Raw genomic sequence first — 57671 nt, 5'->3', positions numbered from 1 at the left:
CAAGTGAAGGTATACACCATAGGCGTTGGCTCCGACGGCAACTTTGGCGGCGGCCTGTTCTCCATGGGCGGTGGTGCGGCCTTGGATGAGCGCTTACTTACTCACCTGGCCAAGGAAACCGGCGGTCGTTATTTTCGCGCCACCGACACCCGTAGCCTAGCCAATATCTATCAGGAGCTGGACGCCCTGGAGCCGTTGGCGAAAGAAGAACAAACCGTGCGCCCGGAAGAGGCACTTTTCTACCTTCCGCTCTTTTTGAGTTTCTTAATACTCTTGTTGGCCACCGTCTGGCACCGCTTTGCGGTTGCCATGCAGCGTGTTGCAGGAGAGCAATTATGACCGAATTTATTTTCTTACGACCCGATCTCTTATGGCTGCTGCTACTGCCGGGCTTCTACCTGATTTGGCGCCTGGTTGCCAGTAAAGACGAACAACAGCAACAACCCTTGATAGCCCCCCATTTGGCGGCGCAAGTAATGCAAGAAGGCGCTGAGCAACGACAAAACAATGGGTTGCTCAATGCCCTGCTGCTGGCACTCATGGTGGTCGCCATGGCTGGACCCAGCTTTAGCAAACTAGAGCTGCCGGTGTATGAGGCGAAAATGGCGCGGGTTATGGTAATGGACATGTCCCGCTCCATGTTTAGTACAGACATCAGCCCCAACCGACTGCAGCAGGCCCGCTTTAAGGCCTTGGATATGGTGGAGCTGTTTAAAGAAGGTGAAACGGCGCTCATCGCCTATGCTGGCGATGCCTTTACCATTTCGCCGCTGACCTCGGACAGCCAAACCCTGACCAATCTTATCCCCAGCCTAAGCCCGGATATTATGCCCGAGCAAGGCAGTAATGTACTGGCGGCACTGACGCTGGCGCAGGAGCTGCTGGAGCAAGCCGACTACCCGCAAGGGGACATTATTTTGATCAGCGATGGCATAGATGCTGAGGAAGAAGGCGATATCCGCACCTGGCTCAGCAACAACGACTACCGTTTGCATATCTATGCCATAGGCAGCGAGCAAGGCGCCCCCATCAGCTTGCCCGATGGCGGCTTCTTAAAAGACAATCAGGGACAAATCGTCATTCCTAAGACTAACTTTGAGCGCCTGCAACGCCGGCGCAGCTCGGTGGCGGTAAACTTATTCGTTATCAGCCAAGCAGCGACAACCTTGGTGTTCTCGCGGTTTCCAAAGGCGAACAAACAACACAGCAGGCACAAAGCCAGCAAACCCTTTGGCGAATCGATGCCGGCATCTATCTGGCATTACTGGTTCTGCCCTTGCTGCTATGGCAACTGCAACGCCGCGCCATTATGCTGTGTGCCGCCTTAGTGCTGGTGCCGCAAATATGGAGCCCGGCCCATGCCGCCAGCGGCCAGTCCTGGTTTAATAATGCCGAACAAAATGCCCTCAACGCCTACCATGACAAGGCCTATGAGCAGGCGGCACAGGCGCAAAACCCTTTGCTCAGTGGCGCCGCCAAATACCAGCAGCATGACTATCAGGGAGCCTTGGCTGATTTTAACAAGGATAACTCGGCCACCGGCCTGTATAACCAGGGTAATGCCCTGGCGCAACTGGGCGAGATCGACAAGGCCCTGGAGCGCTATCAGCAAGCCCTGGATAAAGATCCCAATCTTGAGGCCGCAAAGGCCAATAAGGCCACCCTGGAGCAGTTGAAAAAGCAGCAAGAGCAGCAAGAGCAGCAACAAGGTGATTCAGGGCAGGAGCAAGACTCCCAAGGCCAGGACCCGCAACAACAAGAAGATGGTCAACAACAGCAGCAAGGTGGCCAGCAGCAAGGCTCTGAGCAACAAGGTGAGTCGCAACAACAAGACGACTCCGAGCAACAAAACGGTGGCAGCAGCGCGCAAAATGAGCGTAACAGCAATGAACGCAACCGCCCGCAAAACAGCGCCCAGGCCGACGATAAGTCGGACCAAGACGAACAGCAAGAGTCTGGCGAGTCTTCGACCGAATCCTCGAATGAGTCATCGAACGAGCAGTCGTCGCAACAAAATGCAAAGCAACAAAATGACGCAGCGGCTTCGCCCGAGACCTCGCCCGAGACTTCGTCCGAGGACTCACAAGAACAAGCTAAAGCACAACAGCAAGCCCTCGGCGAACAACAAGATGGCGAGCAACAAGCCGCTGCCATGGCCGAGCTCAGTCCCGAAGAGCGTGAAAAAGCGCAACAGCTCAATCAACTGCTACGAAAAATCCCCGACAACCCGGAAATCCTGCTGCGCAACAAAATGCAACTCGAAGCCCAGCAACGTCAACGTTATCGCCGCCGCTTACCACAAGGAGTAGAGAAGTCATGGTAAGAAATTTTTTATATATTTGCTTTATCTGCTTGAGCCTGCCGAACTTCGCCTTGACGCAGCTCGAAGCCAGCGTCGATAAAAACCCGGTGCTCGCCGGTGAATACTTTATGTTGACCCTGAGCGCCGATGACACCATCAAAGGCAGCCAACCGGACACAGACGCCTTGTTACGGCACTTTGTGGTCGGCCCTACTTATCGCAGCACCAATACCCAGATGGTCAACGGCGTAGTCAGCCGCCAAACCAGCTGGCGGGTGGAACTGATGGCCCGCGAGCCTGGCCAATATGAGATCCCGGCCTTCAACATCAAGGGTGTGAGCTCCGAACCCTTTACGCTCAATGTGGTCGCCAATAAGGATGCCCAGGGCGATGGCAATAACGCCTTTATTAAAACCGAGCTCACTCCGGCAAGCTTATATGTGCAACAGGCAGCCATTTATACCGTAAAACTTTACGTCGGCGTCGACCTTATCGATGCGGCCATGACCGCACCGGCAATGAGCGAAGCAAATTTGGCTCAGTTAGGTCGCGACAGCGAAAGTCAGGAAGTGGTCGACGGTCGCCGCTATCGGGTGATCCAGCGCGAGTATCTGATCCAACCGCAGAAAAGCGGCACCTTTGAACTAGAGGCACCGGTATTCAACGGCAAAGCCCGTGTAAACTACCGCCCGGTGGCCGTCAGCGCCCGTGGCACGAGTCAATTGGTGGATGTAAAACCCACCCCGGCGCAGTACAGCGGCGCCTGGCTGCCCAGTGAGTTGGTTGATTTAAGCGAGCAATGGCAAGGCCTGGAACAAGAGGTTAAGGTAGGCACGCCGATCACTCGTACGCTTACGCTCACCGCACTCAATGTTACCAAGGAACAATTGCCGGATGTAACCAGCAGTGAAGTTGAGGCGGTGCGCAGTTATGCGGATCAGTCCGAGCGCACCCATGTGGTTCGTAATGGCCGCATCATTGCGCAGACCAAGACCTCTATCGCCTATGTGCCGCAAAAGCCGGGCACCTACACCCTGCCGGCGATTTCAATCAACTGGTTTAATACCGTTACCGGGCGTGAGCAGGTGGCGAGTGTCCCCGAGCAGCAAATCACCGTGGTCGCCGCCGACGGAACAATAGTGGCCCCCAGTGAGCCGCCCCAAGCAGAGCAAACCGCCACAGCCGATGCAGAGGCTCGTAAAGACGACAAGACGACCGTCACCCAAGGCGAAACAGGCTCTCTACCCTGGTGGCTGGCCCTGCCCGGCTATGCCTTATGGTTACTGACCCTGCTGCTGTGGTGGCTCAGTCACAAGCGTAAAAAAGCACAGGCTGTGGAGCAAAGCCAAGAATCAACGGCAAGTGCCCCCGTCAAGGTAGGCGATATCCAAAACGCCGCCAACAGAGGAGACGCTAAAGCCCTCTATCAAGCCATCGACATCTACGCCAAGTCTCACTATGGCAACATAGATGCCTGGCTTGCGCTGTGGCCACAGGATGCGGTGCAGGAATTCGCTAAGCTGCGCCAATCTCTGTACAGCACAAGTGCACCCGAGGTTGACTACAATCGCATCGCCAAGGCTGCGGCACACACCCCGCGCCCCAGCCATAAGCAAAAAGCTGAGCTAGACTCCTTGTATTAAAACCTTGGTCGCCTGGTTTGCGCTGCGTCGCAAGCCAGGTGCAAAATTTTCACCTTTCACGAAATAATTTTTCGCCATTACAGGTCTTTATGGGCATGGCAGATAAACAAAAGCGCTATGAAGCGCTGGTGCAGGTCTACCACAAAGAGCTCTATCGTTTTGCCTTTTGGCTAAGCAAGGATGCCACTGTGGCTGAGGATCTGGTCCAAGAAACATTTTTAAGAGCGTGGCGATCGTTGGATTCCTTGCAGGATCAGGGCGCGGCTAAGTCGTGGCTGCTGACCATACTGCGCCGTGAAAACGCCCGTCGCTTTGAACGTAAACAGTTTGATTACAGCGATGTCGAGCAAGACACACTAGTCGATGAGCACAATACCGCGCTCGATGACGATATGGAACTGACCGTGCTGCAACGACATATCATGGCCTTACCGGACGAATACAAGGAACCCTTGATATTGCAGGTGATGGCCGGGTGCAGCGGCGAGGAAATTGCCGATATCCTTAATCTCAACAAAAACACGGTAATGACGCGCTTATACCGGGCTCGAAACCAGTTAAAAGACGCATTAACTCGTAACGATGACAAATTTACAGAGGCCCCCAATGGATGAACTCGAATTTCGTCGGCGCCTTTTAGCCCAGCCGCACGACAAAGACAAAGCGCTGCTTGAGTACGCACAACAAAGTCCCGAGCGCTTAGCCCTGGTCAATGAGCTCAAGAGCTTTGATAAGGAGCTCCAGCAGGCCATGCAGGTGCCCGTGCCGGAGAGCCTGGCCGACAAGATTATTCTGAGGCAAAGCATGAGCGATGACGGGAGTGACGTTTGCGTGCCCATGCCCCGCTCGGTTAAGCGTCCTTGGTATCTGGCGCTGGCTGCCAGCATTGCCATAGTGTTTTCCGTGGCCTTGTATCAGCTAAATAGCCCGACCCTGACCATAGGCGAGCATGCCCTGGCTCATGTCTATCATGAAATCGACTCGCTGGAATCCCAGGATCGTCTCGATATGGCGACGGTCAATGCCCGTCTTAGTGAATTGGGTGGCCAGTTAAGTGCCCTGCCCGGAGAGGTGACCTATGCTCGCTTTTGCCGCTTTAAGGGGCAGAAGAGTCTGCACCTGGTGTTTGAGTCGGACTTTGGCCCCATGACGGTATTTATCGTTCCCACCAATAATGAATACCTGGGCGATAACTACTTCTCCGATCAGCGTTTTGCCGGGCGGGTTTCCCACTTCCCGCAGGGTGATGCCATTTTAGTGGCCGCCGCCAAGGCGCCCATCGATGAATATCAAAGTCGTATCAACCAATCGCTGCATTGGTTATAAAGCGGTGCTACCCCGGATAGCAAAAAGCCACCCTCAGCAAACTAAGGGTGGCTTTTTTGTGTCTCTAAGCGAGCTATAAACTAGCTCTTAGCTTGGGCTTAGTTAAGTTCGGCTTTCAGCGAATCCTCTACCTGCTCAAAGGTAGCAATAAGCTCGTCGCTTGGCTCTTTGGTTGCCAGTGACACCACCACAATGGCGATACACGACAGGATAAAGCCAGGGACGATTTCATAAATAATGCTGCTCAGGCTTTGACCGTTAATGCTGATAGGTGCATAAATCCAGAACAACACGGTCGCGGCACCCACCACCATACCGGCAATCGCGCCTTGCAGGTTCATGCGTTTCCAGTACAGGCTAAACAGAACCAATGGACCAAAGGCGGCACCGAAACCAGCCCAGGCATTACTTACCAGATCCAGAATCGAACTGTCGCGGTCGTAGGCAAGGTAAATGGCACACAGGGCCACTAACAGCACACTAATACGGCCTATCAATACCAATTCTTTTTGAGACGCTTCTCGGCGCACATAAATGCGATAGAAGTCCTCGGTTAGCGAGCTAGAGCACACCAATAGCTGAGATGAAATGGTACTCATGATGGCCGCCAAAATAGCCGCCAGTAGGAAACCGGCCACCAAGGGGTGGAACAGCAGCTCGGAAAGAACTAGGAAGATGGTTTCTTTGTCGTCGATGGGCATTTGATTTTCCAGCATATAGGCGGCACCAAATAAACCGGTTAATACCGCACCTATGGCCGACAAGGTCATCCACGACATACCGATACGACGCATGGTCGGCATTACCTTCACCGAGCGCACCGACATAAAGCGCACAATAATATGCGGCTGACCAAAATAACCTAGACCCCAGGCCATGGCAGAAATAATGGCAATGGTAGAGCCACCGGCAAACCAGTCCATCATATTCATTGCATGCACTTCGCTCTCTTTAGGCGAGGCCAACAGCAAATCATAACTGGCATTGCCAAGCGTTTCGAACACCGGTTGATCAAGCATCATATAGGTGGCCACCGGCACCGCCAGTAACGACACAAACATGATACAACCCTGGACGAAGTCGGTCATGCTCACCGCTAAAAAGCCACCAAACAGGGTGTATAGCACCACCACGCCGGTGGTCACATACAAGCCGGTTTCGTAACTCATACCAAAGGAATTCTCGAACAGCTTACCGCCGGCAACCACACCGGATGAGGTGTACAAGGTGAAGAAGACGATGATGACGATGGCGGAAATAACGCGAAGAATGTTTTTGTTATCGGCAAAGCGATTGGCAAAGTAATCCGGGATGGTAATGGCGTCATTGGCTCTTTCCGTGTACACACGCAAACGCGGTGCAACCAGGAAGTAGTTAGCCCAGGCACCGAGTACCAGACCGATGGCAATCCATACCTTGCTCAAGCCAAATAAATACATGGCTCCAGGCAAGCCCATAAGTAACCAACCACTCATATCCGAAGCCCCGGCTGACAGGGCGGCAACACTTGGCGATAGGTTTCGACCACCGAGCATATAGCCAGATACATCATCGGTCGATTTTTTATAGGCATACAAGCCTATGCCAAGCATGGCAATAAAATAAATGGCGAGTGATATTATCGTACCTAATTCCAAACTAGCCTCCAACTTTAGCGCTAAATAGTGCGTGCCTTGGCCGCAGCAGGGCTCAAAGCTATTTGTTATTGTGTTATACGGCTGTCGATTACAACCGAGTCGCCTACTATAGCATGGCGAACGGGGGCAACTCCAATTAGTGCGTTTGTCGCAAAATTGTTCGACTCGTTGCCATAATGGCAACACCAGAGGCTAGACCTGAGCCTAGTATGTTGTTTTAAAGTAAAAAGTACTTTTTAATCGTGACAAAAGTATATAATACTGGGTGAAAGCCACTTAAATTTCTCATATATTGGTAGAACAATTTGAGTCAGATTAATTGGCACCCGTAACGGACTATGGCTCTAACTAATAAGCAACCAGTTTGGATGTGACAAATGAATTTCTACGCTGCGCGACAACCCATTCTCGACAGAGATAAATCCCTGGTAGGCTATGAACTCCTCTTTCGCGATGGTCTTGATAACGTCTTCCCCCAGATCAATGGCGACGAAGCCACTTCGCGACTGATTGAAGGCAGTCAGTTTACCTTTGGCCTTGAAGAGCTAACCGGAAACAAGCCCGCCTATATTAATTTCACCCTGGAAACGCTGGCCAAGGGCTATGCCACCACCATGGGGAGCGACGAAATCGTCGTGGAGATCCTTGAGACGGTGCAACCGGGCAAACGCCTGCTGGCCCTCACCAAGGAGCTCAAAGAGCGCGGCTATACCCTGGCGCTCGATGACTACAAACACCAGAATGTCTGGCGTCACTTCTACCCCTATATCGACATTATCAAAATCGATTATTTGCAAACCCCGGTGGAGCAAATCGAGGAAGTGATCGACGCCATTAAAGCTTTCCCCCATATTAAACTGCTGGCGGAAAAGGTCGAAACCCATGAGCAGTATCAACAGGCGATGGATCTTGGCTTTAGCTTTTTCCAAGGTTTCTTCTTCTCCAAGCCGGAAATGGTGCAAAGTAAAGCACTGCCGCCTTCCGAGCTGACCCTGGCGGAACTGCTTTATGAAACCTCCACCACCGAACTGGACCTAGCCAAGATCACCGCAGTGTTCGAGCGCGACGTTAACCTTTCCTACAAGCTGCTGCGCTATTCCAACTCGGCCATGTTTAAACGCCGTACGGAAATCGCCACCATTAAGCAGGCCTTAGTGGTGCTTGGTGCCAAGGAAATCAAAAAATTCTTATCCCTGTTATTTGCCGCCCAGTTATCCTCGGATAAACCCGCTGAACTGATGCGCTTGTCCTTAACCCGAGCCCGTTTTGCCGAAATATTAGCGGAGCAGCATCCGGATCAGGTGGACGCGAGCCGCGCCTTCCTAACGGCCATGATGTCACTGCTTGATGCCATCTTAGATCAAAGCATGGCTGAAGTAGTAGAGCGCTTACCCTTGGCCAACGATATCAAGGCGGCGCTGCGCGACGGTGAGGGCGAACTAGGTGATTACCTGGCCCTGGTTGAACAGTATGAGCAGGCCCAGTGGCAACAGGCCAATGGCACCATAGATAAGATGAAGCTTGATGCCAAGCGCGTGCCCGATGCCTATCATGAGGCCATTCAATGGGCCCATGAACAAATGCAGGCAATCATGTAAGCCCGCATTGATAAATAAAAAAGCCTGCTCAATGCAGGCTTTTTTTATTATAGATTTTCCAGGAAATTATCATCATATTCTTCAGCTTCCGGCTCTTCTTCAAGCGGCGGGTTGCCATCATACAGCTCATACAGCTGACGTTGATAATAGACGTCCTTAACAAAGGTATAAGGGTCCAGCGACTCATTCAACAGGCTTTCTTGAGGGATCAACGAAGCGCGGGTTTCCACCACTTTCAACACAAATACCAGGATGGTTTCCGGTGTACTCAGGGCGATTTCCGGTAACACGAAGTTATCCACCACATCGCCTGTGAGGTTGCGGGCGGTGCTTGGACCCATACCCGGCAACATCAGGTAGGCGCCATCACCTATACCCCAAACCCCCAGGGTCTGGCCAAAGTCTTCATCAACATATTCAAGGCCTAAGCTGGTTGCCACATCGAACAAGCCAGCGATACCCACCGTGGTATTGACCAAAAAGCGCGCCACGGCGATGCCGGTGCGATCCGCCTTGCCTTGCAGCGCGGCGTTAATGGCATCCGTAGGGGCGCTGATATTGTCGGTGAAATTGGCGATTGAACGACGCACCGGCGCCGGGGTCACCTCTACATAACCGACTGCTACAGGACGTAAAATATAAGCGTCGAGGACGTCCATATTGAAGTCATAGATAGGACGGTTAACACTTTGCAACGGGTCGCGCGGGTCTTCTTTCTCCGGCGGCACCTGAGCACAGGCCGTTAGCAGCAGCGCCGATAAGGTCATTAAAGTCTTTTTAAGCATCGTCTATCCTACTGAATCAAGGTATCTATGGTCACGTTGACACTCGGTTGCTGCAGGCGGTTAAAGGGCTGTGATTTACCTTCTAATTCACCCAGCGCAACGGCCACGTCACCATCTTTTGAGATACGGGCAATCACTTGAATTTTTTCGAACTGCTGCAAACTCAATTGCGCCATCATGGCATCTGCCTCGCTTAAAGTCACACTCATGGGCAAGCTAAATTGCTCAAAGCGCTTCACCGCCAATGGCATGGCGGGTCCCTCGGCGGCCTTGGCAAACACAAACAACACGGCATTATGAGGAATGCGATTCGCTATCTCCTCGGCCAGAGTCACCTGCACCTGCACCTGGTGAGTCGGCTCGCTGTTTTGCTCTTGCGCCAGGCGCGAGTCGATTTCGGCAATGCGTTCGCTGACCATGGCATAACGCGGGTCTTGTTCGGTCATGGTCGCTAAAATCAGCTCAAAGGCACTCTTGGCCTCGGTCCAATCCTTACGCTCGTAAGCGATTAATGCCAGCATAGAAATAGCATCAATATTTTGCGGCTGCACCTGCAGCACTTGCGACAGCAGCTTGGCCGCCTGGTTCATCGCCATCTCATCGCCTTTGATCAACAACGACTGGGCATAACTCACCTTGGCACTGAGGTTTTCAGGGTCCATCGCCAGCACCTTATCGAATGCCTGCATCGCCATTTCGTAATCGTTTAAGGTCATGGCCACACGCCCTAGCATTAGCCAGGCCACCGCATCATCACCGTCCTGCGCCAAGCGGGTACGCAAGCCCAATAGCAGTGCCTGACGCTCGTTGGCATCAAGGGGCTCGCCTTTGCCCATCACCGCACGCTCGCCCAGTTCCGGCAGCTCAACCATGGCCAGTTCCCACGCCTTAAGCTGGGCCTGATTACCGGTAAAATAATAGAACACCGCACTGAGCAGCACCAAAAACGCGGTGCCCGTCAGCGCCAAAATGCGGTTGTTGCCGCGGCTTTGCAGTTGTTGTTCCGGCGCTAAGTCATTCAGCAGGCGTCTTTTAAGTTCCAGTAAGGACTCGTCAAAACTCGTTTGCGAAATGCGCCCCAGCGCTAAATCATCGGCCAGCTCCTGCTGACGTTGTTCAAAAATATCGATGCGCTCGGCATTGACGCTTGGGTTCACATCGCTTTCAAAGCGACGGAAAAACGGCCAACAGACAAATACCAAGGCGGCAATCGCTAAGGCCGCAAAGGCCCCCCATAATGACAACATTACGCAGACTCCTTGCGCTTATAGCGCGTGATCAACTTTTGCAGTTGTTGCTCGTCGGCCTCAGACCAACGGGCTTTTTGCGCCGCCTTTTTCTGGCGCAGAACAATAAAGGCGAAGCCGCCAACCACGATCAGACCGGGCAGTATCCACAGCAAAATAGTAGCAGGGGTGACCGGTGGCTGATAATGCACAAAGTAACCATAACGATCGATCATGTAATCGATAACCTGGTCCTTGCTCTGCCCTTCTTTGACCAGTTGTTCGACCTTATCGCGCAGATCCTTGGCAACCACGGCATCGGAGTCGGCGATATTCTGGTTTTGACACTTAGGGCAACGCAGCTCCTTGGTCAGTTCGGCAAACAGGGCCGCTTGCTCTTCGTTGGCGAAGTCGTATTTTTCTTCCACCGCGCTGGCAGAAACCGCAAATACCAAGGCTAATAATACAAACACAAAACGCATGTTATTCTCCCAGCAAAGGCGCAAATTTGGCACGCCATACTCGCGCGTTAACATCACCGGTGTGATGCACCAGCACCTTGCCTTCGCCATTGACCAAGAAGGTCTCCGGCGCCCCGGAAACGCCCAAGTCCAAAATAAACTGGCGGTCTAAATCCAGCATATTGAATTGATAAGGGTCGCCGGCACGGGCCAACATATCGCGCACTTCCTGTTGCAACGCCGCTAAGTCGAAGCGGTCGCCGAAGTCCGGATCATAGCCCTGCTCGTAGTACAAACCCACTATGGTCACGCCGCGCTCGCGCAACTCGGTTAAATAACCCAGTTCCGCCAGACAGGTCGGGCACCAGGTGCCCCAAACGTTAATCAAATAGGTTTGTCCAGCCATGTCGGCATTGGTCCAACGCTTTTGCGGCGTCATCAGATCCGGCAAATCAAAGGCTGGCAGTGCCTGATTCACACGGCCGCTTTGCAGCTCACGTGGGTCGGAAAACAAGCCTTTTAACAGAAATACGCACAGCAGCAAAAACACCGCCAGTGGCGTCAATACCAACCACTTTTTATTCATGCCTGTGCCTCCTTGGGATTACGACGACGGTAACGGCGATCAAATAAGACGATAAATCCGGCCAGGGCAATTAAAATACCGCCGAGCCACATCACCCGTACAAAGGGTTTATGATAAATACGCAATGACCAGGCACCACCGGTGAGCTGCTCGCCCAGGGCCAAATAGAGATCTCGGCTCAGGCCGGCGTCCACGGCGGCTTCGGTCATAAACTGCATGCCGATATCGTAGCGACGCTTCTCCGCGTGCAGCACGGTTTCCTGCTCGCCTTGTTTAAATACGGTGACCACCCCGGCATGACCGGTGTAGTTTGGTCCACGGATCACCTTGACGCCATCGAAGCGGAAATCATAGCCACCCAAGGCCACCTGCTCGCCGGGCACAACGCGCACATCACGCTCCGTTGAATAAGCCGAGGTCAGGGCCACGGACATAATCACCAGCGCCAGGCCGATGTGACCGAGCTGCATCGCCCAATAGCTCAAGCCCAAACGCTTAATCGATTGTGCCTGAGCGGTTTTTTGCAGCAGATCTTGCGCGCTCATCACCATAATCCACAGCGCCAACGCGGTGGCCATAAAGGTGATGGCACTGACCTTGGCGAAGCTGCTGAACAACCAGGCTGCGGTAAGTACCAGGGCAATGATCACGCCCAGGCCGTATTTACCCGCCACCTGCTTCAGCTTGTTTTGCTTCCAGCGTAGCAGCGGCGCCGCACCCAGCAATAAGGCAAAGGGCACGATCAAATAGGTAAACATCTGATTGAAGAAGGGTTCGCCGATGGAAATCGAGCCCAGACCCAGCTCCTTGTGGATCATCGGCAATAGCGTACCCAGTAGAACGATCAGCGTTGCTACCACCAGGAGAATATTATTCAGCCACAGCGCTACCTCACGAGAAAACAGGCTATAGCGACCCTCACTCGATACATGGCCTGCGCGCAGGGCATAAAGCGTTAACCCGCCACCCACGACTATGGCCAGGAAGGCAAGGATAAACATGCCGCGATCCGGGTCCGAGGCAAAGGCGTGTACCGAGACAATAATGCCCGAGCGCACGATAAAGGTGCCCAATAGACTCAGTGAGAAGGCGGCAATGGCCAACAGCACGGTCCAGGATTTAAAGATCCCGCGTTTTTCCGTCACCGCTAAGGAGTGCAACAGTGCCGTGGCTACCAACCAAGGCATCAGCGAGGCGTTTTCCACCGGATCCCAGAACCACCAGCCACCCCAGCCTAGTTCCGCATAGGCCCACCAACTGCCGATGGTGATACCCAGGGTTAAAAAGCCCCACGCCGCCATGGTCCAGGGGCGAGACCACTTGGCCCAAAGGTTATCCAACTGGCCGGTAAGCAGTGCGGCAATGGCAAAGGCAAAGGAAACAGACAAACCCACATAGCCCATATACAAAAGCGGCGGGTGAATGATCATGCCAGGGTCTTGCAGTAACGGGTTCAGGTCACGTCCTTCCACCGGATAATAAGGCAACAGGCGGTCAAACGGGCTCGACATCAACAAGGTGTAGAGCATAAAGCCGACGGCCAAAAAGCCCAGCACGCCCAGTACCCGAGCGCGCAATGGCCAAGGCAGTGATTTGGACATCAGCGCCACCGCCGCCGTCCAGCCCGCCTGCATTACCAACCACAGGAGAATAGCCCCTTCGTGGCCACCCCAGGTCGAGGTGATCTTGTAATACCAAGGCAAGGTACTACTTGAGTGGTGGGCCACATAGGCCACGGTGAAATCATCGGTCAGACTGGCGTAAATCAGCGCCGCAAATGAAAGCAGCACAAAGATAAACTGGCCCACCGCCAATGACGGCGCCGCGCGCATCAGACGTAAATTGCCTGTGTGCGCGCCCCACATGGGAAAAATAAACAACAGCACACAGAGCACCATTGCCAGGGTTAATGAAAAATAACCGAGCTCTGGGATCATAACTTAGTAGCCGTTGTTGTTATAAGTTGGTTTCTGGTGCTTTATACCCTTCACCGCTTCGGCGACTTCTTCGGGCATGTATTCTTCATCGTGCTTCGCCAGCACTTCGAATGCCTCGATCACATCGCTTTCAATCAGGGTGCCCTGTGCCACTATGCCCTGCCCCTCACGGAACAGATCAGGCAAAATGCCTTTATAGCGAATGGTTACCATGGGGCCACTATCGATCAGCTTAAACTCAACGAATAGCGAGTTTTCATCGCGCTTGACCGAGCCCGGCACCACCATGCCGCCGATACGCAGCTTTTGTCCCACACTAGGCTTTTCAAGCTCAGGACCCTTACCGTTGATCAACTCGCTCGGGGTATAGAAGAGGTTAATGTTTTCTTGCAGTGCGTACAAAGTCAGGGCCACGGCGCTGGATAGGCCGAATAACAAAGCAATAATGGTTAATAGGCGTTTTTTACGTCTTGGGTTCATGACTGCGACTCCTGCTGCTTAGCCTGCTTGGCTTTTTCAATACGTTGCTCACGGGCTGTTTGTGCCGATACCTGCTGCAATAATTTACGTTTCTCTTGAACCGAGCTTACCACCAGGGCGATAAGAATTAACGCACAGCTGCCGAACGATAACCACACATAAAAGGCGTAGCCGCCCATGGCGAAAAATTCTGAAAGACTGTCAAACTGCATCTTATTTGCCTCCCGCCAGGGCTTTCACCCAGGGGCGATGTTGTTCGCTTTTTAGGATTTCTGTTTTCAGGCGAATGAGCGTCACCGCACCTAGGAAGCCGGCAAAACCAAGGATATTAATCATCAAGGGCCAGAACATGCTCGGGTCGATGGCCGAGGTATCGAACTTGGTGATGGTGGCGCCCTGATGCAGGGTATTCCACCACTCTACCGAGAAATGAATAATCGGCAGATTAACCACACCAACCAAAGCAAGAATAGACGCCGCCTTCCCCCCGGCGCGCTTATCTTCGAAGGCATGATAAAGAGACATTACACCCAGGTATAAAAACAACAGAATCAACTCTGAGGTCAAACGGGCATCCCACACCCACCAGGCACCCCACATGGGTTTACCCCAGGCGGCACCGGTCAGCAGCGCAATTACAGTCATGGCCGCGCCTACCGGCGCAATGGCAATCACCGCCAGCTGGGCATTGCGAATTTGCCACACCAGAGCCACCAAGGCAGCAATGGCCATGGACGAATACGCCCCCATGGACCAAATAGCCGACGGCACATGGATAAAGATGATGCGATAGCTGTCTTTTTGTTGGTAGTCAGCAGGCGCAAAGGCCAGCCCCCATACCCAACCCACCAGGATGCCAAGCACGGCAACCACGGCAAAATAGGGTAGTAGGGTGTTACACAACTGATAGGCTCGTTCGGCCTTAGCGTAGGGATGTAACCACTTCCACATTAGTTAATACTCACTTTCAATGCTGATGAAACGGCAATAGGCGCAAGCACAATAGCGACGGCTAAAAATGCGCCTAGAATCGCAAGCTGGCCGCCATAAGCCAGGGACATGCTGGCGGTATCGATGGCGGAGGTCGCGAAAATTAATACGGGTATATAAAGCGGCAGGACCAATAAACTTAGTAGTACCCCACCCTTTTGCAGGCCCACGGTGAGCCCGGCGCCGATGGCGCCGATCAAGCTCAGCAGCGGCGTGCCGATCAGCAGGGTCAGCATCATGGCGCTCAGAGCCTGCGATTGTAAATTCATCAAAAGCGCGAACAGTGGCGCTAAAATAACCATGGGCAACCCAGTGACCGTCCAGTGTGCCGCCACCTTAGCCGAAACGCTCAACGACAGCGGAAAAGGCGACAACATCAGTTGCTCCAAGGTGCCGTCCAAGTAATCGTCGCGAAAGAGCTTGTCCAGACCCAACATGGTCGCCAATAAGGCCGCCACCCAGATAATCCCTGGCGCCATGCGCGCCAGTAGATTGGGCTCGGGACCAATGCCCAGCGGGAACAGGGTGATAACAATTAAAAAGAACAATAACGGATTGATAATGTCACTGCGCTGGCGAAAGGCCAGACGAACATCTTTTTTATACACACTGGCCCACACGCGCCAATAAGAATGATTCTGTGCTATCAAATGCGATACTCCAGCTGCAACTTGATAAGCTTATCAAAGTGCGTGGTGAGGTCCTGGTGGCTAGTTAGCAAAATTGCCCCGCCAGTGGCCAGATGCTCGGCAAAACGCTGCTGCAGCAGTTGCACGCCTTTTTTGTCCACCGCAGTGAAGGGCTCATCCAACAACCACAGGGGCGCGCGATTTAACCATAAACGCGCCAGGGCCACACGGCGCTGTTGCCCGGCAGAAAGCTGACGCACCGGCACATCTTCAAGACCAACCAGACCCAGGTCGGCAAGCACCTCGTAGAGATCTAAGCCGCTTTCGAGACCATGGGTATTAAGCCAAAACTGACAATTTTCTAAGGCATTAAGCGCAGTGTTCACGCCGGTTTTATGACCGATAAACAGCACATTCTCGGCGTACTCGTCATAATTACGACCAATACACTGCTGGTTAAATTTTACTTGCCCCTGCATAGGCTCGGCGAAGCCCGCTAAAATACGTAATAGCGAGGTTTTTCCGGCCCCATTAGGGCCTTCTAACTGCATGATCTCGCCCGACTTTAGGTTAAAACTCAGGTCTTCGAACAAACATCGCTCTTGCTTTATACAAGTGACTGCGTCAACGTGTAGCACAAACAGGGTTTCTCAATGCTTAAAATTGGGCGATAGTCTACCATAATGCTAAGCTAATGCGAAAAATTGCAGGCAAAACTTTGATCTCGTGCAGGGGGGAATATGTCGGGTCCATTTGCCCCTTTAACTAACCAGGCTTCGGCGCTGGAAATGACCGTTTCGAACGCGGCTAAACCGCAGGAGCAACTCCCCCAAGAGCGCCTCTTGGCGGCCCGTAACATTCGCATTGAACCCCAGCAGATAAGCATGGAAGTGCGTGTGCAGGGACATTGGCAAAGCACCACCTTGACACTCAGCCCCCCGCAACCCCAGCTTGCAGGCCTGCGCCTGGAAAGCGCCGAAATCCGCCTGGGTGTCAATGGCCAGTTGCAGCTACGCCCAAGCGAGATCAGCCTTAATGTCGATAAAGCCCAGTTGCTATATCAGCTAGTATCAGCCTTGGCGGCGCCAAAAAACTCAGGGACGACGGCGCAAACACTCCAACTCGCCGCTTACCTCGATAATCAGGGTCGTATCCAATTACCGCAATTGGCAGCCAGCCTGCAAATCAATAATGCCACCTTGGCCTTGCTCGGTGAAGGCACACAAGCGCTGGCGGTGGAGCTTAGTCTGGCGCAAGGGCAATCACGGATACAGGCACACCTAGTGCTAAATAATCAAACCCGACTGCCCCTCCCCTTAGCCGATAATAAACTGATGCAATGGCTGGTCAACAGTGCGCCGAGACTGGAATTAACGCCGCAGACAAGCACGCCTGGCAGCCCGACGGCCCAGTCGCTGGCGCAGCTGTTACTGACGCTTGCCCATGGCCAGCAAACGCCTTTGACCCAAGTGGTGCTGCGCCAAGGCGAAGTCGCTTTGCTGCAGGGGCAACCCCAGCCGGTCATGGCTAAATTGGATAACAGCGGCCAATTACAACTGCAACTGCAGCCTCCCAGCCTGCGCCTACACACCCAGCTACCGACGCTCGCTGGCGCTAAGGCCCCAATGCCGGACTCGGGCGAGCTAACGGCAACTCCCCCGACCACGGCCACCGGAGCAAATGCCAAAGCAAATACACTCAAAACACAGCTTCTGCCGCAGGTGCTCAGTTGGCAGGCGGCCCTGTATAACAAGCTTATGGGCGCGGCACTGCAGGATAAGTCCCACGCTTTGCCCCCATCCCTGTTGCAAAGCCAGGCCAAGGGCTTGTTAACCCCCCTGCTGCAAGTCTCGCCAATGCATCCCTTGCCCGAAACAGGCCAGGAGCAAAGGCCCCTGCGCAGCGCCATGCCCGTGGTGCCAAACCAAGTGCGCCAACAGGCGCCCCTGCTGGCACTGATAGTGCAAATGCAAGGCTTGGTCAGGGTCAGTATTCCCGCTCACCCCTCGTCTGGCCTAATGCTGCCTGGCTCTCAATCTCAACTCCAACCTGGGCCCGTAAAGGATACGACTTCTTCAGCGAGCTTGTCGGCACACGTTCAGTCAAACAAGGTCGCGGCGCTAACGCCCTTGCCCTTAACCCAAACCCTGACGCAAACGCTGCAAAAATTGCTAACACCGGGCCAGCAGCTGCGTCATCATTTGACCCAACTCGACACTCAGCTTATGCAGGCGCCGAAGGAGCTGCAACAGCTGGTCAATCAGGCCTTCGCCAAAATGATAGGACCACATACACCCAGCGTGCAAAATGCGACGCAAATTCGCGCCCAACTGCAACCCTGGACCCTGTCACCACAGCAGTGGCAAAGCTCGCTCAGTGCCAGGCTCGATCAGCTGGTGACCGCCTTGGTGGCGGCGCCAATTTCCGATGCCCCTGGCAACGTTACCCAGGCTGTGCCACAAGCTGTACCAAAGACCAACAATGGCTTACTCCCCCTGTTGCAACTCTTGCTTGGTAACAGCGGAAAAGGCCCGGAACAACAACTGCGTGCGGATAATCTGCTGCAACAATTGCAATCTCCGGCGGCGCAGGCGCTGATTGATGAGCTGGCCCCCATACAACAGCAGATGACCCCCCAACTTAGCGCCCAGCTTAGTACTCAACCCGGCACACAGACTCAGGTCGCGCAGCAAGATAGTAATGCCTTGGTGCAGCTGTTATTACCCATGCGCCTGCCACCGGATGTCGGGCACAGCGAACTGACGCTGGGGCGTTATCAAAAAAAGAATAATCAAGGGGAAACGCATGAGGTGTGGTTTGTGCGCATGCAGTTCGATTACGGTAAACAGGGTGAGCTCAGCGTGCAGGCACAACTGAGCCAACAGCAGCTTAACTGTGCCCTTAAGGCCAGCTCCCATGCCCTAAGCGAATTGGCGCAGCAACACAGCGAAGACTTAAGGCGCAACCTGCAGCAGCACGGCTTATCCGTGCCCGCCATTGAGGTGCAACAAGTCAGCGAACAACAGGCGCGCCGGTGGCAAGCATTCTATCGCCGCCACAGCATAGTGAATCTAAAGGTGTAGTCATGAAGCATAACGAGCAACGCAGTGCCATTGGCCTGCTTTACCAAGAAGGCAGCGCGCCTCATGTCAGCGCCAAGGGTTTCGGTGAGCTGGCCCAGCAGATAATCAATGCCGCCGAGCAACAGGGAATTTTAATTCATCAGGATAAGGAGCTGGCGAACACCTTGGCCGCCTTGCAACAAGGGCAAGAGATCCCGCCTGAGCTCTATTATGTGATAGCCGAGCTTATCGCTTTTTCCTACGTGTTACGGGGAAAGTATCCGCCGGGGTGGCAGAACTTTAGCAATAAGCTCAATATCAAAGCCTAGTTTTTTTGATGCAGAGAGAAAAGCAGTTCAGCTTCCGCCAACGGTAGTTCACATTCACGCATCACCTCATCGAGTGGTGCACCAAGTTCAATCATTTTTACCGCCCGTGAATACAACTTGGCCTGGGGATCCGCATCTTTAAAGCTATGCTGTTGCTGCGCCAGCTCCTCGGTTCTGCCTTGCAGATGCTGGACATGGTTGGCAATATTTTCAACCGCGGTGCGCACCTCGGCAATTTCGGCGCGCAGAATTTGGGTTTGATCTTGCCCCTGATCGGCGTGAGCCAATTGCGCAAGCAGGCGCTCATGACTGGCGTGCAGTCGCGTCAAACGCAGCCATAAGATCACCACAGCCACCGCCAGGAGCAAAATCACACCGGCGCCAATCAGCATAGAAGTTGTCAGTTCGTTCATTGCTTAAAGATTACTCAGCTCATCCCACTCATCGTCATTGAGCAGTTTATTCAAATCGACCAAGATCAATAACTCACCATCGCGATTAGAGACTCCTTGAATAAATTTGGCGCTTTCATCGGTGCCGATATTCGGCGCACTGTCGATATCCGAGCTGCGCAGATAGACCACTTCCGCCACCGAGTCGACCAAAATGCCGATCACCTGCTTTTCCGCCTCAATAATCACGATACGTGATTGCTCGGTAACCTCGGCATCCACCAGGCCAAAGCGGGCACGGGTATCAATCACGGTAACCACATTGCCGCGCAGATTAATGATCCCAAGCACATAATTGGGCGCACCAGGCACAGGAGCAATGTCGGTATAACGCAGCACTTCTTGCACCTGCATTACGTTAATACCATAGGTTTCTTCCTGCAGACGGAAGGTCACCCATTGCAACACCTCATCACTACTGTCGACATCATGTGCTGAGACTTGTCTCTGTTCGCTCATACTTGGCTCCATTTAAAATTGGCCGTCACAGTAACGGCCAAACTGGCATATATAGTTGATACTTTTATTGCGCCTGACTATCGAGTCCCTGCTCTAGCAGCAGCTGTAAGTTTTCGACATCGATTAAAGCACACATTTTTTCTTTTATAACGCCGGCCAACCAGGGTCTTTTACCATGACTTTGCCGCCATTTTACGTCTTCGCTTTTTAGCGTGACGTTGTTGATAAGGGTTTCAGCGCTCAGTCCCCACTGGGATTCTCCGAGCATAATCACGTACTTGTAGTTTAATGCCTGTTGTAATTGTTTGTCATATTTTTCTGGCATCACCCAACGGGCGGTATCAACCACATTAATTTTCTCATCCCGGTTTAACATCACCCCGCTAAACCACTCGGGCTTACCGAACAATTGATTCAGCTCGGTGCGCTGATGAATGCCGCCGAGGGATTTTAGCGGTACCGCCAGGGTTAAACCGGCCACCTCGAAAAACAAGGCCTGAAACTCGCCCTGCATATATTGCTCGCGCGCCGCCTGCGGGGCTCGTAATGGCGTTTCCTCGGCGTTATTTTCCTGCGGCTTTAGTAAGGGGTTTGCCGCTGGCTCGCTCAAAGGTTCGGATGAAGTCGCGAGTGCAAGCTCCGCCGAAGGCACTGGCGAAGCTTCGGGCACGGGTGACACCGCTTTGGCCTGGGTTGGTTCGGCAACCGGCATAGGCGTCACTTCCTGTACCTGCTCCTGTTGGGTCACCTGCGGCGCCGGTGGCTCTTGAAGCTGCGGGCGCGGCTGCGACCTGAGCTCCACCTGCGCCAATAATTGCGCCACGGCACTCATGGCCAGCTCTTCTTGCGCCATTGGCGACAAGGGGTTATGAGGTTTGGCCTTGGCGACTTGCTTGGCTATTTTCGGCTGCGGCTCTCGAGGCGTTTGCTGTGGTTCCTCAAAGGAGTCTTCCTGCAGCAAGGCATCGAGGTATTGGCGCATAACCTGATCGTTCGTTCCGCTCATTTGCGCCCTTCCCGCTGTTGTAGGTAGTCAAGCAAATGGCGGTAGGCCTGCACCCCACGAGCCTTGCTGAAATGCTTACTGGGCACCTGCTGTGCCAAGCTGGCATCGCGGAATTTAGTGTCTATGGGGATCACCCCGGGCCAGACATTGTCGCCATAGCTGGCCTGCAACTGTTTATAGGCCACCAAAGACGCCTTGGTGCGCTTATCAAACATGGTTGCCACCACAGTATATTTGTAGGCTATGCCGGGGGCATCGCCACTCCCCTTAGGGGCGGCGCTCATTTGCATCAGCTCCATGGTGCGCATCATGCGTTCCAGGCCCTTAAGGGCCAAAAATTCGGTTTGCACCGGCACTAAAACATGCTCGCTGGCGGCCAAGGCATTGACCATCAACACCCCAAGCACGGGAGGGCAATCTAAAATGGCATAATCATAGTCATCCGTTATCTTCGCCAGCACCTTTTTAAGGATCAGCCCCATGCCGCTTTGCGTGCCCATGCTTCTGTCCAAGGTGGCAATGGCCATGGTGGCCGGCAGGATATCGATATTATCGACCCCGGATGGACACAAGGCCTGCAGGATTTCTTCTCTTTGCATTTCCTTGCCGCGGGAAAATACATCATAAGCGCTGATTTCGATGCGCTCAGAGTCAATGCCAAAGTAATAGGTCAAAGACGCGTGCGGATCGGTGTCGATAAGCAAGACGCGCTTACCCTGCTCCGCCAGCAATCCGGCCAAGGCCACCGAGGTAGTGGTTTTCCCAACGCCGCCTTTTTGGTTCGCCACAGTCCAAACTTTCATTGCTCGTTATCCTCGCTGCGCGTGGTAATGCGAATGCCGCCATGGGGAAGCTGTATAATTTTAATGCTGTTATCTTGTCCCGGCCTATGAATTTCCTGCTCTGTCTGCTTGCCTTGAGGCTGAGCTGTTAGTGATGCTTCAGGTGAAGCCTGTGGCACAGCCTTTGGCTCCGGCAGGGCGTACTTGGAGATGGCAATCACCACCTTACGATTTTTTGCCCGTCCTTGTGCAGTGCCGTTATCGGCAAAGGGGCTGTATTGGCCATAGCCTTCAAGGGCCATACGCTCGGGGACTATCTGCTCCTGCTGCAACTGCTTGACCACCGCCGCGGCACGGGCCGCCGACAGCTGCCAGTTGGAGCTGAATAATTCGTTATTAATACTCTGGTCGTCGGTGTAGCCACGAATACGCAGGTAATTACGCTGTGGCGCTAACACCTGGGCAATACGGGCGATCACCGCTTCGGCTTGATGAGTCACGGTGGCACTGGCGCTGGCAAAGACCATGGCGGAATTCATTTCTATGGTAAGCCAGTCCTGATCGAGCTGTAACTGTGCATCGCCCTGGCGTATCTCTTTAAGCAAGGTGTTGGTGAGCTCATCGACCAGGCGCTCCAATGGCTCGCCCAACTGCTGCTGCGGCAGCTGAGTCACATCACCGTACTCGGGTAACAGCTGTTGGCTGGCCTGACGCTCCCTTTGCAGGCTTTGACCATACAAGAGGGCCTCATTGGCCGGCAGGGGTTGGGTCAGTAACCCCTCGGCGGCGGCGCCGGTGTCATCACTGGCGGGGGCCTGAGTCGCCTTGGTGAAGATCTGCTCCAAGGATTGCGAAAACACCTTGAACTGCTCGTCTTTATGATTGATGGCTATGGCGTACAGCACCACAAACAAGGCAAACATAATGGTCATATAGTCGGCGTAAGACACCAACCACCTATGGGTATGTTGTGATGCTTTTGCTTGAGCTCGACGGTGGCGCAGACGCATAGGGCTAGTATCCTGAACTCACATGACGCTCGGCGATATAGGCCTCTAGCTTTAGCTCAATATTGGCCGGCGTTTCACCCGTGTGCATGGCCACTATGCCCTCAGCGATAAGCTCGTGATAAAGCATCTTTTCTTCAATCACCTGCTTAAGCTTATTGGCAACCGGCAGTAACAGCAGGTTAGCCAGGCCGACACCGTAAATGGTGGCCAAAAACGCGGTGGCGACACCGGCTCCGAGCTGCTGTGGTTCGGTGATATAAGCCATGGCCTGAATTAAGCCCAACACGGCGCCCAAGATGCCTATGGTCGGGGCATAACCGCCCATGGCCTCGTACACCCTGGCGGCATCAAGCAAGCGCTCGCGCTCCAAGGTCAGTTCGATATCCAGGGTATCGCGCAAACGCTGTTCCTGGGTGCCGTCGATAAGCAAGCTTAGGCCCTTGGCCGCGTAGGGGTCTTGTGTTGCCAGGGCATATTCTTCCAAAGCCAAATAGCCTTTTTGTCTGGCCGTACTGGTCCATTCCTTGACCTGCTCAATACCCGCTTCCATATCGTAACAGGGCGGCGTAAAGACCCATTTAAAAATTTCCAGTGCCTTTTTAAATATGGGGAGCTGGGACTGCAACATGACCGCACCGAGCGTGCCACCGACCACGATAAGCAGCGCCGGCAGATTGATAAGGGCACTGACCACACCGCCCTCCAGGCTGTAACCCAGGGTGATGGCCCCAAGGGCAACAATAAGACCGAGCAGGGAGAGCTTATCCATTGCCCACCTCCTTGATTAAATGGCTGGCAACGTCCTCGAGCGCCAACTGATGATCATGCAAACCGGCACTGACAATGGCCTGCGGCATGCCATAGACCACGCAGGACTCTTCATCCTGAGCCCATACCCTGGCGCCGTATTGCTTTAACATGCGCGCCCCTTCACGACCGTCGGCGCCCATCCCGGTCAGCACTATGGCCAGCACATCGCCGCCAAATTGCTTGGCGCTGCTGGCAAAGGTGACATCGACGCTGGGTTTATAGGTGATTCTCGGGTTGTCATCGGCAAACACCTTGAGTCTGGGTGAGGTGGCGCGAGGGTCAAACATCATTTGCTGACCACCGGGGGCCAGGTAGGCGGTGCCGGGTTTTAACATGTCGCCCTGCTCAGCCTCTTTCACCTCTATGTTACAAAGGTTGTTTAAACGCTGAGCAAAAGCCGGCGTAAAGGCTGAGGGCATATGCTGTACCAGTAAAATAGGCAGCGAAAAATTTCGGGGTAACTGGGTTAAAATACTCTGCAGTGCGACCGGACCGCCGGTTGAGGTGCCGATCACCACCAGGCGATAGTTTTTGCCCGTCGCCCGATAGCTAGTGGGACGAGGATGCGGGCTCAAACCTGGTTCGTTTTGCACCTTGGGCTGAGCCGTTACTGCCGGCGCAGGCGCCGACCCCGAGCGTGCACCGCTGCGCAGCGCTGTGGTAGCCGTCGAAGTTGCTGTTGCAGTTGCACTCGCAGATGCAGTCGCAGATGCAGTCGTTGCCAAGGGGGGACGACGCCAGCGCATTAAGCGACGACGCCCCAGTTCTTTCACCTTACGCTGCAATACAGCCACGGCTTCATCGTTATTGCGGGCGATGTCCTCGAATTTTTTTGGTAAAAAGTCGAGCGCTCCCGCATCGAGGGCATCCAGGGTGGCACTGGCCCCTTCGCGCGTCAGAGAGGAGAACATCAGGATAGGCGTGGGGGTCTTCGCCATGATCTGTTTAACCGCCGAGATCCCATCAAGCACCGGCATTTCCACATCCATGGTGATCACATCCGGACGCAAGGCCGCGGCTTTGGTTACCGCATCGGCCCCATTGACGGCGGTGTCTATGACCTCGATATCGCTATCGGCAGCAAGAATTTCGCTGACACGGCGGCGAAAAAAACTCGAATCATCAACAATCAGAACTTTTACAGGCATGGGCCCTCACCTAGTTTACGCTGGACCGGCCAGCATAGTGTTTTAACATGCTCGGCACATCGAGGATAAGGGCAATGCCGCCATCTGAGGTAATGGTCGCACCAGCCATACCTGGTGTCCCCTGCAATAAGGCATCCAGAGGCTTAATAACCACCTCTTCCTGACCAATCAGAGAGTCGACCACAAAACCCACCTGCTGGGTACCAATTTGCACTATCACCACATGGCCCTTTGCCTTGCGCTGCGAGCTGTCGGCTCCCTTAACCAGCCAGTGCTCCAAGTAGAACAAGGGCAAGGCCTTATCACGAACGATAATGGTCAACTGGCCATCAACCACATTGGTCTTGGTTAAATCGAGGTGGAAGATTTCGTTGACCGCCGCAAGCGGCAGGGCAAAGGTTTGCTCGCCCACCACCACCATCAGGGTCGGTAATATCGCCAGGGTCAGGGGCACTTTGATGTCTAAGCGGGTACCCACACCCAGTTGCGATTCGATATTAATGGTGCCGTTAAGCTGGCTGATCTTGGTTTTCACCACATCCATGCCAACGCCACGGCCGGAAATATCGGAGATTTGTTCCTTGGTTGAAAAACCCGGCGCAAAAATCAGGTTATAGGCCTCATTATCGCTTAAACGGGCGGCCTGATCGGCGTCCAGTACGCCCTTGTTGATGGCGATATTTTTCAGCTTTTCAGCGTCCATTCCGGCGCCATCATCTTGAATACTTAAGAGAATATGGTCCCCTTCCTGGGAGGCCGAAAGCTTCACCAAGCCGGTACGGGGCTTACCCGCTTGCTCGCGCACAGCGGGCATTTCGATACCGTGGTCGACGGAGTTGCGTACCAGGTGCACCAAGGGATCGGCCAGGGCTTCGACCAGGTTTTTATCGAGATCCGTATCTTCGCCTTCCAATATCAGGGAGATATCTTTTTGCAGACTGCGAGCTAGGTCTCGTACCACCCGAGGGAAACGACCAAACACCTTTTTAATTGGCTGCATGCGGGTGGCCATCACCGCCCCTTGCAGATCGGCGGTCACCACATCCAGGTTGGAAATGGCTTTACCCATGTCTTCGCTATTGCTGCTATTGGCCAGGGTCAGCAGGCGGTTACGTACCAACACCAGCTCGCCAACCATGTTCATAATCTGATCCAAGCGCTTGGTATCGACGCGCACCGTGGTTTCGGCGGCGGGCGCCGCGGCTTTAGCCGCCGGCTTGCTGACCGGCTTGGTGACCGGCTTCTCGGCGGGCTTACCGACGGGCTGACCATTTGCATTGCCAATAACCTGGCCTGTTGGCTGACCTGCAGGCTGGCCAACGGGTTGACTGGTGGGCTGAACTTGTGGTTTTTGTACCGCCGCACTGCTATCGCTGGCCGGTTGGCTTGGCGTTACTGAAACTGCGGACGCGGCCTGGCTTGTGGCGGCTGGCGGGCTTGGTATCGCCGTAGGGCCATTGCCTTTGCCATGAAGCTCATCGAGTAAGGCGTCAAATTCGTCCTCACTGATTTCCTCATCGTCGTCGGCGCTGGCCACTGCAGCCGTCTCTTCTGCGACTTTTTTATCGGCTGATGCTGTTACAGATGTGGTCGCAGATGCGGTTGCTGAGCCGGAGCCTAATACACCAAAACTGCCGGGGCCGTGCAATTCGTCAAGTAAGGCATCGAATTCATCATCGGTAATATCTTCATCGCCCTCTGGGGCTCCCTCGGTGACCCCCCCGGAGAACCCTGAAAGATTGCTATCTGTGCTGACTTCCTCGGTCATTGAGGTCTCGGCCCCGGGGCCCTTACCTACTCCATGTAACTCATCAAGTAAGGCATCAAATTCGTCTTCACTGATTTCATCAATAGCCGAGTTGGACTCATCATTAAAGGCTATCGAGGTATCCTCGATAGCCATAGATTCAGCCACTGGCACTGCCGTGGTCTCCACGACAGGAGCAACAACGGGTGCAGGTGTAGCAAGGGCTTCACCGGGTGCTTCCGGCTCACTTAATTGATGTAAAATAGCTAACAGTTCGGGGTCGGCGGGCTCGGGGTGAGCACGCAGCTGAATTTGCGCGAACATCTCGTTAATGGTGTCCAGCGCTTGCAAGATCACATCCATCAACTCGGCTGTAACGCGACGTTGACCCTGACGCAGAATATCAAAGACGTTTTCGGCACCATGGCAGGCATCAACCAACTCATTCATGGCCAGGAAGCCGGCACCGCCTTTCACTGTGTGGAAACCACGGAAGATGGCGTTAAGTAGATCCTTATCTTCGGGATTATTTTCCAGCTCCACCAATTGCTCAGACAGCTGTTCTAATATTTCACCCGCTTCGACGAGAAAGTCCTGCAAAATATCTTCATCTACTTCAAAGCTCATGCAACCGCACTCCTGTTAGAATCCCAGGCTCGACAACAAGTCGTCGACCTCGTCCTGGCTTGATACCACATCATCACGAGATTCTTTATCAATAATGGGCCCTTCAGGGCCTTCGCCGTTGACCTTAATGGCCACTTGTTCTTTTTCTAATAGCTCGCCTTCTTCAGCACCGAAGACGGTCAGCAGGTGGATCAAGCTGTCTTCCACTTCACGTACCAGTTCGATAACCCGGCGGATCACCTGACCGGTCAAGTCCTGGTAGTCTTGCGCCAACAACACATTGTTAAGCAAAGCGTGCAGCTCCAAGGTACTGCTCTGCGAGCGCCCCATAAAGCCGTCAAGCTGATGGCACAGCTGCTTAAACTCGCCCAACTGCAAGTCTCGGCGCATCAGCTTATCCCAGCTGGGTTTGATCTGATGCAGGTCGGTGGACAAGCGCTCGGCAATGGGCAGGCTGGCTTCCACCGCATCCATGGTTTTATTGGCCGCCTGCTCGGTCATTTCCATAACATAATTTAGACGCTGTTTGGCGTCTGGAATGGCTTCGTTGGTCAAGTCTGAAAGGCGGGTATCCAGCTGAAAATTTTTCAGTGATTCATGCAGTTGGCGCGTGAGTTTTCCCACCTCGGCAAACAGCTCGGATTGCTCCTTCGAGGCCGCATCCAAGATCAATTGGTCGGCTTTTTCCTGTTCGCCCTGTTCCAAGAACGCGACAAGCTGCTTGGCCTGCTCCAGGGTAATATGAGGTGCAGCGGGCGCTGACATAAACCTCTCCTTCTTTTTTAACCTAAGCGTTCAAACACTTTTTCCAGCTTGGTTTTCAAGGTCGCGGCGGTAAACGGCTTAACAATGTAACCATTCACACCGGCCTGGGCGGCGGCAATAATTTGCTCTTTCTTGGCTTCGGCGGTCACCATTAATACGGGTAGGTGCTTGAGTCGCTCGTCGGCGCGAATGGCGCGCAGCAGGTCAATACCTTGCATGCCCGGCATATTCCAATCGGTGACCACAAAATCGAAGTCCTGATTTTGCAGCATAGGGAGCGCCGTGCTGCCATCGTCTGCCTCTTGCACATTGGTGAAGCCTAAATCACGCAATAGATTTTTAATGATTCTTCTCATAGTGGAAAAGTCATCAACCACGAGAATTTTCATGTTCTTATCCAAAGTATCCTCCAGTGAGGTCTAAACCCGCTTTACTTACTACTAATTGATCCAGTCGCTGATCTTGGCTCTAAGCTTGATCATCGCCTGGCTATGTATTTGGCTCACACGCGACTCGCTAACCTCGAGTATGTGCCCTATTTCTTTTAAGTTCATTTCATCGTTGTAGTACAACGACAGCACCAAGGCGTCGCGCTCGGGCAACGACTTGATCGCCGCAACCAAAGCGGCATTAAATCGTTCGTTATGCATGCTGGCAAAGGGGCGGCTGAGCTGTTCTTGTTCATGCTCTCCGTCACCGCCGATAACGTCTTCATCGACGCCCAGATCTTCGATGCCAATGACCTTGGCGCAATTAACATCGTTTAAAATCGTATGATATTCCTCGAGTGAAATATCCAGCTTTTGGGCGACTTCGGCATCTTTTGGCTCACGTCCCAAGGCCCGTTCCAAATCGTGAATGGCCTGCGCTATGGCACGGCTATGGCGGTGCAATGAGCGTGGCGCCCAATCACCACGACGAATTTCATCGAGCATGGCACCACGAATACGAATGCCGGCAAAGGTTTCAAAGCTGGCACCCTTGCTGCCATCGAAGTTTTTCGAGGCTTCGATAAGCCCTATCATTCCCGATTGAATGAGATCGTCCAATTGCACGCTGGCGGGCAAACGCGCCAAAAGATGGCAGGCGATACGCTTAACTAATGCAGCATGGCGCTCCACCAAAGAACTTAACTGCTGTTGCTGTTGATACCCTGCGACTCTATTCATAGCCGTCCTAAACCGTTAGCCGCCTACGAGCTTTTCAATAAAGAATTCTAAGTGTCCCGAAGGATGGTTTGGCAACGGCCATTGCCAGGCCTTGTTGGCCAGGCTCTTCAACGACACCGAGGCCGGAGAGTTAGGGAATAAATCAACCACGGCTTTTTGGCGGCGCGTGGCTTTACGCATGTTTTCGTCATAGGGCACGGTGGCAACCAGTTCCAGTGAGACATCGAGGAAGCGATCGGTGACCTTGGACAGCTTGGCGAACAGATCTTGACCCTCGCGCAGGCTGCGTACCATATTAGCAACGATTTTAAATTTGTAGACACCATGCTCGCGGCTAAGCACCTTGATCAAGGCATAGGCATCGGTAATGGAGGTCGGCTCATCACAGACCACCACCACCACATCCTGCGAGGCGCGCGAAAAGCTTAGGACCATGTCGGAAATACCGGCCGCGGTATCGACAATCAGCACGTCATAATCGTTATCGAGCTCGCTAAAGGCACGGATCAGACCCGCATGCTCGGCGGGGCTTAGTTCCACCATGCTCTGGGCTCCCGAAGAAGCGGGAGCAATATGGATGCCAGCGGGACCTTCAACCAGGATGTCGCGCAGGTGACACTCACCATTGAGGACATGCGACAGGTTTTTTTCCACTCGCAAGCCAAGCATCACGTCGCAATTGGCCAGCCCCAGATCGGCATCAAGCACTAAAACCCGCTTTCCTTGTTGGCCCATAGCAATGGCCATATTCAGGGAAACATTGGTTTTACCCACACCGCCTTTGCCGCCGGTTACGGCGATTACTTTTACGCCTTGACTATTATTCTGATTCATTCTGCGAAGGCCGCTTGCCTGATCCAAGATGGTGTTAATCATACATTCCTACTGCTGGTGACGCTACCGTCTGACGCCCTGCTGGAGCCTGTGCTGCTTGCGCTTTTTGGCGTTTTATAAACAATTGCTCAGCCTTTCTCACCATTTTTTCCGAGTTTGCAACCCGGATATCTTCTGGCACGCGCTGACCGTTAGTAAGATACCCTATTGGCAGGCGATTTTGAATCGCTACACTAATAATCTCACCCAAACTTAGACTTTCATCAAGCTTAGTGAAAATACAGCCACTTAGGTCGACCTTTTGGAAGTGTTTTATGGCTTCTTGCAACACTTCGCGCTGGGCGGTGGCACTGAGTACCAGGTAGCTGCGGATCTCAACCGCGGCGCTGCGCATCAGGGTATTTAACTGCTCGCTTAAACGCAGATCGCGCTGGCTCATACCGGCGGTGTCAATTAACACCAGGCGCTTATTGCGTAACTGAAATAAGGTATCGGCCAATTCGCTGGCATCTTTAACTTGTTTTACCGGACAACCGATAATTCGCCCATAGGTCGCCAATTGCTCGAAGGCGCCGATACGGTAGGTATCCGTGGTGATCAAGGCCACCTGATCGGCACCGTATTTCTGCGCCCCCAGGGCCGCCAGTTTAGCCACCGTTGTGGTTTTACCAACACCTGTGGGTCCCACCAAGGCATAGACGCCGCCATGGCGTAAAATCTCGTTGCCCGTGGTGTGCATATGCTTATGCATCATTTCCATCACTCCCTGCCAGGCTTGCTGACGGGAAACGTCATCGGGCACATAACGCACCAACTGCTCGGCCACCTTGGCATCGATACCCATGCCTTGCAGACGCTCGATAAAACAGGCGCGGGTCGGGTCTCGACGGGCACGGTCTTGTGACAGCAAGCCCGATACCTGATGTTCCAGCAATTGGCGAATGGCATTCATTTCGTCACGCATGGCGGTGATTTCATCCTGCTCGGCCTTGGTGCTCTGAGCGAAGTCATCTAAGTCATCACCGTCCAGGTCATCACCCAGATGTTGGGCGGGCATTCTTGGTTTCGGACGCTGTGATGGCGCATGCGGTTGTTGCACCCGCGGTTGCACACGCGGTTGCATATCTGATTCTGCCGGGGCGTAGTGCGACGCTGGCTGCTGCACCTGCTGCTGCCCTGACTGCTGCAAATCGATGCCGGATTGCGAAAACATATCCGCCAGGGCGGCATTTTTCGGTTGTGGATTTTGACGCTCTAACAAAGCCTGCAAGGAGTCGGCCACCGGCGTGTGTTCGCGCTCTTGTTGGCTATGGACGCGGGCACCGTGATTATATGGTTGCAGTACGCGCGGCTGCACCCGTGGTTGTTCAGTTTGCTGAGTTTGAGTATTCGATGCAACAGCATTCGATACGACAGTATTCGATACGACAGTATTCGATACGACAGTATTCGGCTGGGCAGGCACCGCATTAGGACGCTCATGATCGATGGCGGCGACGATTTCAACACCATCGGCGAGCTTTTTATTCGACATGATCACCGCGTCGGCGCCAAGTTCATCCTTTACTTCTTTTAATGCGCTGCGCATGTCTTTAGCAAAAAAGCGTTTAATTTTCATAAGTTCACCCTTTAAGCAACGGCCTGGCCATTGGTTTATTGCTGTCCTACGGAGCTAACGATCTTAATTTGACGCTCATCGGGGACTTCCTGATAGGACATCACCCTAAGGCCTGGAATGGTGTATTTAACAAAGCGTGATAACACCGTTCGCAGCATTCCTGAGGTCAATAAGATGGAAGGTTCACCGGCCATTTCTTGGTTTTGGTGAGCTTCGCTGAGCGACGCTTGTAATCGTTCCGCAAGGCCAGGTTCGATACCGGCACCTTCATCTCCTGCGTTCTGAAGTGACTGATGCAACATCTGTTCCAACTCAGGCGCCAATGTTATGACAGGAATTTCCGGGCTTGCGCCCACCGCGTCTTGTACTATTAATCGACGTAACGAAATACGCACCGCCGCGGTTAAAACATCCGGGTCCTGGCTGCGTGGGCCATACTCCACCAGGGTCTGAACTATGGTGCGCATATCGCGAATAGCGACCCCTTCGTTAAGCAGGTTTTGCAACACCTTCACCACGGTCGTCAGCGGCAAGACCTCGGGCACCAGGCCCTCTACCAGGCGGGGGTGACTCTTGGCCAGCATGTCGAGCAGGCTCTGTACTTCTTCATGACCCAGCAGCAGTGCGGCATTGTTAGTAAGTAACTGGCTGATATGGGTAGCGACCACGGTGGCAGCATCCACCACCGTGTAACCCAGGGATTGAGCTTCGTCTTTTTGCTCCGGCTTGATCCACACAGCATCAAGGCCAAAGGCAGGATCCTTGGTGGCAATACCATTGACCGGGCCAAATACCTGACCCGGATTGATGGCCAGCTCTGAGCCACTGCTGAGCTCGCCATCGCCGCTGGAGACTCCCATCAGGGTAATACGATAGGCATTGGGGTCGAGCTCCAGGTTATCGCGGATATGCACCGGCGGCACCAAAAAGCCAAATTCCTGGGAGAGCTTTTTACGCACCCCTTTGATACGGCTTAACAGCTCACCACCTTGGGCCTGATCCACCAAGGGGATCAAGCGATAGCCCACTTCCAGGCCCACCACATCCACCTGCTGCACATCATCCCAGCCCAGCTCTTTAGGTTCATCGCGGGTCGCCACTTGGGTGCCCGCCCCCTGCGCCGCCAGCTGTTGCTCTTGCAACTCGGCCTCGCGCGCCTGTTTTTGTGATAAATACGCAATAAAACCAAGCAAGGCTCCCAGACCCAAAAAGGCCAAATGGGGCATGCCCGGGACCAGACCCATGGTGACCAAGATACCGCAGGCGATCCACAACGCCTTGTCGTTACCCAGCTGGCTTTTTACCTGCTCGCCCATGTTGTGCGACTCGTTTTGTCGGGTCACTACGATGGCGGTGCCGATGGACAGTAATAGCGAAGGTAATTGCGCTACCAAGCCATCCCCTATGGTAAGCAGGGTATAGACCTCCATGGCCTGACCAAAGCTGAGGTCATGCTGGATCATGCCGACAAACAAGCCGCCGACTATGTTGATGATCAAAATAACAATACCGGCGATGGCATCGCCTTTTACAAACTTACTGGCACCGTCCATGGAGCCGTAGAAATCCGCCTCGCGGGTCACCTCTTCACGACGCTCACGGGCTTGCTCGGCGCTGATAAAGCCGGCATTTAAGTCCGCGTCTATGGCCATTTGCTTACCCGGCATGGCGTCCAGGGTAAAGCGCGCCGACACCTCGGAGATGCGCCCCGCCCCCTTGGTGATCACCACAAAGTTGATAATGATAAGAATTAAGAAGACCACCAGGCCGACCGCATAGTTACCACCGATCACCACGGAGCCAAAGGCTTCAATTACCTTACCGGCGGCGTCGCCGCCTTGGTGACCTTCGAGCAGCACCACTCGGGTACTGGCGACATTCAGGGCCAGGCGCATAATGGTGGCGACCAAAAGCACCGCCGGAAACATCCCAAAGTCCAAGGGTTTTAAGGTGTAGACGGTCACCAGCAGCACCACCAGGGCCAACGCGATATTAAAGGAGAAAAGAATATCGAGCAGAAACGGCGGCATCGGCAACACCACCATGGCCAGCGCGGCCAGCACTAATAAAGGCGTACCCACACCCTTGGCATATTCTTTTTTATCGCGATTAAGCTGGGTTAAAACGGCCTTGAAATCCATAAATGCGCACAGCAATAAATTGACACTGGGGGGATTAAAGCAAGGAGCAGGCCAGCTTTAGCGGTTACGCTTTAGCGGCGCTAATACTGATAGTCATCAGGGATGGGGAGGTGTTCGCTCAGCTTGGTCGGTCTGCGGCCACGGCCCTTTTGGAAACGCTTTAACTGATAGACATAGGCCAGCACCTGAGCCACCGCGGTAAAGAGTTGCTCCGGCACCTGATCGCCCACTTCGGTGGTATGAAACAGCGCCCGGGTCAACACCGGCGACTCCACCAGAGGAACATCGTTACCCTGGGCCACCTTACGTATTTCATCGCCAATTCATCGCCCCCCTTGGCCACCATGATCGGGGCTCCGGCCTTGTCGGTATCGTATTTCAGCGCCACCGAATAGTGGGTCGGGTTGGTGACCACCACGTCGGCATCGGGGACATCCTGCATCATGCGTCGCTGCGACATTTCCCTTTGGGTGCGGCGAATACGCGCCTTGATCTGCGGATCACCCTCGGAGTTTTTATATTCGTCCTTGACCTCTTGCAGGGTCATTTTCAACTGCTTGTGGTGATTGTAACTCTGATACGGGGCATCGATGGCCGATACCACCAGCATGGTGCAGCTCAGCGCCAGGAACATCCAGGCGATGATCTCCAGGGCATGGGCAATATTGTTCGGCGTCGACTCTATGCTGAGATGCAGAATTTCATAGAAATAAACTTTAATTAAAAACACCGCGCAGGCGGCGACCAGGGCAAACTTCAACAGCGCCTTAACCAGTTCAACCGCCGCCTGGGTACCGAACATGCGTTTAAAGCCTTTTAGCGGTGACATTTTATTGGCTTTGGGAGCCATGGCCTGCCAGGAAAAGTTAAACCCACCGAGCAAAGTATTGCCAATAAAGGCCGCCAGCACGATCACCAGTACAAACATGGCCATGGGATAGAGCAAGGCATCTGCGACGGCGCCCCAGGCCGAGAACATTTTCGAGGTGTCGTAGGTTTCGTTGCGGCTCAGGGTGAGCATGCGCCCCATCACCTGGTGCAGGCCTCGGCCAATGTCCGGGCCATAAATAAGCAGCGACACCGCCGACATGATCAGCACAAAGGTGGTGCCTAGCTCTTTTGAGCGCGCGATTTGCCCCTTCTTTTTCGCCTCTTGGAGCTTTTTCGGCGTGGGTTCTTCGGTTCTTTCCTGCCCTGAATCTTCAGCCATTTATCCTCCTAAGGGGCACAGCCGACCATGGAGCACATCAGCTCCACCATACGCAGCCATTGGGCCTCGAACTGGGCCATAAAATTCCCCAGGGTTGCCCAGATAATGACCAGGCCGGATACCAGGGTAAAGGGAAAGCCGATAGCAAAAATATTGAGCTGTGGCGCGGCACGGGTCATCACCCCGAACGACAGGTTGATCACCAGCATGGCGGTCAGGGGCGCCAGGGCCAGTACCAGAGCCGTGGTAAACATCCAGCCGCCCCAGGTGACTATGTCCCAATAATGATCCACCGCCCACCAGGTACCGTCGATGGGCACGGCGATAAAGCTGTGCACTATCATTTGGATCATCATCAAATGGCCGTTAAAAACGAAAAACAGCAAGGTGCTGAGGATCAGGTAGAACTGGCCCACGGCGGGCACACTGAGGCCATTGGCCGGGTCAACCACGGAGGCAAAACCCAAACCGGTTTGCATCGCCAGAATTTGCCCCGCCAAAATAAAGGTATTGAGCAGCAGTTGAGAGGCAAAGCCCATGGCCACGCCAATGAGTATTTGCTGCAGCACCACCAGGATCATTTCCGCCGAGAAGAGGTTGGTAAATTGCGCCGGCGGTAGCACGGGCACGGCAACAAAGGCAATCACCAGAGCCAGTCCCAGCTTGACCCGCGCCGGTACATTGCGGGCGCCGATACCGGCCATTACCATCAGCATGGCGGCAATGCGCACCAAGGGAAGTAAGTAGTCACTTAGCCACTGAAGTATAACGGCAAAGGGGTATTCCATCGCTAGCCCGCTATTTCTGGAATAGACAGTATCAGGCGATTAAAGAAATCGATCAGCTCCTGGGTGATCCAGTGGCCCCCTATGATCAGGGCCCCCAAAGTCACCAACAAACGCGGCAAAAAGCTCAGGGTCTGTTCGTTAATCGAGGTTGCGGCCTGAAACACGGCAACGATTAAGCCGACAATCAAGCTGGGGACGATAATTGCCGACACCAGCTTGATCACCAGGAACAAGGCATCACTAAGGATATCGACAAAAACACCCGGTTCCATGCTTAGGTCCCCAGGCCAAAGCTGCGGGCCAAGGTGCCCATCACCAGCGACCAGCCGTCGACCAGCACAAAGAGCATGATCTTAAAGGGCAGCGACACTATCATGGGCGAGAGCATCATCATACCCATGGCCATCAGCACACTGGCCACCACCAAATCGACGATAAGAAACGGAATAAAGAACATAAAGCCGATAATAAAAGCGGTTTGCAGCTCACTGGTGACAAACGCCGGGATAACCACGATAAAGGGCGTGTCGGCTGGGGAGCCCAGTTGTTCATAACCGGCGATTTGCGCAAAGGTTTCCAAATCCTTAATGCGGGTTTGCGAGAGCATAAAGGCCTTCATGGGCTGCTTTGCCGCTTCGAGTGCCTGCATCGAGGTCATTTTTTCATCCAGATAGGGCGCAATGGCCTGATCATGCACCTGGTTATAAATGGGCGCCATAATGAAAATACTTAAAAACAACGACATGCCCAACAATACCTGGTTTGATGGCGTTTGCTGCAGGCCGATGGCCTGGCGCAGTATCGCCAGCACCACTATGATGCGGGTAAAGGAGGTCATCATGATCACCGCCGCCGGAATAAAACTCAGCGCCGTCATAATGGCCAGAATTTGCAGGGTTACCGAGTAATCTTGAGAGCCATCGGCATTGGTGGTAACGGTCACCGCCGGTAAACCTTGCTCGGCAAAGGCGGTCGGGCTAATGAGCAAGGCGCACAGCAGCAGGAGCCAGTATTTCATCATCTTAGGTCTTATTTTTAGTATTGAGTAAATGGCTAAGTTGCTTTGCCAGTGGCGTCATTTCCCGCTCCGGCAAAGGGTTTTCTAATTCATACAAATAGTTAATGGCCTGTGGCGTCACCCCAAGCAGGTGTTGTTTATTATCAATTTCCACCACCAGCAGCCGCTCCTTGGTGCCCAGCGCCAGGGTACGTACCACCTTAAAATCGTCGCTGGTTGCCATATTGGGATTAAAGCGCTTCAGTAAAAACGCCAACACCAGTATGGTCACCACCACCAGCATCAGCGACAGCAGCATGGAGACGATATTGAGGTTTAACCCCGCTCCCGGCGTGGCTGCGGCGGTACTAGCCCACCCCCAGGTCGGCGCAGCACTTAGTAATAAGGCAATACGAGCAGGCTTCATCGCAACTTCTTAATACGCTCGACCTGACTGATCACATCGGTAAGGCGAATACCGAACTTATCGTTCACCACCACCACCTCGCCATGGGCGATCAGGGTGCCGTTTACCAGCACATCCAAAGGTTCACCGGCAACGCGATCCAGCTCGACCACCGAGCCTTGGTTCAGTTGCAGCAGGTTACGAATATTGATTTTCGAGCGCCCCACTTCCATGGAAATGGTCACCGGAATATCTAAAATGGTGTCGAGCTTACGCTTGTCGTCCGCCGACACGTCCTGGTTTGTTGGCGTCAGCTCGTCAAGCTCGGCTGCGTGCGCCTCACTGGCCTCGCTTTCGCTCTGCTCTGCTTCGGCCAGGGCCGCGGCCCATTCGTCCATGGTATCTTGGTCATCACTCATTACATACAACCTCTGTTGCTAGGCACAGTTACTCTGTGCTTCTTACCAATCTAAATCTACCCCTTCACTGAGGTGAAGGTCATCTTCAAGCACCGCCAGTTCGGCATCCGAATCCAATTTTTTACCGCCTTTGGTAAAGACATGAAGATCGGATTTAACCGACTCGGGGCGTTTAATTTTTTCACTGATCTGCAGCGCCACCATATCCCGCGAACGTCCCATTTTAGCACGGTAGGTCGGCAGGTCTTCGACGAACACGGTGACATGCTCGGGCATTTCCACCGGAATAATATCGCCGGCCTGCAGGTCCATAATCTGCGCCAACGACAGGTCCACGTCCAATAGGCGCGTCGACAGTTCCACGTCCACATCCATAATTTCATCGCGCAGCGCCTTGGACCAGCGCAGGTCGGTGTCTTCGGTATCCGATTGCACACCGGCATCGAGCAGCTCACGAATCGGCTCCAACATGGAATAAGGCAGAGCAATATGGAAGTCACCACCGCCGCCGTCGAGCTCGATATGGAAGGAGCTGATCACCACCACCTCGGTGGGGCTGACGATATTGGCCATGGCCGGGTTCACCTCGGAGTCGAGGTATTCGAAGGACACATCCATCACTGGCGCCCAGGCTTCTTTGTAATCTTCAAAGATGATTTTCAGCAGCATCTGCACAATACGGCGCTCGGTGGGGGTAAATTCACGACCCTCAATTTTCGCATGGTAACGGCCGTCGCCACCGAAGAAGTTATCCACCAAGATAAACACCAGGCGGGCTTCCATGGTGATAAGGCCAGTCCCCTTGAGTGGGCGAAAACGCACCATGTTCAAACTGGTTGGCACAAACAGGGTGTGAATATACTCACCAAACTTGATCATCTGCACGCCGTTAATAGAAACCTCGGCGGTGCGGCGCATCATATTGAACAGGCTGATGCGCATATGCCGGGCAAAGCGCTCGTTAACGATCTCAAGGGTCGGCATGCGACCACGAACAATGCGGTCCTGGGACGAGAAGTCATATTGCAAGGCAACATCGGCATCGCCTTCGCCGCCCTCGGCTACCTCTTCTTCTTCAACCTCGTCGACACCGTGTAATAGCGCATCAATTTCGTCTTGAGATAATAAGTCGCTCACGCTACACCTCGTTACTGCATCACAAAGCCGGTAAAGAGTACCCGCTCAACCACACTTGTACCGGCAACCCCTTCAAGGGCCTGCTGTACGTTTACCAACGCCTCATCGCGCAGTGATTCTTTGCCCGCCGCGGTGCTTAATTCATCGGCATTGGTGCCGGCGAAGACACTGAGTAAGGTGCCCTCAATCAAAGGAATATGCTTTTTCGCCGTTTCCTCATTGTCATCGCCTCGTACCAATAGTTGCACCTTGATCTGCACGATGCGATCGCGCGCCGCACCAGGCACATTAAAGACGAAGGGTCGTGGCATGGCCACATACAAGGCACTGCCTAATTGCGCGCTCGGTGAACCCAGGGCCGACTCAGCGCCGCCTTTTGAGGCTACTTGCGCGGGAGCAGGCGTCGCTTCATTAGCGGCAGCGAAGAAAAAATAGCTGCCAGCGGCGGCCGCCAATAACGCCAGGGCGACAATGATTATTATTAATTTTTTAGGTGAGCCGGCCTGTTCAATTTGTAGCTCGGCTTGCTTGTCATCGGCCATTGGGCGCCTCGAATAAAATCAGTTAGCTGTATAATAGCAATTGTTATTAGGCATAGAAATCAATTCCTTGCTCTGCCTGTGGGTTTTTCACCGGGCCGCTAAGCGGCTCAATTTCGGCCTCGCTGTCGCCTTGGACCTCAGCCTCAAGGCCCGGTTGAGCCTGGTTGGCAAAGGCCTCCCGTTCATGGCCCTGACCTTGATTTTGCTGCTCCACCTGCGCCTCACCCAGGGCTAATCCTTGCTGCGCCAATAACTCGCGTAGCCGTGGCATGCTCTGCTCTAACGCCTCTTTTGCCTGCTGGTTTTGCACCACAAAATTAATATGTGCCTGCTCACCCTCGCTGCGCACGCGAACCTGCATGCTTCCTAATTCGGGTGGATCGAGACGGATTTCCGCCTCCTGATTGCTGAGATTCAGCAACATATTGACCCGTTGATGCAATTGCTGGGCGGCATCGCTCTTAGTGATATTCAGCGCCTGCAACAAGGCCGGATCCAGTGTCTGCTTAGACCCCGTACCTTGGGCAGCAGTCTGGGCCTGCACGCTGGCAGGCGATACAAACTGTTGCCACTGGGCTAAGTCCGCTTCAATGGCGCTGCCGACATCGCTCGCCGCACCGGCGTGAGTGCCTCCAGAGAGTTGCGCCAATAACGCCTGTGCTAACTGCGAGATTTTGCCTCCCTCGATGCTCTCGAGCCGCCCTTTCGGTGCCGATTCCAGGCCTAGATCTTGGCTGATTTTAACGCCGGCCGCCTGCTCATGGCCCTCACTTAGGGCAAGCAAATCATGCTCAACACCGGCGTTTAATTCGCTACTTGTGCTAGCCGTTGCACCCGCAGTTGCACCCGCAGTTGCACCCGCAGTTGAAGTCATAGTGACGTGAATGCCTGACGCCAAAACGCTATTTTTACTTTCTAAAGCGGCCGCCGTAGCGGATTGCATCGGCTTAGTCAGGAGCTCGTCCATCTTGCCCGACTCAAGTCTGGCTGGTGAGCCCGTCTCTTTGCCTTCACCTTGATCGCCGAGCAAAAAGCCTTCAGGGGATCGCTTAGCCCAGCCTTCAAGCTGCTGCGTTAAGGCCGCTAATTGCTTGGGTTCCAGGTTTTGCTCTTGAGCCAATTGCAGCACAGTGGCATTAAGCTGCTCTTTTTGCTGCGGCGTTAATTTCGCCAGCGCCTGCTGTAAGTCCGGCGCTAACGCTTTTATCTCTATCCCCTTAGCTCCCATGGCCTCAGCCCCCCAGGCCGAGACACTGTGAGCCGCTGTTTTTAACTCCGTACTGATAGTAAGCTGGGCAAACAACTGCTGATAAAAATCGCCCCCTGCTTGCCCTTGCTCGCCACCTTGGGTGGTTAACTGCTGCGCCGCCTGCGAGGCATTCGTATGGTCGGCCAAGGCTGCTTGATTCGGCTCGCTCTGCATATCCGCACCCGCACCCAACTCAGCGTCGGATTTATCGCCCGAGGATAATACCTGCTCCTCGTTTGCGAGCGTCTCTTCAGCGTCCATAGAAGGCACGGTCAAGGCTGCGTCTTTTTCTTCGGCCAAATCGATATTCGTTTTCTCATCGCTCGCCTTTGGTGACGACGTCTGTGGCAATGCCTTTGCCGATGTATCGGGTGATGCCTCTGGCTTCGCCTTGGCGTCTACTTTACTCTTGCTGGCGGCATCCTGGGCCTGCTGGTAGGCACTAGCAAAGCTCGGCGCCTGCTCTTGAGAAGAGTCAGAGCGAAACACTTCATCACCTGCGCCTTTGGTGTGCGACGAGGCAGAATCGCCGGAAATCACTTGGGTGCCGAGCATGGCAACGGACTCAATATATGTCATGAACAGACCCTCAAAAGGTGGCAAAGCACTGCCGCTTTAGCACCGGGAATAATCAACCTGGCCTGTTGACTGCAATATATGCACCAGTTTTGGCCTTGGCTGTTTGAGGGGCTCATGGGCTACGAACCCGAGCCCTGCGCCAGGCGCCGGGCAAAAAACTGGTTGGTGCTGAACTCATCCAACATTTTCTGCTCGGCTTTGGCCATGACTGCTTGCTTTTGTTGTTCTTGTTTAGCGATCAACTTGGCCACCGCCTCAGCGCGTATACGCTGTTGTTGCCACTGTTGCTGGCGTTGCTGGGCGACTTTATCGGCGGTTTCCACCGTGTGTGACTGCTGAGCAATGGCCTGCTCTATTTTCGCGATAAAATTTTGATAATGACTAAAGCCGGCACTGGATAAACCGGCCTGAGCCTTGTTCATCAACTGACTCATGTATTCGCCACGAAATTGGGTTAAGCCCTGCAATTTTTGCTGTTGCAGTCGATGGTGCTGCTGAGCACTGAGGAAGTCGGCACGCAAGCGTTCTTCCTTGTCGCTTTCAAGCTTAAGTAGCAGAGATAACTTAGCCACCCTTGCCTCCTTGTCCGAACAACACGGCTAACGAATGCAAGCACTCGTCGTAAGGCACCACGTCTTTCATGCCCTGGCGTAAAAATTGATTGATCATCGGCATCATATCTATGGCCTGATCCAGCATGGGGTCGGTGCCCTTTTGGTAGGCACCCAGGGTGATCATGTCTTTGTTTTCCGAATACATGGCCAGCACCTGCTTCATGATTCGGGCCTGCTGCATATGCTGCTCGGACACCACCTGAGGCATCACCCGGCTAATGGATTTTTCCACATCGATGGCGGGGTAATGGCCGCTGTCGGCCAGCTCCCGCGATAGCACGATATGACCATCGAGTATGGCCCGCGCCGCATCGGCAATGGGGTCTTGCATATCATCGCCCTCAGAGAGCACGGTGAAAAATGCGGTAATGGCGCCTTGCCCTTCGCCGCCGTTGCCAGCGCGCTCGATCAGTGCCGGTAATTTGGCGAACACCGAGGGCGGATAGCCCTTGGTGGCCGGAGGCTCGCCCACCGCCAACGCAATTTCCCGCTGCGCCATGGCATAACGGGTGACCGAGTCCAGTAGCAACAAGACATTTAAGCCCTGATCGCGAAAGTACTCGGCGATGGTGACCGCACTCTCGCAGCCCTTTAAACGCATTAACGGCGAGGCATCGGCGGGCGCCGCCACCACCACGGCACGTTTACGTCCTTGCTCACCCAAGATCTCTTCAATAAATTCTTTCACTTCGCGACCACGCTCGCCGACCAGACCCACCACTATTACATCGGCGGCACTGCCTCGGGTCATCATTCCCAACAGCACGGATTTACCCACGCCACTGCCGGCAAACAGGCCCATACGCTGACCTTGGCCCACGGTGATCACTGAATTAATGGCACGCACACCCACATCCATGGCCTGGCTAATGGGACGACGCGCCAAAGGATTAATATTGTTTTGCGCAAAACGCGCATAATGTTCGGTGCGCAAAGGCCCAAGGCCATCCAAGGGACGACCTAAACCGTCCACTACGCGGCCAAGTAAATTCATACCCACGGGCAAACCCGGCTTTTTCGCAACAGGGATCACCCGCGCCCCGGGTAACACTCCGGAGATACGGTCGTTGGGCATCAAATAAAGAATGTCGTCGTTAAAACCCACCACCTCGGCATCGACCATGCCCTGATTGGTTTCTACCTGGCACAAACTGCCAATGGCCGCATGCAGGCCCTTCGCCTCCAAGGTTAAGCCCACCACCCGGGTAAGGCTGCCAGCCACCGCGACCGGCGCTGGGGCAATGGCACTGCGCTTGTTTTTAAGGCGTTGTGCTAAGGAGTGACTCATGGCTTAGTTCTACCCTTTCACCGGCACGCCGGCGTCTTGCAAAAAGCCGCCGATAACCTGTTGCAGTCGTTGCGACAGGCTCATGTCGATGGACGAACGCTGCTGCTTAATATGACAGCCGCCGCGCTCCATTGTGGGCTCGCTTAATAATTGCCAATGACGATTACTCAGCTGCTGCTCATCGAAATGGCTTTGTACTTGAGCCAAGTCATCGGGATGAAGATAAATCTGGCACTGGGCGTCATTGCTCGGCAGCGCCTCGGTGGCCGCCTTTAGAGCCGCGAGTATAATATCCGGGTTAGTGCGAATTTCGCTCAGGATCACCGCCTTGGCCAGTTCCGTGGCTAAGAACAACAGTTCCTGCTCGACTTCCTGATCCAAACGCTTGGCCGGCTCATCAAGTGCCGCCAACAGCGACTTTAACTGGGTTATTTGCTCATCGAGCAGTGGCTTGGCAACTGCGACACCCTGCTCCATCCCCTGTTGCTGACCTTCCTTAAAGCCCGCTTCCTTGCCCTCGCTCACGCCCTTGTCAAAACCATCGATATAGCCCTGCTCATGGCCTTGTTGCAGCCCTTCTTCATAGGCGTCCTGACGGATCTGCTCCAGTTCTTCCATGGTCAGCTTGGGCAGCTCTGGCTCTTGCGCTGTGTGTACTTCCTCATCCTCAGTGCCGCCTTGCTCACCAGCGTGATACAGCTGCTCTAAGGGAGTACCGAAGGCGGTCGAACGCCCCTGCAAAGACTCGGCACTGGCGGTGACATCGGGTATGGGCCAATGTTGCAACAGCTCTTCGGCGGCTTCACTGGCCTCTAGCGGGCGTCCTGGATGCAATTTAGTGTCCTGCATGGCTTAGAGGAACTCCTCGCCGCCACCACCACCGAGCATCACTTCGCCGGAGTCGGCCAGGCGTCGCGCGGTAGAGAGAATTTCTTTTTGTGCTGCTTCCACTTCACTGATGCGCACCGGCCCCATGGCTTCAAGGTCATCACGCAGCATATCGGCGGCACGTTTAGACATGTTGCTGAGGATCTTATCTTTAAGGCCGTCATCGGCGCCCTTAATGGCCTTCATCAGCACATCCTGCTGCACTTCGCGCAGGATAGACTGAATGCCTCTGTCATCGACATCCATCAGGTTCTCAAATACAAACATAAGATCTTGAATCTGCTGCGACATTTCTTCGTCGTGCTCGCGAATAGAGTCCATAAGCTGACCTTCGATATTGGTATCCAGGTAGTTCATGATATCCGCCGCCGCTTTCAGGCCGCCCATTTTCGCCGCCTGGGCACCGGCCTGACCGGCAAATTGTTTCTCCATTATCTCGTTAAGCTCTTGCAGCGCCGCCGGTTGCACCTCTTCGAGGTTGGCAATGCGCATGGTCAGGTCAAGGCGCACTTTTTCCGGGAACTGGGAAAGAATTTCCGCACTTTGCTCCGGCTCCAAATACGACAGGACTATGGTTTGGATCTGCGGGTGCTCGTTGCGAATAATATTGGCCACCTGCTTGGAGTCCATCCACTTCAGTGAATCCAGGCCTTTAGCGCCGGAGCCCATGACTATCTGATCGATAAGGCTAGCCGCTTTATCTTCGCCTAGCGCCGCGGTCAGAGCCTTCTTAATAAAGTCCTCGGACTGGAAGCCTATGGTGCTAAACTGTTGGATTTGTTCGATAAACAAATTATGCACGGCACTGATTTTATCCTGGCTTAAATCCGCCAGGGTAGCCATGGTCATGCCCACTTTTTGCACCTGCTTGGGCTCAAGGTGTTTTAAAATTTGCGCTGCGTCTTCTTCGGACAAGCTCAAAAGTAAAATCGCCGCTTTTTCTACCCCTTCAAGCTTATCGACATTGAAGTTACTGGGGAGTTTCTGTTGTGCTTCAGTCATCGTCATTTAACCACGCTTTTACTACTTGAGAGGATAATTCCGGCTCGTTGGCCACCAAGGCACGGACCGCTTTTAACAGATCTTCATCGCCGTGTAAGTCCGGCAGCTGCAAGGTGCCATCCGGTGAGAAGCCCACCGAGGCAGAGTCGAAATCATTGTTAAGCATTTCCAGGGTACTGTCGCCAATATCCACGCCCGAGGTCAGCGCTTCTTCATCATAGGCTTCTAGGGTGTCATCCGGGTAGATCAGGCGTTTCAACATGGGGCGCACCACGGCGATGATTAGCACGATAATCACTAAGGCGGCCAGGATCACACGCACCAGCTCCCTAAACCAGTTTTGCTCCCACAGGGGTAGCTCGGCGGCTGCGCCCAAGTCTTCGCGAACAAAGGGCATGCTCACGACTTCCAGGGCATCGCCCCGTTGTAAATCAAAGCCCACACCGCCTTGGAGCAAACGACGAATATTGTTGAGTTCCTGCTCGGTACGTGGCGCCGCCGTTGCTTGTCCTTCGGCGTTGGCAGCCTGACTGTAATCAACCGCAACCGAGACGCTGATACGACGGATCACCCCACTTTGCTGGCGCTTATGAGAGATGGTTGTGTCCAGCTCATAGTTACGGGTTGCTTCTTTGTGGCTGCGAGAAGGCGCATTGCTTTGCGTCGTGCTCTGCGTTTCGGTGGCATCTTCGGGGATAGCGGAATTAACCGGCGGCTGATTGCTCAGGGCACCGGGGATACCCACGGCCAGGCCGCCAATATTATTTTCTTCCAGGGTGGTTTCGCTGCGCACCGCTGGCAGGTCCGGGTTGTAGCGTTTTTGCGTTTCTTCTACGGCACTGAAGTCCATCACCAGGTCGACCTGAGCGGTGTAATTGCCCAGACCCACCACGGGGATCATAATGCTGTCGATTTTTTCCAGGTACTCCTGCTCGCGCTGACGCTCAATTTCATACTCTTTACGTGAGCGCGCCGACAGGGAGTTTTGCGAGCCGGAATTAAGCAAACGGCCGTTTTGGTCGGTCACGGTCACGCGTTCAGGAGATAGGCCCTGCACTGCCGAGGCGACGATGTCGACCACGGAATCGATTTCTTCACTGTTCAGAGTGCGACCGCGTTGCAACGTTAATACTACGGTAGCCGAAGGTTTTTTCTCCACCCGGGCAAAGACGTTTTCTTTGGGCACCGCCAGTAACACCTTGGCACGGCTGACCTTGTTTAATTCTTCTATGGTGCGCGCCAATTGCTGCTCGCGAGAATGCTTCAGGCGTTCACGCTCAAGGCGCTGAGAAACACCAAAGCCCATGTCTTGCATCAAAATGTCGGTGCCGGAGCTGGGGCCTTGAGTTAAACCCTCACGGGTCATGGACAGCTTGATATCCTGATACGCATCTTCGGGCACCATGATAACGTTGCCGTTGAGCTCATAGTCAATTTTTTGGGCGTCTAAAAAGTCCAGGGTTTGGATCAGCTCTTCCGTGGGCATTTTACCCAGGGGGCGCATTTCCGGCTGGCGTGCCCAGATAATGATAAAAATGGCAATGGCCAAGCAAATAGCAAGGGCAATGATCAAAGTGGCCTGGCGCAGCATATCCACGCCGCTCAAGGCACCCAGGTAGCCCGACTTTTGTTCATGTTGCTCGCCTGAACCGGAGTGCATATCGGCACCCGAGTCGGCCAGGGCGAGATCCGTTGATTGATTTGCTTGCGCCACGACTTTTCTCCGCTATCCGTTAAACAGGCATGTTCATAATGTCTTTATAAGCTTCCACCAGCTTATTGCGCACCTGCACCGTGGCTTCGAACGCCACCGAGGATTTTTGCGAGGCGATCATGGCTTCGGCAAGGGATACACGGCGGTCGCCCATTTCCACGGCGGTGACCTTGGCTTTGGCATCCTGTTGCAGGCCATTCACATTGTCTATGGCATTGCTCAGCAGCTCACCAAATTGCACCGACGCCGAGCTGCTCGGCTGAGGCATGGTTTTTAACGGGTTACGCGCTTGCGCTTCGAGTGCAAGGGACTGCATTTCCTGAAATAAAGAATTGGCTTGAACTTTCATCAAACTGGCACTGGTTAAATTAAACTTAAGCTCTATAAAGCATTAACTGTGCCAATTAAATTAACCTTAAATTACAGTAAGTTATGATGATTTTTTTTTGGCGTTGACGAGTATTTAAACAACGTTAATTTGACGTAACAAAAAAGGCTCAAGTGTGACTTGAGCCCAATTTGATGGATGACAACTAAGCGGGCAGTTGAATGCCCTGCTCGCGCATTTGCGCTATCTTGTAGCGTAGCGTGCGTGGACTGATCCCCAGCGCTTCGGCCACGTCTTTGCGCTTACCGTTAAAGCGTGCCAGGGTATCGAGGATGATCTTATGTTCCTTGTTTTTAAGCTCATCCTTAAAGGTGAGCTCTTCATCTTCTGCCTTGTTCCCCATCTCAACAGCGCCGCTTATTGGCTGGGAAGCAAGAGGTACAGGAGCAAGGGGTGGACTTAACAGCTCTTCAATATAGATGGCATCGACCTCGACCTGAGGACCGGTGCGCAGGATCAGTGCCCGCTGCATGACATTATCCAACTCCCGTACATTGCCCGGCCAGGCATGACTTAACAGCTTGTGTTTGGCCGCCTCACTCAGGGTGGCTGGCGTCTGTTTACCCGCTTCACAATGGCGCTGCAATAAATGCTCGGCCAGGGGAATAATGTCTCCCGGTCGCTCGCACAGGGGCAACCACTGCAGGGGAAACACATTTAAACGGTAATAAAGGTCTTCACGGAACACCCCGGCCTGCACCGCTTCTTTTAGGTCGCGGTTGGAAGTGGCCAGCACCCGCACGTTCAAGGCAATGGTTTTGCGACTGCCGAGACGTTCTACTTCGCGCTCCTGCAACACCCGCAATAGCTTGGCTTGCAGCCCGAGATCCATCTCGGTGATTTCATCGAGTAGGATGGTGCCGTTTTGCGCCTGCTCAAATTTACCCGGGCAGGCATTGACCGCGCCGGTAAAGGCCCCTTTTTCATAACCAAACAGGGTCGACTCGAGCATGTTATCGGGAATGGCGGCGCAGTTGATGGCAATAAAGGCTTCATTGGCACGACCGGACTGGTCGTGAATATAGCGCGCCAGCACTTCCTTGCCGCTGCCGCTTGGGCCCATGACCATCACGCTGGCATCGCTGTCGGCGACTTTTTTCGCCAATTCCAGCAGCGCCAAACTTTTGGCGTCGGCGACCACGGGACCGCTGTCATTGCTGGCTTGAGCCGGCAAATAACGGCTGACTAAATTGATCAGCACCTCGGGGGCAAAGGGTTTGGCCATATAGTCTATAGCGCCCAAACGCATGGCCTCGACCGCATCGTCTATGGTGGCGTAGGCGGTCATCATCAGTACCGGCAACTCCGGATAATTCAACTTAATACTTTTAAGCAACTCAATGCCATTAATGCCCGGCATCTGTACATCGCTGACCACCATGGCCACCGCCTGCTCTTTTAGCATCATGATCGCTTGCTCACCGCTGTCGGCGGCAATGCAGGGAATGCCGGCAAGGGACAAGGTGTCGGTCAGCGCCTCTCTTAGGCCCGGATCGTCCTCCACCACTAGCACATAATTACTCATACTTGCCCTCCTGTAGGCGGGTCTTTAAAAGCGGCAGGCTAAGTACAAACTCGGCCCCGCCCTGTTCGTTATTATTAACTGTCACTCGGCCCTTGTGGGCGTTGAGCACAGACGACACCACGGCTAAACCCAGGCCAGTGCCCTGACGCTTGGTGGTAAAAAAGGGCTCGAAAATCTTCTGCTTTAGCTCGTCGCTAATGCCCGGACCATTGTCGGCGATCACTATATCCACCATGTCGTCGGTATCCGGGCTGCGCCTAGCGCTCATACTTATTTGCGCGCCACTGGCTATTACCTGCACACTGTTGTGAATAAGGTTATTGATGGCACTGGCTAAGGCGGTGCGATTGCCCATGACCTCGATATCCGGCTCGGGCAGTTGCACATGCAGCTGGGCCCCATGCTCAATCAGCATGGCCTCGGCGCCTTGTTTTACCTCGCTGAGCAACTGGCCCAGGGATGTGGGTTCAATCACCTGTTGCTCGCCGCTTTTGGCGAACAGCAGCATGTCATTGACCTGACTTTCCAGGTCTTTAAGACGCGACATCAACTTGCCATGAAAGTGCGTGCGGGAATCGCCGCTAAGGCGCTCGGAGCCCAGGTTGGCACCATAGAGCATGGCCGCCGATAAGGGCGTGCGCACCTGGTGAGCCAAGGTGGCCACCATTTTGCCCAGCGCACTGAGGCGTTGCATATGCGCCACCCGCGCCTGCAACTGGCGGGTTTCGGTTAAGTCCGTCATAAAGATAAGCTGCCCCGGCTCTGGGGTCAGGGCGCGTATTTCCAGCTTGATACGACGTCCGTCTTTAAGCGACACCTCATGACCGTCATCCTGTTGTGGGCGAAAGGAGCGTTGAATAACGCTAAACCACCTTTCCCCTTCAAGGGGCTCGCCGAGCATATCCATGGCAATGGTGTTGGCCTTGGCTATCGTCCCCTGGGCATCGAGCACCACCACACCCGCGGGCATGGTATCGACCAGGTGGCTAAGCCAACTGGCTTGCTGTCTAAGCTCGCTAAGCTCGCCGACATAGGCCTCATGGGCCAAGGTTGGACTAAAATGTCCATGGGAAATAATCTGTGGGGTTATTACGCTTGCCAAAGCCATAGCTAGGTACTCTAAAACTCCGAATAACAGCTAAAAAGCACAAAGCATACCAACTTTTATTTTATTATTTTTCAATGTGTTACAATCAAACATTCAAACCAAAAAAATGACACTGTATATAAAAACAGTTATGCGTTATGCTGCTATCAAGATGATAAGGAGAGCACTATGTGTACAAGATGCGGCTGGGTGGATCTAACGAAAGAAGACTATGTTGCCTACCATGACAATGAGTGGGGCGTGCCAATTTATGATGACCAGCAATTGTTTGAGTTTTTAACCCTGGAGTCGGCCCAGGCTGGACTGAGCTGGTACACCATTTTAAAAAAGCGCGACAACTACCGCCGCGCCTTCGCCAATTTTGATGTGCACAAGGTCGCCGCCTTTAACGACCAGGACGTCGCCCGCCTGCTACAGGACGCGGGGATTGTCCGCAATAAGCTTAAAATCAACGCCACCATTAATAACGCTCAGCGCTTTATCGAAGTGCAAAAGGAGTTTGGCAGCTTTAGCGCCTATCAATGGCAATTTGTCGATCACAAACCAAGGGTTAACTCCATTCGTTCGCGCGAGGATTATGTCGCCACCAGCGAGCAATCCGATGCCTTTGCCAAGGATTTAAAAAAGCGCGGCTTTAAGTTTTTGGGCTCAACGACCGTATACGCCCATATGCAGGCCTGCGGCATGGTCAACGACCATCACGACGATTGTTTCAGAAAAGCGCAGGTTTTGGCTATGTATGATTAACTAAGGTGAGCTGCTACGCCTTTTTATTTTACTTATCCGGCAAGAGCAGCCCTCCATCGCATTCTAGGTATAGGCTGCATTTTTATTACGAATGTAAATTCACACCTAATGTTGAGATTATTTCGTAATAGCCAAACAGAACAAGAATAAAAAAAGCGAACAAGATCAGGTCATGTTTGAAGTGATGGCGTAGATAGAACAAGCGCTCTTTATGGTGAAACACATCCATAAGTTCATCACCAAATCGAATCGACAGAAACGTCCCGACTCCGGATAAAACAATAACCAACCAATATGGAAACGGTGTGGTTAATATCATTTTCATGGTTTGCGTAACAAATGTTGTTTCATAATATTCAGGAAGGTAAAACAACAAAAACACATTAAGCAGAATAGCTATGAGCCAGACGACGATTTCTGAAAGCACCATGCGAACACCCAATAACAATCGAATGGGAAAGTCTAATAAAAAACCGGCATCGGCCACGGGAGTGCAAAGCACAAAGAAGCTCCAGGTTATTAGGGATGCCACCCCTCCCGTTATAAAGTCATACTGGTAAGTTAAATAGCCAAAGTAGGATAATAAAATTAACAGCAGCAATAGGAACTTTATCCATACCTGATGCCTGGGATGCTTCATCAACCACCTCTACTTAACTATTTAACTGCCTGAAGAAATACGCATTTATGCGCTCGTCAAGATTACTGAGCTTCATAGTCATCGCACCACATGCAATCCAGATAAGGCATGAGTTGTCGTAGCGAGTCAAAGCTAGATTTAGGCACACACCTACTAATCCACAAATGCTTTAGTTTTGGGTTGGTAGCAAAGTAATCAAGGTTTTTATCTTTTACTTGAACCGAGGATAGAAAAAGCGCTTCAAGGTTATCTAAATGCTGAAAGGGTGAGAAGCTGTCTATCTTTTGTTTAGTCCAAATGTCGCCCTCCACCCCGAGAGCTATTACACCTTTCGCGCCCTTTAGAAACGAATAATCCGTAATGTTCTTTGACTCATCAATCCATAGCTTCTTCAAACTTGAAATATTACAAAGCACATCCATATTCTTCGTGGGCTTTAGCTTAACAATATGAAGGTGAGACAAATTTTCAAGGTTGGCAATCATGGAAAGATCTGAAACCTCTAGCTTATCAATTACTAAGCTCTTGAGCTGAGTCATCTGACAAACCTCTTGGAAAAATCCTTCATCTACAGATGTTGCAGTAAGGTCGGTAACGAATCTTAAATCAGAAATTCCTTCGAACGACTTACCCTTTCTCCAAAAGTTTAAAACCTCTGGCTCACCTTCAATTTCACCCAGTTTTCTATAGCAAACTGTGTGATGCCTTCGCTCTCGATACTGTTCATTGCAATCCATGGGTCACCCTACCACCCGCACAATGGGCGAAGTTAAGCTTGGCTAAAATTTGCGAAATATGAGCGCAAGCCAAGCGTTTTGCGTCCATTTTTGAGGCGCTTGTTAGAAATCACAAGCACCTAGTATCCTGTTATGAAAATTAATGGGATATCTGGAGCCGAGGCTGGTTGAATTTCACATGAGATATTCGCTAGTTCTTTTTGCATTGGATTTTGGGAGGTAAGCCTGTCAGCTAGTAATGGATACATCGTTTTTATATGCTGCTTTGCTGATGTGAAATCCATTGAAACCTCATATTTATAGCTACTTTCATCTGCGTTAAGAACGATATCGCCAATATAAACAACAGAACCAGGAGGAGCGTCAAACACCATGGTATTACTACCTTCGCACGGGAAAAATAACTCACCTCCAATTCCGCTAGGCAAAATACCACCGATGCCGTAACTTTTTCCTCCAACTCTATTAGGAAGTTTGGCAACAATGTAACCTTTTTCAGGATAAGTATTTAATGTGACTGAACTTGTATCCCTCAACCATTTATTGCCTGCATTTTCTCCTTTGAATATATGTAACCTGTATTTTGGATGGACACCCAAAACTATAATTGAATCATTTTTAATATCAGCGTAGTTTCCGCTAGGACTTAAATTAGAAAAAGAAACACACCCTGAGATAAACAAAAATATTACTGCCCAAATTGATTTATACATCCATGCTCCAATTGATTTCTAACGCCTTACTAATGGGCGTAAAATGCTTGGCTAAAATTAGCGACGAAGGAGCGCAAGCCAAGCGCTTTACGTCCTTTTGAGTAACTTGTTAGCATGGCAGTTACTCCTCTTTTAATTGTGGTAGCCCAAGCTTGGACTCTAAACCTGCAAACTGCGCTTTTGTATAAGGGCCGAAAACAAACTCATTGTGTTCAGCGAACTTATGATCCTTAGTTTTATCAATATAAAAGTAAGAGCACGTGTTTTCTGGACAAGCGTATACGGAAATATATTTAGTGTTGGTTGCAATATATTTAGGCTCATCTACACGTCCGATGTAAGCTCCGTCACCTAATGAGTAACCTAGAGTTTTAGCGCCGTCTATATAGTAAACCTCATACGGTAGTTCTTTCCACACTGGAGAACAACCTGCTATGAACAATGACACTAATACTAAAATTACTCTCAAGACTTTCCCTGCGTGCTAACAGCTTATTATCAAGACCTTGCAAGGTCGTGTACTTCGTAAGCTAGATTACATTGGACGGTTTAAAAGTCCAACAGCTGCTGTTCTTTTAATATCCCAGCCAGATTATCAACATAAAAGGTGTTTACGTTTGAACGCCGATGTATCAGCCTAACCCCCTTACATTGCATCCGAAACAGGGGGCGAGAAGAGTAATCGGCAGCAGGACGCTGGCGAAAGCATGCTCGGGGCATGGACGCCTTGTGCATGCTGGTTACGTTCATTTCTCGTAACCTGGTGAGGAAATAATGCAATGTGGGGGCGCCTTGGGGTTCCAAGGGGTGGTTGGCGTAAACCACCCTTTGGTTGCCGTCGCCAACGCGACAAGATCTTAATGTGAAAACCACTGCCAAGTAAAAACAGCAACTTATATTTAAAACCACATTAATGCCAGAGGCTGCATCCAAAAAGCGCATCAGGCGGCGCGTCGCCCCCTAATCCCTATTAAGCTCATACTTCTTCATTTTCTCCACCAAGGTGGTACGGCGCACCCCCAAAATCTCGGCCGCTCTGGCCACCACATAGTCGTAGCGCTCCAGTGCCTGAGTGATCAGGCTGACCTCAAGCTCGCCTAAATAATCTTTCAGCTTGATACCGTCATCGGGCAACAGGCCCATATCGGCTTTACCATTACCCTCGCCTACAGTGTCTTCATCCTCGTCGATAAAGCCTTCGCCAAAGATGTCGTTTAACGCCTGGCGCTCGAGCAATTCTTCCGGGTACTCGGGCACAAAGGCTTCAACGTCTAAATGCTGGTATTTGCTCGGCAGGTCCGGCACATCCACCACCTGGTCGGGGAACATGATCACCATGCGCTCTACCAGGTTGCCCAGTTCACGGATATTACCCGGCCAGGTATGGGCTTGCAGACTGGCGATAGCGCGATCGGTAAATTTCACCCCCTGGCCACTGTGTTGTTGCAGGCGCTTGGTAAGCTCCTTAAGCAGCAGGCCGATATCTTCGGCGCGCTCGCGAAGCGCCGGGTTTTCGATGGGGAATACATTTAAGCGGTAGTAGAGATCTTCACGGAAATCGCCGCTACTGATCATCGCCTCGAGGTTACGGTGAGTGGCGGCAATAACGCGCACATCCGCCTGAATGGCCTTGGTGCCGCCAACGCGCTCATAACTGCGCTCTTGCAGCACGCGGAGCAGCTTAACCTGCATTTGCAATGGCATATCGCCGATTTCATCCAGGAATAGGGTGCCGCCCTGAGCCAGTTCGAAGCGGCCCTTGCGCGCCGAAATCGCACCGGTAAAGGCGCCTTTTTCATGACCAAACAGCTCACTTTCCAGTAACTCCGCGGGAATAGCGCCGCAGTTCACCGGCACAAACGGGCCGCTGCTGCGTCCGGATAGCTGATGGACATTACGCGCCACCACTTCCTTACCGGTCCCCGACTCTCCGAGGATCAGTACATTGGCATCGGTTTTCGCCACCTGGGAGATCAAAAAGCGGACATGATTCACCGCCTCGGTATCACCGACCAGACCATTAAAGGCTTTGGCATTCACATTGCTATTGCCACAGGGTTTAAGACGCACATATTGCTGGCAGTCATGCAGCAGCTGAGTGGTGACATCCTGGGAGAAAGGTTCACAGATCAGGCCGATAACATTGGCAATTTTCAGTAGCGGTTTTAGGGTTTGTCCCACCAGTAAAAAGGGTAATTCCGGATGGGCCTGGATCAGCTGTTCATGCTCGCCCTGGTTAAGAGCGCCCAGTACTATGATCGCTTCCTGGTATTGACCAACTTGCTCAGAGAGTTGCTCCAAGGTAATGATTTTATTAGCTTCACCTACAAAGGTTAACGCATAACTTAGGCCTTGGGCACGACTGCCGTTGTCATCAAGAATCAGGATCATCCTAGCGCCACTTATTTCAAAAGCTGTGGAAACAGGCCATCGATTGTATTGCAGTTAAGTGAGGATTCAAGTGCAATCGGCACTTTTTTGACATAGATGCCAAATACTCGCCATTCCTTTGCGCTAAAGCAATAATTAAGGATTAGTTTTTATCAAAGAAACCGCGAGACAGACAAATTTTCTGAGCCTGTTTTCTTAATCTTGTTAGAATAGCAGGCACACGGAGCAGGGTAAAATTGGCGGCAAATTTGGCCTCTTTTTTTATTTTTACGGCTCGCAACTTTACGCTCCTGGCTTGCTTTTTGCTTAATGCTTTAGTCTAGCTTTGAGAATCCGGAGGAAAACATGGCTCATTCTTCAATTAACAAGTATCGCCAGGTCAAGGTCAGCAGTGTGCGTGAGATGCGCCCATACGATCAGGTCAATCTGGTGTTTACCAACATCATCGGCAAACTGGCCGCGGCCAATGGCGCCATCGCCCGCAACGATCTAGTCACCAAGGGTGAAAACCTGTCCCATTGCATCACCTTGCTAGGCGCCTTGCAGGATGCCCTGGATATGGCACAAGGCGAGATCTCCGACAACCTGCACGCCCTGTATGATTTCTGTCAGCGCCGCTTAGTGGAAGCCAACATCAATAATGACGTGGAGATCATCAATGAAGTGTCGGGCCTGATTAAAACCATCAAAGAAGGCTGGGACACCATTCCCGCCGACGCTCGCGACGGCGCTGCCCACGTTTAAGATGATGGTGAACCGGCCCACCTTTAGCGACGACACCCTGAACACGCTAGTGCACAACCTGGCGCAGGCAATTGCTGCGCCGCCCGAGGATGAGCAACAGCTGTTGCAGGCCCAGCAGCGACTCGACGCCTATCTTAAAGACTTGTATGAAGGCCCAGGGCCCACGCCCGGGTTTGAGGAAACTACAGCGCTTAAACAGCTGATTGACGAGCTCACCGAGGCCGCTGTGCAAAAACGCCAACAGGCCATGGATGAGATACGGCGGCAAAAAAGCAATAACAAGGCCATTGCCAAGTATCGCTCGCTCTAACCGGGAGCAAAGGCGACCCCCATAAAAAAAGGAGTGCAAGCACTCCTTTTTTTATTCCTTAATCGGACTTTTTCACCACCCCGGGCAAGCTGTTCAATTGCTGCTGCAAATAATTGCCGGTGCTGTTCATATTGGCCACCAGCAAGTCCATGGCATTGTACTGCCTGAATAAACGGCTTTCTAACGAGGTCATCTTGTCCTGGAAGCGCTCATACTCGTCGTCAAGCTTATCCAGTTGCGCTTCGCGGCCATCAATACGCTGCTGCATAATGTCATCAAAACTACCCAGCACCTTGGTCAGGTCATTGGCGAAGCCGGACTCCCCATCGGCACCGATAAAGAAATTCTGCACCCGCTGTGGGTCGGCCTCAAGCTGGTCGTTAAGGGTATCGCTATCCAGGGTCAGCTTGCCGCTGCGCTCAGTGCGCACACCCAGCTCACCCAGCAAGATGGTTTCGCCATTGCCGGTGTCGTAGCCATTGCTAAACATGGAACGAATTTGATTCAGGGAGCTGCGCAGTAAGGAGTCCCCCACCAAGGGGCCACTGCCGTTTTCGCCGTCGGCCTTACCTAACTGGTTGGCCAAATCGACCAAGGCGTTAAATTTCTCGATAAAGGTATTGAGGCCCACGCTCACATTGCTGTTATTCTCGCGCACCTTAAGCTGGCTGATATCGTCATCGGCGCCATGAGCTTTCTTCACCTCGATATCGATACCGTCAATCACACCATTAAACTCATTGGTACTGCTTGTGGCGACAATGGTACCGTCGATGGTGATCGAGGCATCCTGAGCCGCAACCGTTTGCGTCAGGTTCTGTGCAAAAGTCGGTGAACTGGCATCCGCATCATAGGCAAAACGGGATAAGCCATTGGCATCTAGGCCGTTGCCATCGCCGCTGTCATCGACGGCCACGGTAATGGCGTTTTCCACACCGCTTTCCTTGCTCGACAGCACCAGGTGCTGACCACTGGCATCGGTGATGATGGTAGCAGTCACGGCGTCGTTGTCCTCGGCGTCGTTGATCTTGTCACGCAGTGCCTCAAGGTTGTCACCGGCGGCAACATCAACGGCAAAGGTATTGCCGCCCGAGGCAAAGGTCAGTGTGCCCTCGCCCACATCTTCATCGGCGGCTAAGGCGCCGGACATCAGCTTTTGTGACTGCGCCAGGGCGTTCACCTTAACCGAATAGCTGCCAAGGGCGGCGTCTTTATCCGAACTGACAGAAACAAAGTCGTCACCGCCGGAAATGCGGCGCTGCTGATATTTATCGATATCGGCCAAGGACTCCATGGCCGTTGCCAGATCCTCCATCGCGCCTTTGAGCGCGCCAATGGCGGAAATATCCGTGGTGAAGTTGGCCTGTTGTCTGGCCATGCGCTGCTCAAAGGGCACCTTTTCCGCATTAACTATGGCAGAAACTATGTCGTTAATCTGAACACCGGATCCTATACCGGTAAATGAAATCGCCATACTGGCCCCCTTTCGCTTGGCACTACACTTGTGAATCGATAAATACGCCCGGGGCTTGCGCCAGGCGGCCTACCACATCCAATACTTCTTGTGACGGATACTGCTTCACCAGCTCACCGCTGTTTTTATCAATGACCTGGATCACGTCACGCCCCGACTCTTCATGAACATAAAATTCGAGGCTCTTATTCATTTCGCTTACAAATGTCTGCAATTGCTGCGCCACTTTTTCTAACTGCTGTGAGGTAAGCGCTTCGGGAGCCAATAAAGTTTCTGGCTCTTCGTTTTCTGATTGTGGCTGCGTATTAACAATGGGCTCAGGTGAGGCATTAAGCTGTTTGATGGCCTGGGCGAGAGCAAAGTCCAGCTTGTTATCCATGTTGACCCTGTCCATACATCCTCCTAGCAGTTATTGTTCTTGGTAATGCTATGCAGTTAGAACGCAAAAAGGAAGGGCCAACCGACGCCTTCCTTTGTGCTTAGCTATTGCCGTTTGTGCCCT

61 protein-coding genes and 1 pseudogene (2 of these 62 only partly in view) are annotated in these 57671 nt (G+C 53.0%); 12 read left to right on the top strand and 50 right to left on the bottom strand.

From position 1 onward, the window contains the following. The 6 genes in view from C2M36_RS11240 to C2M36_RS11220 are tightly spaced (at most 38 nt apart) and all read left to right on the top strand, a layout consistent with a single transcriptional unit that may run on beyond the window. On the top strand, positions 1–339 hold the 3' end of the coding sequence (locus C2M36_RS11240; protein WP_105254981.1) for a vWA domain-containing protein. Its footprint begins 660 nt before the window's first position; only the last 339 of its 999 coding nucleotides appear in the window; its start codon lies beyond the left edge, outside the window; it ends in the stop codon at positions 337–339. Continuing rightward, positions 336–1328, top strand: coding sequence for a vWA domain-containing protein (locus tag C2M36_RS17135; RefSeq protein ID WP_325050543.1), 993 nt, complete (start codon positions 336–338; stop codon positions 1326–1328). Before C2M36_RS11240 ends, C2M36_RS17135 begins: the two co-directional genes overlap by 4 nt. Then, a complete protein-coding gene (locus C2M36_RS17130; protein ID WP_325050542.1) occupies positions 1277–2323 on the top strand; it encodes a tetratricopeptide repeat protein in 1047 nt (348 codons plus the stop codon). Before C2M36_RS17135 ends, C2M36_RS17130 begins: the two co-directional genes overlap by 52 nt. After that, entirely contained in the window at positions 2317–3945 is a 1629-nt protein-coding gene (locus C2M36_RS11230; RefSeq protein ID WP_105254980.1) for a BatD family protein, read from the top strand. The genes C2M36_RS17130 and C2M36_RS11230 overlap by 7 nt, the downstream gene beginning before the upstream one ends. 38 nt (positions 3946–3983) lie before the next feature. Beyond that, entirely contained in the window at positions 3984–4559 is a 576-nt protein-coding gene (locus tag C2M36_RS11225; RefSeq protein WP_267894660.1) for a sigma-70 family RNA polymerase sigma factor, read from the top strand. Beyond that, positions 4552–5271, top strand: coding sequence for a DUF3379 family protein (locus tag C2M36_RS11220; protein ID WP_158678933.1), 720 nt, complete (start codon positions 4552–4554; stop codon positions 5269–5271). Before C2M36_RS11225 ends, C2M36_RS11220 begins: the two co-directional genes overlap by 8 nt. A 98-nt stretch (positions 5272–5369) precedes the next feature. On the opposite strand, the gene putP is transcribed toward C2M36_RS11220, so the two are convergent. Then, positions 5370–6908, bottom strand: a complete 1539-nt coding sequence (gene putP, locus C2M36_RS11215) for a sodium/proline symporter PutP (protein ID WP_158678932.1) — start codon at positions 6906–6908, stop codon at positions 5370–5372. Between the two features lie 377 nt (positions 6909–7285). Between putP and C2M36_RS11210 the strand changes: the two genes are divergently transcribed. Continuing rightward, positions 7286–8506 carry an EAL and HDOD domain-containing protein gene (locus C2M36_RS11210; protein WP_105254976.1) on the top strand — a complete coding sequence of 407 codons (1221 nt, stop codon included), beginning with the start codon at positions 7286–7288 and terminating at the stop codon, positions 8504–8506. A 47-nt stretch (positions 8507–8553) separates the two neighbouring features. Here C2M36_RS11210 and C2M36_RS11205 read toward each other — a convergent pair whose 3' ends face one another. The 10 genes from C2M36_RS11205 to ccmA are packed head-to-tail and all read right to left on the bottom strand — an operon-like array spanning position 8554 to position 16238. Continuing rightward, a complete protein-coding gene (locus tag C2M36_RS11205; protein WP_105254975.1) occupies positions 8554–9291 on the bottom strand; it encodes an MlaA family lipoprotein in 738 nt (245 codons plus the stop codon). 8 nt (positions 9292–9299) lie between these two features. Then, positions 9300–10538, bottom strand: coding sequence for a c-type cytochrome biogenesis protein CcmI (ccmI, locus tag C2M36_RS11200; protein WP_105254974.1), 1239 nt, complete (start codon positions 10536–10538; stop codon positions 9300–9302). Continuing rightward, positions 10538–10999: a cytochrome c-type biogenesis protein gene (locus C2M36_RS11195; protein WP_105254973.1), complete on the bottom strand. Its 462-nt coding sequence runs from the start codon at positions 10997–10999 to the stop codon at positions 10538–10540. The genes ccmI and C2M36_RS11195 overlap by 1 nt, the downstream gene beginning before the upstream one ends. 1 nt (position 11000) lies before the next feature. After that, positions 11001–11564, bottom strand: a complete 564-nt coding sequence (locus C2M36_RS11190; protein WP_105190493.1) for a redoxin family protein — start codon at positions 11562–11564, stop codon at positions 11001–11003. Continuing rightward, on the bottom strand, positions 11561–13501 hold the full coding sequence (locus tag C2M36_RS11185; protein WP_105254972.1) for a heme lyase CcmF/NrfE family subunit: 1941 nt from the start codon (positions 13499–13501) through the stop codon (positions 11561–11563). Before C2M36_RS11185 ends, C2M36_RS11190 begins: the two co-directional genes overlap by 4 nt. A 3-nt stretch (positions 13502–13504) precedes the next feature. Next, complete coding sequence (ccmE, locus tag C2M36_RS11180) at positions 13505–13981, bottom strand: cytochrome c maturation protein CcmE (RefSeq protein ID WP_105254971.1); 477 nt, start codon at positions 13979–13981, stop codon at positions 13505–13507. Next, positions 13978–14193 carry a heme exporter protein CcmD gene (gene ccmD, locus C2M36_RS11175; RefSeq protein ID WP_105190496.1) on the bottom strand — a complete coding sequence of 72 codons (216 nt, stop codon included), beginning with the start codon at positions 14191–14193 and terminating at the stop codon, positions 13978–13980. The genes ccmE and ccmD overlap by 4 nt, the downstream gene beginning before the upstream one ends. Position 14194: 1 nt before the next feature. Further along, complete coding sequence (locus C2M36_RS11170) at positions 14195–14932, bottom strand: heme ABC transporter permease (RefSeq protein WP_105190497.1); 738 nt, start codon at positions 14930–14932, stop codon at positions 14195–14197. Beyond that, positions 14932–15618 carry a heme exporter protein CcmB gene (gene ccmB, locus C2M36_RS11165; protein WP_105255193.1) on the bottom strand — a complete coding sequence of 229 codons (687 nt, stop codon included), beginning with the start codon at positions 15616–15618 and terminating at the stop codon, positions 14932–14934. The genes C2M36_RS11170 and ccmB overlap by 1 nt, the downstream gene beginning before the upstream one ends. Then, positions 15618–16238 (bottom strand): cytochrome c biogenesis heme-transporting ATPase CcmA, encoded by a 621-nt coding sequence (gene ccmA, locus C2M36_RS11160; protein WP_105254970.1) that lies wholly within the window; start codon positions 16236–16238, stop codon positions 15618–15620. Before ccmA ends, ccmB begins: the two co-directional genes overlap by 1 nt. 102 nt (positions 16239–16340) lie before the next feature. On the opposite strand from ccmA, the gene C2M36_RS11155 reads away from it, so the two are divergent. Both C2M36_RS11155 and C2M36_RS11150 read left to right on the top strand, forming a co-directional pair. Beyond that, positions 16341–18683: a flagellar hook-length control protein FliK gene (locus tag C2M36_RS11155; RefSeq protein ID WP_105254969.1), complete on the top strand. Its 2343-nt coding sequence runs from the start codon at positions 16341–16343 to the stop codon at positions 18681–18683. 2 nt (positions 18684–18685) lie between these two features. After that, positions 18686–18991 (top strand): EscU/YscU/HrcU family type III secretion system export apparatus switch protein, encoded by a 306-nt coding sequence (locus C2M36_RS11150; RefSeq protein ID WP_105254968.1) that lies wholly within the window; start codon positions 18686–18688, stop codon positions 18989–18991. Here C2M36_RS11150 and C2M36_RS11145 read toward each other — a convergent pair. The 31 genes and pseudogenes from C2M36_RS11145 to C2M36_RS10995 form a co-directional block, all read right to left on the bottom strand. Beyond that, entirely contained in the window at positions 18988–19404 is a 417-nt protein-coding gene (locus C2M36_RS11145) for a DUF2802 domain-containing protein (RefSeq protein WP_234399160.1), read from the bottom strand. The two genes, C2M36_RS11150 and C2M36_RS11145, sit on opposite strands and share 4 nt — an antisense overlap. 3 nt (positions 19405–19407) lie before the next feature. Continuing rightward, the gene (locus tag C2M36_RS11140; RefSeq protein WP_105254966.1) at positions 19408–19902 is read right to left on the bottom strand and encodes a chemotaxis protein CheW; all 495 of its coding nucleotides are present in this window, start codon (positions 19900–19902) and stop codon (positions 19408–19410) included. A 64-nt stretch (positions 19903–19966) separates the two neighbouring features. Further along, positions 19967–20908, bottom strand: a complete 942-nt coding sequence (locus C2M36_RS11135) for a chemotaxis protein CheW (RefSeq protein ID WP_234399159.1) — start codon at positions 20906–20908, stop codon at positions 19967–19969. Then, on the bottom strand, positions 20905–21711 hold the full coding sequence (locus C2M36_RS11130) for a ParA family protein (protein WP_105254965.1): 807 nt from the start codon (positions 21709–21711) through the stop codon (positions 20905–20907). Before C2M36_RS11130 ends, C2M36_RS11135 begins: the two co-directional genes overlap by 4 nt. Beyond that, positions 21708–22700, bottom strand: a complete 993-nt coding sequence (locus C2M36_RS11125; protein ID WP_105254964.1) for an OmpA family protein — start codon at positions 22698–22700, stop codon at positions 21708–21710. The genes C2M36_RS11130 and C2M36_RS11125 overlap by 4 nt, the downstream gene beginning before the upstream one ends. Before the next feature lie 4 nt (positions 22701–22704). Continuing rightward, a complete protein-coding gene (locus tag C2M36_RS11120; protein WP_105254963.1) occupies positions 22705–23469 on the bottom strand; it encodes a flagellar motor protein in 765 nt (254 codons plus the stop codon). Further along, positions 23462–24658: a protein-glutamate methylesterase/protein-glutamine glutaminase gene (locus C2M36_RS11115; RefSeq protein WP_105254962.1), complete on the bottom strand. Its 1197-nt coding sequence runs from the start codon at positions 24656–24658 to the stop codon at positions 23462–23464. The genes C2M36_RS11120 and C2M36_RS11115 overlap by 8 nt, the downstream gene beginning before the upstream one ends. A 10-nt stretch (positions 24659–24668) precedes the next feature. Beyond that, positions 24669–27032, bottom strand: coding sequence for a chemotaxis protein CheW (locus C2M36_RS11110; RefSeq protein ID WP_105254961.1), 2364 nt, complete (start codon positions 27030–27032; stop codon positions 24669–24671). 15 nt (positions 27033–27047) lie between these two features. After that, on the bottom strand, positions 27048–27797 hold the full coding sequence (locus C2M36_RS11105) for a protein phosphatase CheZ (RefSeq protein ID WP_105254960.1): 750 nt from the start codon (positions 27795–27797) through the stop codon (positions 27048–27050). Positions 27798–27814: 17 nt separating this feature from the next. Further along, a complete protein-coding gene (gene cheY, locus C2M36_RS11100) occupies positions 27815–28198 on the bottom strand; it encodes a chemotaxis response regulator CheY (protein WP_105190508.1) in 384 nt (127 codons plus the stop codon). A gap of 39 nt (positions 28199–28237) precedes the next feature. Then, entirely contained in the window at positions 28238–28966 is a 729-nt protein-coding gene (locus C2M36_RS11095) for an RNA polymerase sigma factor FliA (protein ID WP_105254959.1), read from the bottom strand. A 15-nt stretch (positions 28967–28981) separates the two neighbouring features. Then, on the bottom strand, positions 28982–29842 hold the full coding sequence (locus C2M36_RS11090; protein WP_105254958.1) for a MinD/ParA family protein: 861 nt from the start codon (positions 29840–29842) through the stop codon (positions 28982–28984). Further along, positions 29835–31418 carry a flagellar biosynthesis protein FlhF gene (flhF, locus tag C2M36_RS11085; RefSeq protein ID WP_105254957.1) on the bottom strand — a complete coding sequence of 528 codons (1584 nt, stop codon included), beginning with the start codon at positions 31416–31418 and terminating at the stop codon, positions 29835–29837. The genes C2M36_RS11090 and flhF overlap by 8 nt, the downstream gene beginning before the upstream one ends. 35 nt (positions 31419–31453) lie before the next feature. Next, a complete protein-coding gene (flhA, locus tag C2M36_RS11080; protein WP_105254956.1) occupies positions 31454–33559 on the bottom strand; it encodes a flagellar biosynthesis protein FlhA in 2106 nt (701 codons plus the stop codon). An 80-nt stretch (positions 33560–33639) separates the two neighbouring features. Then, a pseudogene (gene flhB / locus C2M36_RS11075) lies at positions 33640–34769 on the bottom strand (flagellar biosynthesis protein FlhB). A gap of 8 nt (positions 34770–34777) precedes the next feature. After that, positions 34778–35557, bottom strand: a complete 780-nt coding sequence (fliR, locus tag C2M36_RS11070; protein ID WP_105190514.1) for a flagellar biosynthetic protein FliR — start codon at positions 35555–35557, stop codon at positions 34778–34780. 2 nt (positions 35558–35559) lie between these two features. Continuing rightward, positions 35560–35829, bottom strand: coding sequence for a flagellar biosynthesis protein FliQ (gene fliQ / locus C2M36_RS11065; RefSeq protein WP_105254955.1), 270 nt, complete (start codon positions 35827–35829; stop codon positions 35560–35562). A gap of 2 nt (positions 35830–35831) precedes the next feature. Further along, positions 35832–36575 carry a flagellar type III secretion system pore protein FliP gene (gene fliP / locus C2M36_RS11060; protein ID WP_105255191.1) on the bottom strand — a complete coding sequence of 248 codons (744 nt, stop codon included), beginning with the start codon at positions 36573–36575 and terminating at the stop codon, positions 35832–35834. Positions 36576–36579: 4 nt separating this feature from the next. Next, the gene (gene fliO / locus C2M36_RS11055; protein ID WP_105254954.1) at positions 36580–36981 is read right to left on the bottom strand and encodes a flagellar biosynthetic protein FliO; all 402 of its coding nucleotides are present in this window, start codon (positions 36979–36981) and stop codon (positions 36580–36582) included. Next, positions 36978–37379: a flagellar motor switch protein FliN gene (gene fliN, locus C2M36_RS11050; protein ID WP_105254953.1), complete on the bottom strand. Its 402-nt coding sequence runs from the start codon at positions 37377–37379 to the stop codon at positions 36978–36980. The genes fliO and fliN overlap by 4 nt, the downstream gene beginning before the upstream one ends. A gap of 42 nt (positions 37380–37421) precedes the next feature. Next, positions 37422–38516 carry a flagellar motor switch protein FliM gene (gene fliM, locus C2M36_RS11045; protein ID WP_105254952.1) on the bottom strand — a complete coding sequence of 365 codons (1095 nt, stop codon included), beginning with the start codon at positions 38514–38516 and terminating at the stop codon, positions 37422–37424. 11 nt (positions 38517–38527) lie between these two features. Beyond that, positions 38528–39058, bottom strand: coding sequence for a flagellar basal body-associated protein FliL (gene fliL / locus C2M36_RS11040; RefSeq protein ID WP_105254951.1), 531 nt, complete (start codon positions 39056–39058; stop codon positions 38528–38530). A 46-nt stretch (positions 39059–39104) separates the two neighbouring features. Then, complete coding sequence (locus tag C2M36_RS11035) at positions 39105–40886, bottom strand: flagellar hook-length control protein FliK (protein ID WP_105254950.1); 1782 nt, start codon at positions 40884–40886, stop codon at positions 39105–39107. Between the two features lie 119 nt (positions 40887–41005). Next, positions 41006–41458, bottom strand: a complete 453-nt coding sequence (gene fliJ / locus C2M36_RS11030) for a flagellar export protein FliJ (protein ID WP_105254949.1) — start codon at positions 41456–41458, stop codon at positions 41006–41008. Then, positions 41451–42788 carry a flagellar protein export ATPase FliI gene (gene fliI, locus C2M36_RS11025; RefSeq protein WP_105254948.1) on the bottom strand — a complete coding sequence of 446 codons (1338 nt, stop codon included), beginning with the start codon at positions 42786–42788 and terminating at the stop codon, positions 41451–41453. Before fliI ends, fliJ begins: the two co-directional genes overlap by 8 nt. 9 nt (positions 42789–42797) lie before the next feature. After that, positions 42798–43637, bottom strand: coding sequence for a flagellar assembly protein FliH (fliH, locus tag C2M36_RS11020; RefSeq protein WP_105254947.1), 840 nt, complete (start codon positions 43635–43637; stop codon positions 42798–42800). A 3-nt stretch (positions 43638–43640) separates the two neighbouring features. Further along, positions 43641–44678: a flagellar motor switch protein FliG gene (gene fliG / locus C2M36_RS11015; RefSeq protein WP_105255190.1), complete on the bottom strand. Its 1038-nt coding sequence runs from the start codon at positions 44676–44678 to the stop codon at positions 43641–43643. After that, positions 44671–46392 carry a flagellar basal-body MS-ring/collar protein FliF gene (fliF, locus tag C2M36_RS11010; RefSeq protein ID WP_105254946.1) on the bottom strand — a complete coding sequence of 574 codons (1722 nt, stop codon included), beginning with the start codon at positions 46390–46392 and terminating at the stop codon, positions 44671–44673. The genes fliG and fliF overlap by 8 nt, the downstream gene beginning before the upstream one ends. 19 nt (positions 46393–46411) lie before the next feature. Continuing rightward, positions 46412–46741 carry a flagellar hook-basal body complex protein FliE gene (gene fliE / locus C2M36_RS11005; protein WP_105254945.1) on the bottom strand — a complete coding sequence of 110 codons (330 nt, stop codon included), beginning with the start codon at positions 46739–46741 and terminating at the stop codon, positions 46412–46414. Between the two features lie 184 nt (positions 46742–46925). Beyond that, the gene (locus tag C2M36_RS11000; protein ID WP_105254944.1) at positions 46926–48305 is read right to left on the bottom strand and encodes a sigma-54-dependent transcriptional regulator; all 1380 of its coding nucleotides are present in this window, start codon (positions 48303–48305) and stop codon (positions 46926–46928) included. After that, positions 48298–49413 carry a sensor histidine kinase gene (locus C2M36_RS10995; protein ID WP_105254943.1) on the bottom strand — a complete coding sequence of 372 codons (1116 nt, stop codon included), beginning with the start codon at positions 49411–49413 and terminating at the stop codon, positions 48298–48300. Before C2M36_RS10995 ends, C2M36_RS11000 begins: the two co-directional genes overlap by 8 nt. Before the next feature lie 168 nt (positions 49414–49581). Here C2M36_RS10995 and C2M36_RS10990 point away from each other — a divergent pair, with 168 nt between their 5' ends. Further along, on the top strand, positions 49582–50160 hold the full coding sequence (locus tag C2M36_RS10990; protein WP_105254942.1) for a DNA-3-methyladenine glycosylase I: 579 nt from the start codon (positions 49582–49584) through the stop codon (positions 50158–50160). Positions 50161–50245: 85 nt separating this feature from the next. On the opposite strand, the gene C2M36_RS10985 is transcribed toward C2M36_RS10990, so the two are convergent. The 5 genes from C2M36_RS10985 to C2M36_RS10965 form a co-directional block, all read right to left on the bottom strand. After that, the gene (locus C2M36_RS10985; protein ID WP_158678931.1) at positions 50246–50803 is read right to left on the bottom strand and encodes a hypothetical protein; all 558 of its coding nucleotides are present in this window, start codon (positions 50801–50803) and stop codon (positions 50246–50248) included. A 59-nt stretch (positions 50804–50862) separates the two neighbouring features. Beyond that, the gene (locus C2M36_RS10980; RefSeq protein ID WP_105254940.1) at positions 50863–51537 is read right to left on the bottom strand and encodes a leucine-rich repeat domain-containing protein; all 675 of its coding nucleotides are present in this window, start codon (positions 51535–51537) and stop codon (positions 50863–50865) included. A 119-nt stretch (positions 51538–51656) separates the two neighbouring features. Beyond that, entirely contained in the window at positions 51657–52250 is a 594-nt protein-coding gene (locus C2M36_RS10975) for a hypothetical protein (protein ID WP_105254939.1), read from the bottom strand. A 121-nt stretch (positions 52251–52371) separates the two neighbouring features. Next, on the bottom strand, positions 52372–52668 hold the full coding sequence (locus C2M36_RS10970) for a hypothetical protein (RefSeq protein WP_105254938.1): 297 nt from the start codon (positions 52666–52668) through the stop codon (positions 52372–52374). A 542-nt stretch (positions 52669–53210) separates the two neighbouring features. Continuing rightward, positions 53211–54641, bottom strand: coding sequence for a sigma-54 interaction domain-containing protein (locus C2M36_RS10965; RefSeq protein WP_105254937.1), 1431 nt, complete (start codon positions 54639–54641; stop codon positions 53211–53213). Between the two features lie 345 nt (positions 54642–54986). Between C2M36_RS10965 and fliS the strand changes: the two genes are divergently transcribed. Both fliS and C2M36_RS10955 read left to right on the top strand, forming a co-directional pair. Further along, positions 54987–55385: a flagellar export chaperone FliS gene (gene fliS, locus C2M36_RS10960; RefSeq protein WP_105254936.1), complete on the top strand. Its 399-nt coding sequence runs from the start codon at positions 54987–54989 to the stop codon at positions 55383–55385. A 1-nt stretch (position 55386) separates the two neighbouring features. Then, positions 55387–55695: a hypothetical protein gene (locus tag C2M36_RS10955; RefSeq protein WP_105254935.1), complete on the top strand. Its 309-nt coding sequence runs from the start codon at positions 55387–55389 to the stop codon at positions 55693–55695. A gap of 58 nt (positions 55696–55753) precedes the next feature. On the opposite strand, the gene fliD is transcribed toward C2M36_RS10955, so the two are convergent. From fliD to C2M36_RS17200, 3 genes are all read right to left on the bottom strand, one after another. Beyond that, positions 55754–57169, bottom strand: coding sequence for a flagellar filament capping protein FliD (gene fliD, locus C2M36_RS10950; protein WP_105254934.1), 1416 nt, complete (start codon positions 57167–57169; stop codon positions 55754–55756). Between the two features lie 22 nt (positions 57170–57191). Then, a complete protein-coding gene (locus C2M36_RS10945) occupies positions 57192–57563 on the bottom strand; it encodes a flagellar protein FlaG (protein WP_105254933.1) in 372 nt (123 codons plus the stop codon). Positions 57564–57670: 107 nt separating this feature from the next. Next, position 57671: a 1-nt sliver of a flagellin gene (locus C2M36_RS17200; RefSeq protein ID WP_442792653.1), read on the bottom strand. Its footprint extends 515 nt past the window's final position; only 1 of the gene's 516 nt is visible here; its start codon lies off the right edge, out of view; its stop codon straddles the right edge of the window (only 1 of its three bases is visible, at position 57671).

It is taken from the genome of Pseudoalteromonas sp. T1lg75, assembly GCF_002964705.1.
Lineage (GTDB): Bacteria > Pseudomonadota > Gammaproteobacteria > Enterobacterales > Alteromonadaceae > Pseudoalteromonas.
Note: the sequence above shows the minus strand (reverse complement) of the source record. Positions and strands in the feature narration are given on the sequence as shown.

Bases quoted from the DNA above. Each gene is read 5' to 3' on its own strand.
- C2M36_RS11090 (WP_105254958.1), bottom strand. From the start codon at position 29,842: ATGATTAACACCATCTTGGATCAGGCAAGCGGCCTTCGCAGAATGAAT.
- C2M36_RS11210 (WP_105254976.1), top strand. From the start codon at position 7,286: ATGAATTTCTACGCTGCGCGACAACCCATTCTCGACAGAGATAAATCC.
- fliP (WP_105255191.1), bottom strand. From the start codon at position 36,575: ATGAAATACTGGCTCCTGCTGCTGTGCGCCTTGCTCATTAGCCCGACC.
- fliS (WP_105254936.1), top strand. From the start codon at position 54,987: ATGGCTCATTCTTCAATTAACAAGTATCGCCAGGTCAAGGTCAGCAGT.
- C2M36_RS11115 (WP_105254962.1), bottom strand. From the start codon at position 24,658: ATGCCTGTAAAAGTTCTGATTGTTGATGATTCGAGTTTTTTTCGCCGC.
- fliO (WP_105254954.1), bottom strand. From the start codon at position 36,981: ATGAAGCCTGCTCGTATTGCCTTATTACTAAGTGCTGCGCCGACCTGG.
- C2M36_RS11095 (WP_105254959.1), bottom strand. From the start codon at position 28,966: ATGAATAGAGTCGCAGGGTATCAACAGCAACAGCAGTTAAGTTCTTTG.
- C2M36_RS11145 (WP_234399160.1), bottom strand. From the start codon at position 19,404: ATGAACGAACTGACAACTTCTATGCTGATTGGCGCCGGTGTGATTTTG.
- C2M36_RS11170 (WP_105190497.1), bottom strand. From the start codon at position 14,932: ATGTGGAAGTGGTTACATCCCTACGCTAAGGCCGAACGAGCCTATCAG.
- ccmD (WP_105190496.1), bottom strand. From the start codon at position 14,193: ATGCAGTTTGACAGTCTTTCAGAATTTTTCGCCATGGGCGGCTACGCC.
- C2M36_RS11155 (WP_105254969.1), top strand. From the start codon at position 16,341: ATGTCGGGTCCATTTGCCCCTTTAACTAACCAGGCTTCGGCGCTGGAA.
- C2M36_RS11150 (WP_105254968.1), top strand. From the start codon at position 18,686: ATGAAGCATAACGAGCAACGCAGTGCCATTGGCCTGCTTTACCAAGAA.
- C2M36_RS11120 (WP_105254963.1), bottom strand. From the start codon at position 23,469: ATGGATAAGCTCTCCCTGCTCGGTCTTATTGTTGCCCTTGGGGCCATC.
- C2M36_RS11190 (WP_105190493.1), bottom strand. From the start codon at position 11,564: ATGAATAAAAAGTGGTTGGTATTGACGCCACTGGCGGTGTTTTTGCTG.
- C2M36_RS10975 (WP_105254939.1), bottom strand. From the start codon at position 52,250: ATGTATAAATCAATTTGGGCAGTAATATTTTTGTTTATCTCAGGGTGT.
- flhA (WP_105254956.1), bottom strand. From the start codon at position 33,559: ATGGATTTCAAGGCCGTTTTAACCCAGCTTAATCGCGATAAAAAAGAA.
- C2M36_RS11220 (WP_158678933.1), top strand. From the start codon at position 4,552: ATGGATGAACTCGAATTTCGTCGGCGCCTTTTAGCCCAGCCGCACGAC.
- C2M36_RS10965 (WP_105254937.1), bottom strand. From the start codon at position 54,641: ATGATCCTGATTCTTGATGACAACGGCAGTCGTGCCCAAGGCCTAAGT.
- C2M36_RS11110 (WP_105254961.1), bottom strand. From the start codon at position 27,032: ATGAGCTTTGAAGTAGATGAAGATATTTTGCAGGACTTTCTCGTCGAA.
- ccmE (WP_105254971.1), bottom strand. From the start codon at position 13,981: ATGAACCCAAGACGTAAAAAACGCCTATTAACCATTATTGCTTTGTTA.
- fliD (WP_105254934.1), bottom strand. From the start codon at position 57,169: ATGGCGATTTCATTTACCGGTATAGGATCCGGTGTTCAGATTAACGAC.
- C2M36_RS10980 (WP_105254940.1), bottom strand. From the start codon at position 51,537: ATGGATTGCAATGAACAGTATCGAGAGCGAAGGCATCACACAGTTTGC.
- fliI (WP_105254948.1), bottom strand. From the start codon at position 42,788: ATGAGTCACTCCTTAGCACAACGCCTTAAAAACAAGCGCAGTGCCATT.
- C2M36_RS11140 (WP_105254966.1), bottom strand. From the start codon at position 19,902: ATGAGCGAACAGAGACAAGTCTCAGCACATGATGTCGACAGTAGTGAT.
- C2M36_RS10995 (WP_105254943.1), bottom strand. From the start codon at position 49,413: ATGGCTTTGGCAAGCGTAATAACCCCACAGATTATTTCCCATGGACAT.
- C2M36_RS11130 (WP_105254965.1), bottom strand. From the start codon at position 21,711: ATGAAAGTTTGGACTGTGGCGAACCAAAAAGGCGGCGTTGGGAAAACC.
- fliH (WP_105254947.1), bottom strand. From the start codon at position 43,637: ATGCAGGACACTAAATTGCATCCAGGACGCCCGCTAGAGGCCAGTGAA.
- fliL (WP_105254951.1), bottom strand. From the start codon at position 39,058: ATGGCCGATGACAAGCAAGCCGAGCTACAAATTGAACAGGCCGGCTCA.
- C2M36_RS11205 (WP_105254975.1), bottom strand. From the start codon at position 9,291: ATGCTTAAAAAGACTTTAATGACCTTATCGGCGCTGCTGCTAACGGCC.
- C2M36_RS10945 (WP_105254933.1), bottom strand. From the start codon at position 57,563: ATGGACAGGGTCAACATGGATAACAAGCTGGACTTTGCTCTCGCCCAG.
- C2M36_RS11035 (WP_105254950.1), bottom strand. From the start codon at position 40,886: ATGACATATATTGAGTCCGTTGCCATGCTCGGCACCCAAGTGATTTCC.
- fliG (WP_105255190.1), bottom strand. From the start codon at position 44,678: ATGACTGAAGCACAACAGAAACTCCCCAGTAACTTCAATGTCGATAAG.
- C2M36_RS11230 (WP_105254980.1), top strand. From the start codon at position 2,317: ATGGTAAGAAATTTTTTATATATTTGCTTTATCTGCTTGAGCCTGCCG.
- C2M36_RS11135 (WP_234399159.1), bottom strand. From the start codon at position 20,908: ATGAGCGGAACGAACGATCAGGTTATGCGCCAATACCTCGATGCCTTG.
- flhF (WP_105254957.1), bottom strand. From the start codon at position 31,418: ATGAAAATTAAACGCTTTTTTGCTAAAGACATGCGCAGCGCATTAAAA.
- ccmI (WP_105254974.1), bottom strand. From the start codon at position 10,538: ATGTTGTCATTATGGGGGGCCTTTGCGGCCTTAGCGATTGCCGCCTTG.
- fliN (WP_105254953.1), bottom strand. From the start codon at position 37,379: ATGAGTGATGACCAAGATACCATGGACGAATGGGCCGCGGCCCTGGCC.
- C2M36_RS11105 (WP_105254960.1), bottom strand. From the start codon at position 27,797: ATGTCAGCGCCCGCTGCACCTCATATTACCCTGGAGCAGGCCAAGCAG.
- C2M36_RS11000 (WP_105254944.1), bottom strand. From the start codon at position 48,305: ATGAGTAATTATGTGCTAGTGGTGGAGGACGATCCGGGCCTAAGAGAG.
- fliE (WP_105254945.1), bottom strand. From the start codon at position 46,741: ATGAAAGTTCAAGCCAATTCTTTATTTCAGGAAATGCAGTCCCTTGCA.
- C2M36_RS11195 (WP_105254973.1), bottom strand. From the start codon at position 10,999: ATGCGTTTTGTGTTTGTATTATTAGCCTTGGTATTTGCGGTTTCTGCC.
- C2M36_RS17135 (WP_325050543.1), top strand. From the start codon at position 336: ATGACCGAATTTATTTTCTTACGACCCGATCTCTTATGGCTGCTGCTA.
- C2M36_RS11125 (WP_105254964.1), bottom strand. From the start codon at position 22,700: ATGCGTCTGCGCCACCGTCGAGCTCAAGCAAAAGCATCACAACATACC.
- C2M36_RS10955 (WP_105254935.1), top strand. From the start codon at position 55,387: ATGATGGTGAACCGGCCCACCTTTAGCGACGACACCCTGAACACGCTA.
- C2M36_RS11185 (WP_105254972.1), bottom strand. From the start codon at position 13,501: ATGATCCCAGAGCTCGGTTATTTTTCATTAACCCTGGCAATGGTGCTC.
- C2M36_RS10990 (WP_105254942.1), top strand. From the start codon at position 49,582: ATGTGTACAAGATGCGGCTGGGTGGATCTAACGAAAGAAGACTATGTT.
- fliQ (WP_105254955.1), bottom strand. From the start codon at position 35,829: ATGGAACCGGGTGTTTTTGTCGATATCCTTAGTGATGCCTTGTTCCTG.
- fliR (WP_105190514.1), bottom strand. From the start codon at position 35,557: ATGGAATACCCCTTTGCCGTTATACTTCAGTGGCTAAGTGACTACTTA.